A 57,671-nucleotide genomic window follows, 5' to 3' on the forward strand; every position below is an offset into this window, starting at 1 on the left:
TTGCCCACGATGCCGTGGAAATGCTGCCCATGATCGCGTGGAACGCGCGCCCATCATCCGGTGGAATCAGTGCCCACCATCCCGTGGAACACGCAAGTCAGCCATGACGGCCTCCGGACATGACGAGACCTGGCGCAGGACCAGGCCGATTGCGTGGAAGGGGTGAAAATCAGGCGGCGCGGGGCAGGCTAAGCAGTTCCGCAGCGGTCTCCCGCCAGCCGCGATCGACCAGGCGTGTTTCGAGGAGACTGGCGCGGTAGCGTAGGTTGCGCGCCAACCGGGCATCGCAAGCCGCCGAGGCCCTGCCGCGCAACCGGCTTGCCTCGCTCACGATACGGTGGGCTTGCGCGTCAGAGATGACAGGCTGCTGCCAGACAATGGCCCGAGCCCGGATTTCTCCGGCGAGGACCAGACCGTAGGTCGAGTCATGAATTGCGGCAATGCGCGCCTCAAAGCGCAGCGTGTCGTCCTCTCCAACGCGAATATCGTCACGCGAAACGCGCTGTGCCGCGATCGTCATGGCGTCTTCGGGAGTGGTACATTCACCGAGAACGATAGTCCGGTCGAATTGGCTGGTATCGTGATCGTCGACGAAACTGACAGTGCCGAGGCAGGAAACCCGTAGCGGATACCGAAGGGCGCTACGCAGCCCGGGCAGCACCTGCCGGGCGAGGATTTCGCCGATCGGGCGGAAGCCGGATGAGCGGTGGAGGGACATGGGAACTACTCCGCGACGGGCGCCGGGAGCCTCTCTCTCCGGCCACCAACCCGTCACGGCCAACCGGCCCGCACTCTAACTCTTTCGTATCGCGGTATGGCCGCTACCGCCGGCAGTGAGAGATTATCCGCAAAGCGATGGCTCGGCTGCGTTGCCTGCGCGCCGGGCCATCGGGATGAGGCTCTTCTCGTGCCTCAGATCCACGGATCAAGTTCGAGTTTCACCATCTCTTCGTCGCCATCGAACTCATTGGCGGGCATGGCGCCATGGGTGCCGTCCCCGGCCTGGAACACGACGATCACAGTCATCAGCGTGGTGGCGAGGCTGGCGGCAAAGGCGGTGGCATCTGCATAGGACATGGGTTCCGGTTCCTGTTTTGGAGGCGGGGGACCATCCCCCGCGCGACAGGCGCCCGAAGTGTCTGACCGGATCTGCAATCACCCTCGCGCGTTCGGCTTGTCCGGATCCGCGAGGGCGGCACGCAAAGCGTCAAGCCGACCCCTTGCGGGTTGAATGCAAAGACGACGGCTCAGACCAAGGTTTGCGAATGGAAGCGGGGGGGGTGTTCTGCCTCTGACAGGAATCCGCATATCCGTTGCGGATCGGTTCGCCGCGCCAGCCTGGTTACCACGCGGGCAATAAGCGATGATCCTTCAGCCCCGGGGACGGCACCCATTGCGCCAGCCATGACGGGGATTGATCCTGGGGCGACCCTGGCGCGGCTTGCTCCATCCCGATTGCGTCAGGAAGAGACGGGGCAGCCGGAGCCGCCCCGCGTGACGATCATTCCGCGGCGATCACCTGCTGCGCCTCATCCTCTTCGTCGACAATGTCATCCTCGGCGTCGCCTGCGAGGAATTCAGGAAGGTCCACCTCGACATCGCGTTCCGCCGAAGCGTCAGGCTCGGCAGCGGGGTCGATCGTGCGCAGCGGCTCGGGCAGCCATCCGGTATCGGAGAGCAGGCGCTCGGCTTCCTTGGCCATGTCGCCCTTCTTGAGATGGCCGATCAGCTCCGAGGCCCGTTCGCCTGCACCTTCGCGAACCGCCTCGAGGATGCGCGGCTTGGTCACACGGCCGAGATAATTGCTGACGGTCGGCTTCCAGCCCGCCGCCACCATATCGAGGCCGGTAGCGCGCACCAGACGGTTCGCCTGGGAGAGACGCACCTCCAGCCCGTGCTGGCTGACGCCCGTGCCGCTATAGGGATTAGGCTTTTCGTAAAGGGCGTTGATGCCAAAGCTGATGCAATGGGCGAGAAGCTCCATGCGGGACTCGTCATCGAGATCGGTCAGCCAGTTCCAGAGCGCCTCATCGTCAGCCGGGATGTGATCGCCCCAGCGTTCGTGCCGTTCGGTAACAGACTGCGCCGAGACGCTGTCGCGCAAATCGTCAGCCTGTGCCGGCAAGTGAACCTGGCGGATATGGGCCTCGAGGCATCCCCTGGCGGGCTGCGGTAGGAAGATGTCCATCACCAGCCGATGCAGCAGCGCGGTCATCGCAATATCGGGGTTCATCGCAACAGCATCGCGCAGCGCGAGCGTGCGATGCGCGGTCAGCTCGCTGATTAACCGGTCCGGCAGCGGCCGCACAATCTCGGCCTCATCGTCGTCCTCCTGAGGTTCGCTGCCGCCACCGACGTTGACGACCGCAGGCGACACACCAGCTACAGCGCCCTCTGTGGCCGGGCCGGAGGAGCCATCGGGATCTTCCCCATCAATCGCCGCTTCATCCTCGTGCCGAACATAACCCCGTTCGACCCGAAGCCTGCCGTTCCCATCGATGCTGACGAAGACGCCAGCCCGCGCAACCTGTTCGGGATCATAGATCATCGGCCTGCGCTCGAATTCTTCCAGCGCCTGCTCGATCTCACCAAGCCGCTGATCGACCTCATCGGGCAGCTCGTCGGCCTCGGCATATTCGGTTTCGAGCCGGTCATATTCCTCGCGCAGGGATTCGCAGGTGGCCCGCTCATCGTCGGTCAGATCGGCGACCGACCCCTCGAGTTCCCGCAGACCGTGATCGTGGCCATAGGGAAAGGTCACCGCTACCTCGACCCACTTCCAGCCTTCGATCGCAATGGCCTCGGCTTCGGCTTTGAGCTTTTCGCCCGCCAGGCGGTCGAGCAGCTCAGGGTCCTGAAGCCAACCGCCGTCGTCGCGCTGAAAGAGATCGCGCAGCACATAGCCGCCGGCGGCTTCATAGGCCTCGATACCGACAAAAAGCGCTCGCCTGTCAGAGGCGCGCACTGCGGTTTCGGTCAGGAGGCGGCGGATATAGTGCGGCTCTTTCTGCCAGGAATCCTTGATCGCATTCCAGACCTGTTCCTGCCGGGCATGGTCTTCCGACACGGTGAAGGCCATGAGCTGTTCGAGCGTCATGCCGTCCTCGGCGTAAACGTCGAGAAGCACGGGCGAGACCGAAGCAAGGCGCAGGCGCTGCTTGACGACTTTCGCGTCGACAAAGAAGGCGGCTGCTATGGCTTCCTCGCTCATCGCCTTGTTGCGCAACGCCTGGAAGGCCCGAAACTGATCGAGCGGATGAAGCGGCGCGCGCTCGATATTTTCCGCGAGCGAGACTTCGTCGATCAGGATGTCGGCATCGGCCTCGGAGATGACGCACGGTACCGGTGCAGTCTTTGCGAGACGCTTCTGCTTGACCAGCAATTCCAGGGCCCGATAGCGGCGACCGCCTGCGGGCACCTCGAACATACCGGTTTCCTTGCCCTCGGCATCGAGGACCGGCCGGACATGCAGGGACTGGATCAGGCCGCGGCGGGCGATGGATTCGGCCAGTTCCTCGACCGAGATGCCAGCTTTGACGCGCCGGACATTGGCCTGGCTCAGCGCCAGCTTGTTGAACGGAATATCGCGCGAGGACGCGAGGGTGATCTTCTGAACGGCAGCAGCCATATGCCTTACTCCATGACGGGCGCCGGGAGCCTCTCTCTCCGGCCACCAACCCGTCACGAAGCAAAGCGCCGCCCTCTTCCTCTCAAGAGAGCGGCGCAAATCGTAAAGCCGGAGAAGCGGGATTCAGTGTTTCCGGCTCTGTGTATCGGTCTGTTTCCGGGTCGGCGTGGAGGCGGCTCGGGCGCCGGAGTAAAGAATGCGCTCGGCCTCGCGGATGCCACCGGCCCGCCGCGCCATGTCAGCCCAGACCGAGATCGGGAAATCGCCGGTGAAGTGCAGATCGCGCTCGATCCTCATATCAAAGGGCAAGCGGATCGCCTGCATTTCGCCAAGGCTCCAGCTTCCAAGCTCTGGAAACCCCAGATCGGCAAGGCCGAAAAGGGTGTCACCGTCGCTATCCAATTCGGTCGCAAGCCAGACGCCGCTACCCAACGGATTGAAGAATTTTACCACGGGGACGGGGTCGACATCGCTCTGGCGGCCATTGGCGAGGAGCTGCTCGCGCTGGGTGCTGGTCAGGAGGATCATGCCGCAGCCCTCCGATCCGTCGATGCTGTATCTTCGCGGGGCAGATGCGCCAGCAGCCAATCGGCCGCCTTGCTGGCCTGGGAAGCGGCGCGGACGATGGCGCGGTTGTCCTCGCGCAGCACCTCGAGCCAGGAGCCGATGTAGTCGGCATGGCGTACGGTCGGCACAACGCCGAGCGAGGCGCAGCAGAAGGCCGCGTTCATTTCGGCGACCAATTCTTCGAATGCGTATTTCCTGGTGCCGAAGCGGCCCGACATATCCCGCCCAAGCCGGGAGGCATGGCCGGTGGCGTGCCCCAGCTCGTGCAGGGCGGTCCGGTGCCAGTCGATCGGCTCGAAATAGGCCTGTGGCGGCGGCACCTGAACATAATCGTGCGCTGGAACATAGAAGGCCTGGTTCCCACCGATGCGAAAGTCGATTCCGGTCGCCCGGATCAGCGCCTCGACCCTTGGCTCGATCATGTGGGGCGGCGGTGGCGGCGCCTCGATAGCAACATCCTCAGGCAAGCCCTCGCATTGCGCCGTGTTGAACACGGTGAAGCGTTTGAGAAACGGGATGCTGCCAGCTTCCTCCCCCGTCTCCCGCGCGCGGCGCTTCTCATCCTCGGGCGTGAAGCGGTCGGCATAGACGACGGTCGTGCCGCGCTCACCTTTCCGGACATTGCCGCCGAGCGACAAGGCCTGGCGGAAAGTCAACCAATGCTGGGTCGGATAGCCGTATTGAACAACGGTGCCCCAGAGGATCAGAATGTTGATCCCGGAATATTGCCGGGCCGTCGCGGCATTCCTCGGCATCGCGAGCGGCGCCTTCGCCGCCGTGCCCCAGGGCTGGACCCAGGGCAAGCGCCCTTGCTCCAGCTCGTTGATGATTTTCGCGGTGATCTCGTCATAGAGATTGGTGCGGTCGCCGCCGTCGCGTGCGGCGCGGTTCTGTCTGGCCATCGAGATTGTCTCCGCGACGGGCACCGGAAGCCTCTCTCCCGACCTTCAACCCGTCACGGCAAACCCCGTCCGCACTCTCACTCTAGGAGCCGCGGTGGGGCCTAAATGGAGAAGACCCGCCTGAGAAAGCGGCCGCAAACAGCATCAGGCCTGTCCGATCTGCACGCCATGGTCGCCGACCATACGCCGCGGCCAATTTCTGCTGGCCCTTATCGGCACATATCGGCTCCAATCGCATCACCGCACCACGATCAGGAGCTGCAGATGCCATCCGTTAGCGACCGGCCCGTCAAACGTTCGATCCGAAGGAATGAACTGCGAGAAATCGTTCCTCTGGCGGACAGCACCATTTACGAAATGGAGCAGCGCGGAGAATTTCCTCGCCGCTTTGCCCTTTCACCCAGATGCGTCGTCTGGGATCTTGCCGAGGTCGAAGCGTGGCTCGAAAGCCGGCGCACGCGGCCAATCCCGCGCGCCAAACACCCCGACGTCGCCCAGCGGAAGTTCCGGCCGGTCAAAGGGCAGGGTCGGGCTCAAGCATAGGCATGGTCGGGGGGAGAAGGGTGACAGGCCGCTTGCGACCTTCCACCCATGCGTCAACGACGTCCGACCATTCCTGGAGCATATGGCGGCGCTGAACCTCGTACTCTGCCTTGTTGTAGACGCCGCGCGAAGATCGCCCGTCCTCGTGGGCGAGGCATTTCTCGATCCAGTCGCTGTTGAAACCGAGTTCATTCAGCAGCGTTGAGCCGGTCCGTCGCAAATCATGGACTGTAAACGGCTCGAGCGGCAGCCCCTCCTTCTGCGCCAGATCGACCACCGCGTAGGTGATGCGGTTGAACGTCGCCCGCGACATTGGGGCATCCGCATCGTAACGCGAGGGCAGCAGATACCGGGAATTGCCGGCACAGGTCTTGAGCGCGATCATGATGTCGAGCGCCTGTCGGGAAAGATACACATTGTGTGGCTTGGAGCGCTTCATCCGCTCCTTCGGAATGCTCCAAACCGCGTTCTCGAAGTCCACTTCGTCCCATACGGCGTCCTGCAGCTCGCTTTTACGAACCATCGTCAGCAGGAAGAGCTTCATGCCGAGGCGAATGGTCGGCAAAGTCGGGACATGCTCCAGTTGCCTCAGCATGATGCGGATCTCTGTCGGTGAAAGCGCACGGTCTCTGGGCCGAAATGCAGCAATCGAAGCTGGGCCGACTTCATCGGCGGGATTGGGCACCTTCTCGCCGTGCAGGATCGCGAAACTGTAGATCTGCTTGAGGATGTCGCGGACGTGGATGGCCGTTGCAGGCGCACCGCGATCGACGATCTTGGCGCAGAGAGCTCTCAGATCATCTGGGGTGATTTCGTGCAGCAGCCGGTTGCGCCAGACGGGCAGCAACTCTCGATCGAAGATCGAGCGCCGCATCGCTCTGGTACTGTCCGCCATCGGAGCCTTGTCCAGCCACTTCTCGCCGAACTGACCGAAGCTCTTGGCCTCTTTCAGGCGGCGCTTCTCGCGCTGTTTTTCAATTGCGGGTGAGCGGCCCTCTCGGACTGCGCGTTTGGCGTCCAGGCAGAGTTCGCGAGCCCGTGCGAGCGAAATGCCGTCACGTCCGTACCTGCCGAGATAGACGGTCTCGCGGCGCCCATTCAGCCGGTAATCCAGGCTGAATGAGATCAGACCTGTCGGCGTGACACGGGCATACATGCCGTCCCTGTCTGACACCTTGTAGACTTTGTCTTTTGGTTTCAGCGCCTTAAGCGCAGCGTCCGTCAACATGTTCGCGCAGCCTCCGAAAAGTACCGTCATGCGGTTTTGGGAGGTTCGTGACGCCTAAATCACTTTGTTATCAGTGTCTTACGTTGAAAAAAGTACCGTCACGATCCTCAACTCTTGCGACGGTACTTTCTGAGACGGCCGTGATCAATATGAGCGAGCACCGTCAATCGTGACGGTACTTGTGATTGCTACCCACCGATAGGTCTCGATAGGTGGCGGATAAAGAAATATTTTTAATCAGAGTGTTAGGGGAAATTCTGGCGCGTTGTCGGCGGCGTTTGGATGGGCCTGAATCATTCCCACTCAATCGTGCCCGGCGGCTTGGCGGTTATGTCGTAGGTGACGCGGTTGATGCCTTTTACCTCGTTGACGATGCGGGTGGAGACCTGGCCGAGGAATTTCATGTCGAACGGGTAGAAGTCCGCCGTCATGCCGTCCACCGAGGTCACCGCGCGCAGGGCGCAGACGTAGTCGTAGGTGCGGCCGTCGCCCATGACGCCGACGCTGCGCACCGGCAGCAACACCACGAACGCCTGCCAGATGTCATCGTAGAGGCCGGCCTTGCGGATCTCGTCGATATAGATGGCGTCGGCCTGGCGCAGGATGTCGCACTTCTCGCGGGTCACTTCGCCCGGGCAGCGGATGGCGAGGCCAGGCCCAGGGAACGGGTGGCGACCGATGAAGGCGTCGGGCAGGCCCAGCTCGCGGCCAAGGGCGCGCACTTCGTCCTTGAACAGCTCGCGCAGCGGCTCGACCAGCTTCAGGTTCATGCGCGCCGGCAGGCCGCCGACGTTGTGGTGGCTCTTGATGGTGACCGACGGGCCGCCAGTGAAGGAGACGCTCTCGATCACGTCCGGATACAGGGTGCCCTGGGCCAGGAACTCCGGCGCGCCGCCGTGGGACGCGGCGATTTTCTTCGCTTCCGCATCGAACACGTCGATGAACAGGCCGCCGATGATCTTGCGCTTCTGCTCCGGATCGCTGACGCCAGCCAGCTTGCCGAGGAACAGCTCCTCCGCCTGCACGTGCACCAGCGGAATGTTGTAGTGCTCACGGAACAGGTTGACGACCCAGTCCGCCTCACCCATGCGCATCAGGCCGTGGTCGACCAGCACGCAGGTGAGCTGGTCGCCGATGGCCTGGTGAATCAGCACGGCCGCGACCGCCGAGTCGACGCCGCCCGACAGGGCGCACAGCACGCGGCCCTGCCCCACCTGGGCGCGGATGCGGGCGATCGCTTCCTCGCGAAAAGCGCTCATCGTCCAGTCGCCGGTGCAGCCAGCGATGCGGCGGACAAAATTGCGGATCAGCCGCGCGCCATCTGGCGTGTGAATCACTTCGAGATGGAATTGCACGCCATAGTAATGGCGCGTCTCATCGGCGATGGCGGCGTGCGGCGCATTCTCCGACGCAGCGATGACCTGGAAGCCTTCCGGCAGGCGGGTGACGCGATCGCCATGGCTCATCCACACCGGATAGCGGTTGCCCAGGCCCCAGACGCCGTCGAACAGCACTGAATCCGCCACGACCTCGACCTCGGCGCGGCCGAATTCACGATGGTGGCCGCCCTCCACCACACCGCCGAGTTGCCTGGCCATGGTCTGCTCGCCATAGCAGATGCCCAGCACCGGCACGCCCGACTCAAAAATCTCGCGCGGCGCTTCCGGCGCGTTGTCATCCAGCACCGAGCAGGGGCCGCCGGAGAGGATCACTGCCTTCGGCTGCATGCGCGCGAAGGCTTCGGCGGCGCTCTGGAATGGCACAACCTCGGAATAGACCCCCTCCTCGCGCACGCGGCGGGCGATGAGCTGGGTCACCTGGCTGCCAAAATCGACAATCAGGATCTTCTCGTGAATGCCTTCGGCGGGGGCGGCGGGGGCTTGTGCGTTCATGGGGCGGTCAGACCATCGTGCGGGGCCGGGAAACAGGCCTTCCAGAGAGAAAGGCCTTCTAGAACAAAATCCGGATAACAGGAACCGTCAGGCGCGAACCAGGGCGGCGACATAAAAGCCGTCGGTTCCGGCGCGCGCCGGTGTGAGTTGCAGGGCGCCGCCGGCGCGTTCATGCCCAGGGCGGCCAAAACCGGTTTCCGCCAGCGGCGCGGGCGTGAACGCGGGGTGCTCCTGCAGGAACCGCGCCACGGCGTCGTCGTTCTCCTCAGGCAGCAGCGAACAGGTGATGTAGACGAGGCGACCGCCGGGCCGCGTCAGGGCGGCGGCGCGCGCCAGCACCACCTGCTGGTCCTTCACCCGCTCGGCCAGCCCGCCGGGGCGCAGGCGCCACTTGGCGTCCGGGTTGCGCCGCCAGGTGCCGGTTCCCGTGCACGGGGCGTCGACCAGCACCAGATCGGCCTGGCCGGCAACATCCTCCAGCGGCTCCGGCCCGCCAGGCTGCCAGCGTCCGCGCGGCGAACGCACCTCGACGCAGGTCGCGCCGGAACGATCGAGACGGTCATAAATCGCCGACAGGCGGCGGCCGTCCACGTCGGTGGCCAGCAGCCGCCCCTGATTCTGCATCATGGCGGCGAGCGCCAGGGTTTTGCCGCCGGCTCCGGCGCAGAGGTCAACCACCGTCTGGCCAGGGCGGGCGCCGCTGTAAAGCGCCGCCATCTGCGAGCCCTCGTCCTGCACCTCGAACCAGCCGCGAACGAAGCCCTCCTCGCCCTGCAACGACTGGCCGCGGCCATCGGGCGGCGGCGGCAGGCGAATGGCGTCCGGCGCATGCGGGGCCGGGGCGGCGCCCATCCATGCCAGCGCTTCCAGCACCTTCGCCGGTTCGGCCTTTAGCGTGTTGACACGAATATCGACCGGGGCGCGCGCCACCAGCGCGTGCATCTCGGCGAGCACCGCGGCCTCATCACCGAAGGCGCGCAGCAGCGAGGGGCCGATCCACTCGGGGAAATCGCCGCGCACGTGCATGGGGGCCCTGCCGAGGCGCTCCCAGCCATTGGCCAGGGCGTCCAGCTCCCCGGCGGAGAGTGGCGGCGGGGCGTAGCCGGCGCCGGAAAACAGGGCGGCGATCTGCTCGCTGTTCATGCCGCGCTCCAGCGCCAGCATGCCGATCACCGTGGCGCGCGCGCCTGCGTCGCCCATGGCGAAGCCGGCCGAGAGACGACGGCGCAAACAGTCGTAGACCAGCGAGGCGATGGCGGCGCGGTCCTTGGAGCCGGCGAAGCGGTGCGCCAGGCCCCAGTCGCGCAGGGCGTCGGGCGCCGGCCGCCGGCGGGCTTCGATATCAGCCATCACCTCGATGGCCGCGCTTATACGGGCTCCTGGCGTCATCCGGCGGCAAAAAGGATACGCACGGCGAAGATCCCCCACATGATAATCAGGACAAAGACGCTGACGCCAAAGGCGGCGCCGCGCGCCAGCATGCGGCCGCCGCGCACGTGGATGGCGGCCTGAATGATCCGGGCCACCACATAGACCCACTCCAGCACGACGAACAGCAGGTCCGCCTTGCGGGTGATCAGGGCCAGAATCACCAGCGCATAGAACAGCGCCGGCATGGCCAGGGCGTTGCCATAGGCGTTGTTGAGGCGGCGCGCGTCATCCGGCCAGTTGTCCGGATTGAGCGTGACGTCGCGCTCTCGCACCTCGCCATGGCTCAGCGCCCGCCGGCGGCTGCCCGCCAACATGAACAGCAGGACGAAGGTCAGGATTACCAGCACGAAAACCGGAAGCAGGATTGCCTGTACGCTCATGTCATCCCCCCCGCTGGCGGAGCAGGCGCGACGCGCCTCCGTGGAAGCGGACGCCCTGCCCTCATGTGACGATGACCTCAGGTCCGCGTCGGGTAGTTGGGGCTCTCCCGCGTGATGGTCACATCATGCACGTGGCTCTCGCGCAGGCCAGCGCTGGTGATGCGCACGAACTCGGATTTTTCGCGGAAATCGCGGAGATTGGCGGCCCCGACATAGCCCATGGCGGCGCGCAGGCCGCCAACGAGCTGGTGCAGCACGGCCGACACCGGCCCCTTGTAGGCCACCTGCCCCTCAATGCCTTCCGGCACCAGCTTCAGGGTGTCCTTGATGTCCTGCTGGAAATAGCGATCGGCCGAGCCGCGCGCCATGGCGCCGACGGAGCCCATGCCGCGATAGGACTTGTAGGACCGGCCCTGGTAGAGGAACACCTCGCCGGGGCTCTCCTCGGTGCCGGCCAGCAGCGAGCCCATCATGGCGCATTCGGCGCCGGCGGCGAGCGCCTTGGCGAGGTCGCCGGAATATTTGATGCCGCCATCGGCGATGACCGGGATGTCAGCTTTCGCGGCGACTTCAGCGGCGTCGAGAATGGCGGTGAGCTGCGGCACGCCAACGCCGGCGACGATGCGGGTGGTGCAGATGGAGCCCGGGCCGATGCCGATCTTCACGGCGTCGGCGCCAGCGTCGATCAACGCCTGACAACCGGCCGCGGTGGCGACGTTACCGGCGATGACCTGCACGCCGTTGGAGGCCTTCTTGATGCGGCTGACCGACTCAAGCACGCCGCTGGAATGGCCGTGGGCGGTGTCGACGACCAGCAGGTCAACGCCGGCGTCCATCAGCATTTCGGCGCGGAGGAAGCCCTGCTCGCCGGTGGTGGTGGCGGCGGCGACGCGCAGGCGGCCGCGCGCATCCTTGACCGCCTGCGGATAGGCGACCTGCTTCTCCATGTCCTTGACGGTGATGAGGCCGATGCAACGGTAGGCGTCGTCCACCACCAGCAGCTTCTCGATGCGGAACTGGTGCAGCAGGCGCTTGGCCTCGGCCTGGTCCACGCCCTCGCGCACCGTGATCAGCCGCTCCTTGGTCATCAGCTCGGAGACCGGCTGGGCGGTGTTGGTGGCGAAGCGGACGTCGCGGTTGGTGAGAATGCCGACCAGCTTGCCCTTCTGGCCGCCAGGCGCGCGCTCCACTACCGGAATGCCGGAGATGCCGTGGCGCTTCATCAGTTCGAAAGCGTCGGCCAGGGTTTCGTCGGGGTGGATGGTCACCGGATCGACCACCATGCCGGATTCGTATTTCTTGACGCGGCGGACTTCGTTGGCCTGCTCTTCCGGGTCATAGTTGCGGTGAATGACGCCGATGCCGCCGAGCTGGGCCATGGCGATGGCCATGCTGGAGCCGGTGACCGTGTCCATGGCCGAGGAAATGATCGGAATATTGAGCGAAACGGTGCGCGTCAGGCGGGTGGCGACATTGACGTCGCCGGGCAGCACTTCGGACGGGCCGGGCTGCAGCAACACGTCATCGAAGGTAAGACCTTCCCGAAAACGCCCGCCATTGTCGATTTTCACCATGGTCAACTTCCGATCCGGTCCGGCGTCCCGTCTGGCGGCGGGCTCGCTGGCCGCCGTCGTTCAGGCCCAACCTGTTGTGTGGGATCGCTTCCCTGTCGCCTGGCCCGGATGGGCTGGCGGGAATGATCCCAGCGAAATAATGATGCGCCCCCGCCTGCCGGGCAATCGCGTTAATTCCCGGCGACCCGGCGTCAGCAAGTGAGCGAAGTTGACGCCGGCCCTTAGCACAGCAAATCCGTTCGTGCAAAAATTCCTTTACGGTTTGTTGACATGACTGTGGGCGCGCCACGGCTCCAGAGGGCAAAAACGCCTGGAGGACGCGCGCCGCCCCCCGGGCTTTTTCATGCGCCACCGGGGCTTCGGTTGCCCCCGGCCATGCAGGACAGGCGCGCCATGAGAAGGCCACGGCGGATGGCCATGCGCCGGAAGCCTGGCTGCAATCCCCGATCCGCATGGACTTGATATGCGCAGCGCCACAATCACCGTTATGGTGCAGGCGCTTTTTTCACAACGCCGCCGGCGCATCCACATAACCCGGCCCGCGCCTGTCTCTGGAGGCAACAGCCCGTGAAGCGCTCGGTCCTGACGCCCCTCATCGTCGCCTGCGCCCTGTTCATGGAGAACACCGATTCCACGGTGATCGCCACCTCCCTGCCCGCCATCGCCGGCGATATCGGCGTCAGCCCGATCGCGCTGAAACTGGCGCTAACCTCCTACATGGTGTCCCTGGCGGTGTTCATTCCCATCAGCGGCTGGATGGCGGACCGCTTCGGCGCGCGCACGGTTTTCCGGCTGGCGATGGTGGTGTTCATGGCCGGCTCGCTGGCCTGCGGCATGGCCAATTCGCTGGAAGGCTTCGTGATGGCGCGCTTCCTGCAGGGCATGGGCGGCGCCATGATGGTGCCCGTGGGGCGACTGGTGCTGCTGCGCACCGTGCCCAAGACGGAGCTGGTGTCGGCGCTGGCCTATCTCACCATTCCGGCGCTGGTCGGCCCGGTAGTCGGCCCGCCGCTTGGCGGCTTCATCACCACCTGGTTCAACTGGCGCTGGATCTTCCTGATCAATATCCCGATTGGAATCATCGGCGTCATCCTCGCCAGCATCTTCATCGAAAACGTGCGGGAGGAGGATGTCGCGCCCCTCGACGTGCCAGGTTTCCTGCTCGCGGGCAGCGGCCTCGCCACGCTGATGCTGGCGTTTTCAAGCGGCGGCGGCCACCTGATTTCACCGCCGCTGGCCATCGGCCTTGGCGGACTGGGCGTCGCCCTGCTCGGCCTGTATCTGGCCCATTCACGACGAGTGGCGACGCCCGTGCTGAAGCTGTCGCTGCTGCGCATAAACACCTTCCGGGTCAGCGTCTATTCCGGCTCGCTGTTCAGGATTGGCGCGGGGGCGATTCCCTTTCTGCTACCGCTGATGCTGCAAGCGGGCTTTGGCATGACGCCGGCGCATTCGGGCATGATCACCTTCGTGTCGGCGGTTGGCGCGCTGTTCACCAAAACCCTGGCGACCCGCATCCTGCGCCGCTTCGGTTTCCGCTCGGTGCTGGGCTTCAACCTGGTGCTGGCTTCGGCCTTTGTCGCCAGCTACGGCCTGTTTACCGCGACGACGCCGCTGGCGGTGATGCTGGGAACGCTGTTCCTCGGCGGCTGTTTGCGCTCGATGCAGTTCACCGCCTTCAACGCCATCGCCTACGCCGACATCGAACCGAAGGACATGAGCTTCGCCACCAGCCTGTATGCGGTGGCGCAGCAACTCTCGCTCGCTGTTGGCGTGGCCCTGGGCGCGGCGGCGCTGCAGGTTTCGGCGCTGCTGCGCTGCGGCCAGCCCGACGCCATCGCCGCGCAGGATTTCATGCCGGCGTTCCTTTGCGTCGGCGTGGTTTCAGCCCTGGGCGTGCTGCTGATCCCCAGCCTCGCGCCCAACGCCGGCGCGGAAATGTCCGGTCATGTCAGCCGCCGCAAGGTCCGCGATTCCGCCGGCGACGGCACGGCGCGCCGGGCCACCGCCGAAGCGGTGCAGCAGCATCCGCGAGCCGGCGAAGGCTGACGCGGCGGGTTTTTGCATGATGGCCTGGGGAAGAAAGCCACCGCGCGGTCGCGGGAGCTGCCAGACAGCGAGCATGACGACGCAACCGCGACCGGCAATGCTCAGGTCTGTATGGGCCCTTGCAGGAATGCCCTGCGCCGCCCGGCGCTTTACCCGGGCGGTCCGCTTGGGGTTTTGACGTTATTCCGCATCCCAGTGACCCGCGGCGCGGGGATCGTCATCCGGGTCCTGGCCTGCGCCCAACGCCCCCTGGCCGCGATAGCCAGTGGCCAGCACATACAGCTCCGATGAGCCGGCCCGGCTGGCGGCGGGCTTGACGTGGCGCACCACGGCGAAATCGCGTTTGAGATTGGCCAGCAAGGTATTTTCCGTGCCGCCCTGGAACACCTTGGCGAGGAACACGCCGCCAGGCGCCAGCACCTCGCGGGCGAACTCGATGGCCACTTCAGCCAGGCCGACAATGCGCAGGTGATCCGTCTTCTTGTGGCCGGTGGTGTTGGCGGCCATGTCGGACATGACAATGTCGGCCGGGCCGCCCAGCATCTGCATCAGCAGGCCGGGCGCTTCCGGCGCCAGAAAATCCATCTGCACCGCTTCGACGCCAGGCAGGCCGTCAATCGGCAACAGGTCAATGCCGACGACGCGGCCCACGGGCGCGCCTGGTTTCGGCTCCGCCGCGCCGACGCGCTGCGCCGCCACCTGGCTCCAGCCGCCAGGCGCCGCGCCAAGGTCGATCACCCGCTGGCCCGGTTTCAGCAGCTTGTAGCGATCATCGATCTCCAGCAGCTTGAAGGCGGCGCGCGAGCGGTATCCCTCGCGTTTGGCGCGCTCGACATAGGGATCGTTGAGCTGGCGCTCCAGCCATTTCTGCGACGCTGTCGTGCGCTTCTTCGCGGTTTTCAGGCGCACCTTGAGATTGCGCTGGCCGCCCTTGTCCGATGCACCGCTCATAACCTGATCACCTGAATTGTCCGAATACGCGCCGGCAGATCGCAGTGCTCTAGAGCATTTTTGCGAAAAATGGAGCCCGCTTTCCGTAAAGGGGCCGCGTCCTGGCCGGGAGATCGGGCGTTTCCCGCGCACCGGCTCTCCCTGAAACAAAATCCGTTCATGTCAAACCGCGGCTTCATCCCACCTTGCCGCACCGCCGCATCTTGCGCGTTCCTGGCGGCTCCTCGCGAGCCCTTCAAGGCAGCTTGCGTCGCTTCAGCGCCGGCCCGCCGTCGCCGCCCGCAACATGCCGTCCTCGCGCATCATCGACATCAGGATGCCCTCGCGCAGACCGCGATCGGCGATGCGCAGCCTGGGCGCGGGAAAACAGCGCCGCAGGGCGTCGAGGATGGCGCAGCCGGCGAGCACCAGATCGGCCCTGTCATTGCCGATGCAGGCGTTGGCGGCGCGCTCGCGAAAGCTGCTGCGGCGCAGATGGTGGACGACGCGGTTGACGTTGCGGTCGCTCATCCACAAGCCATCGACCCGCCGCCGGTCATAGCGCGGCAGGCGCAGGTGCACCCCGGCGATGGTGGTGACGGTGCCGGAGGTGCCAAGCAGATGAAAACCCTCGCGCGCGGCGGCCCAGCCGACCCGCTCGCGGAACGGATCGAGCAGCGCCAGCACCTCATCGACCATCGCCCGGTAGACGGCTGGCGTCACCGTCCTGCCGCCATGACGCTCGGCCAGGGTCACCACCCCGACGGGCAGCGACACCCAGTCGGCGATGCTCTGGCACGGGTCATTCATGGTGGAAACGCCGCGCCCGACCAGGCAGGCCACTTCCGTGGAGCCGCCGCCGATGTCGAACACCAGCAGCGCCTCCGACGCCGGATCGGCGAGGCTGGCGCAACCGGAAACCGCCAGAAACGCCTCGGTGCGCCTGTCGACCACTTCCAGTTGCAGGCCGGTTTCGGTGAAAACCCGGTTGATGAAATCGGCGCCATTCAGGGCCGACCGGCAAGCTTCGGTCGCCACGAGGCGGGCGCGGGCCACATGACGGTGATCCATCTTGGCGCCGCAGACCCGCAGGGCCTCGATCGAACGCTGGATGGCGCTTTCCGCCAGGGCGCCAGTGCTGCCCAGTCCCTCGCCCAACCGGACGATGCGCGAAAAGGCATCGACCACGCGAAAGCCAGTTTCGCCCGGCTCGGCGATCAGCAAGCGGCAATTGTTGGTGCCAAGATCCAGCGCGGCGTAGGCGACGCCAGGGGGGCGCGCATCCGCCTCCGCGCCGCGTCCACGCCGGCGCAGGGCCTCACCAGACCCGCGCCACGGGCCGCCCCGGCGCTGCGACCCTCCGGGCCGGGCCGGGCGCTCTTGCCGAAGTTGTTCTTGTCGGGGGTGGTCTTGCCGGAGTTGCTCGTGTTTGGCCTGTTTTGCCTGGGCGCCGTCATGGCTGGCGGGCGTGGCCGCCCGCAAGGCGTCTGCACGCGCCGAATCATGCGCGCCAGACGCCGTCATGGCGGCATGACAACGGGCGGCGGCAGGCTCCCGCCACGCAGGACGGCCGGGGCCGCCATCCTGTGCGCCGCCATTTTCCGCAACTGTAACGGAAACGGCGCACGCGCCATTGGCGCCTGCATCGTCCATCGCCGACACTGTTCGATCCTTCACAGATCAGGGCGCGCCGCATGAGGCGCGCAAGTTGGCTTTAGCGTAAACGCTGCCCTGCCCGGCGCCAAGCGCCGTGATCCCGGCCTTGATCTGAATTTCGAGGCATTTACGGTCTATCCATTCCAGGTGAATCAGATAGCCGTACGGTCACGCCGCAGCGGATTCCGAAACCACCCTCCGACGACATATTTCTGGAACATCATGCAACATTTCTCGTCCGACGGCGTCGACATCGCCTTCGTGGATCTGCCAGCGCCTGACGGCGCAAGGGGCGATCCGGTGCTGCTGGTGCACGGCTTCGCCTCGAATCACTCGGTGAACTGGATCTATCCGGGCTGGAGCACCACCCTGAACCGGGCGGGTTACCGGGTGATCGCCCTCGACAACCGGGGCCATGGCCAGAGTCAGAAATTCTATGATCCGGCCTGCTACAACTCCGCCCTGATGGCCCAGGATTGTCTGAACCTGCTCGACCATCTGGGGCTGCCGCGCGCCGACGTCATGGGCTATTCCATGGGCGCGCGCATCACCGCCCACATGGCGCTCGCCCATCCCGACCGGGTGCGCTCGGCGGTGCTCGGCGGCCTCGGCATCCGGCTGGTGGACGGCGTCGGCCTGCCCATGGGCATCGCCGACGCGCTTGAGGCGCCAACGGGCGACAATCTCACCGACAAGCAGCAGAAAATGTTCCGCTCCTTCGCCGAGCAGACGCGCAGCGACCTCAGGGCGCTCGCCGCCTGCATTCGCGGCACGCGCCAGACACTGACGCGGGAAGAGACTTACCAGATCGGCGTGCCGACGCTGATCGCCGTGGGCACGCGCGACGATATCGCCGGCTCGCCGCACGAACTGGCCGCCATGCTGCCCAATGCGACTGCGGTCGATATTCCCGGCCGCGACCATAACCTCGCGGTGGGCGACCGGGTATTCAAGGAGGCGGTCGTGGCGTTTCTGGCCGGGCGACCGTGATCACGCCGCATCAACCCAGGAACGATTGCGCGAGGCCGGCGTTTTATTGCTGACCGAAGCATCGTCATGACGCACGATGTCGCTGGTTCAGAAAACTCCGATACAGGAGACGTCATGAACAGAACGCCACGCATACTCGCCGGCGCATTAGCCATTAGCGCGGGCCTGGCGCTTTCCGGCTGCGTAACCGGCGACCCTGGCCCCTATTACGCCACGGGCGCGCCAGTCGTTTACACCGGCGGCTCTTATTACGGATATGGGGCGCCGGTTTACGGCGGCGGCTGGGGCTACGGCTACCGGCGACCGTGGGTTGGGCCGCGCCCCTGGATCGGGCCAAGGCCTCCGGGTCCCCGCCCCTGGGTGGGACCGCGACCACCGCCTCCCGGGTTCAAGCCGCCGCCCCCGGGCTTCAGGCCGACGCCTGGCATGGGCCCACGTCCGGGGTTTGGTCCAAGGCCTGGCTTTGGTCCAAGACCGGGACATGGCCCACGGCCGGGCTTCAGGCCAGGTCCCAGACCCGGAGGGGCGATGTTCCGGCCCCGGTGATGCTGTCAAAAGGCGCGACCGGCGCGCTTCGCCACAACGCAGGCTACGTCTGCACGGAAAGGCGCGCCGGATCAGATGGGCCCGCCGCCGCCGTGGCTGATGGCTGCTGGGCGCTGGCCGGACGGGCGCTGACACAATCTCCGCCTGTCAGGACAGGTGGTGCGATTTTCGCAGTGGAATGGCGGCCGCCTAATGCAAAAAGCGTCAATCATTCCTGATTGACGCTCGCAAACCAAAAAATTGGCTGGGGAACTTGGACCCTCACTTTCCTGAAACATAAGCGCTGAAATGCTTATATTTATTGATTTTTAGCGATTGCTTTGGGCTACCAAATTGGGCTACCAGTGGGCTACCAATCGGAATCGAACCCACTCCCGCTAGCGCATTGGATGCAAGCCCATGGCCGCTGACAAGACCTACCTGCAAAAGCACGGCAACCAGTGGCGGGTTGTGGTGAAGGTGCCTGAGCGCTTGCGGGAGATCGTCGGCAAGGCCCATCTGATGCACCCCCTTCACACAGACAACCTGACGACCGCCAATCGGGACAAGTTCAAGATTGTCGCACAGATGAAGGCTCAACTGGCTGAAGCTGAGCGGAGGCTGAAGCAGAAGGCCAGCACCCTTGGCGATCCCCTCATGGATGAAGCCATGGAATGGCGCGACGCTCCGGCGGGCGATGACGACAATGCGGAGGCAGCAAGCCTCCTGCTTATCGAACGGGCGGAAGAAATCGAAGATCAGGAAGGCCACGAGCGGGCCAAGGCATTTGCTGATGCTGCCAGAGGTGTAGCCACTCCACTTCTCACGATGGTGGATGTCTGGCTGGCGGAACGCATCATGAAGCCCCGGCAGGTCATCGACTATCGCCGGGCTGTCACCAAGTTCAACGCGTGGCTGGCCAACAACAAGAAGCCCACGACGCTTGAGGGCGTCTCCCGTCGTATCGCAGGTAGCTACATCACCGAAGCCTTTGTAAGGGCCGGCGTGAACACCCGGACGGCCAACAAGGACATCTCGTCTCTGTCCAGCTTCTGGAAGTGGGCAGAACGGAAGGGGATCGTTGAAGCCAACGTGTGGCAGGGCCAGTCGCTCGCCAAGCAGCAGACGCCTAAAGGGCTGGACAAGCGCCCCTTCACCGACGCCGAGATGAAGGCCCTGTTCACCGGCAACGCCAGTCCAATCCTCCGGGACTTCATGTCTATCGCCGCCCTATCGGGGATGCGGATTGACGAGATAGCCAAGCTCCGGGTGCGGGACATCGTGAACGATTGCTTCGACATCGTAGAGGCAAAGACAACCGCAGGCGTCCGCATGGTGCCCATCCATTCGGGACTGAAGGGCATTGTCGGTCAACGCATGACGGGCAAGGCCGGCGACGATTGGCTGTTCCCTGAACTGCCGGAGCCCAAACCCGGATCAGCAGTGGAACGCTCCCAGTATGTCGTGAAGGCCTTCACCACCTACCGCAGGCGGGTGAAGGTGAATGACGTACCGCCGGGAGCACGTCAGTCCCGCGTGGACTTCCACAGCTTCAGGCGCTGGTTCATCACGAAGGCCGAGCAGGCCCACCAGCCGCCCCACTTCATATCGGCCTTGGTTGGGCACAAGCGTGAAGGAATGACGCTTGGGCGGTACTCAGCGGGGCCGGAAGTGGAGCAGTTCAGGGCCGTGGTGGAGGCGGTTCATTTCCTTTGACGGCTAGGTTCCCCGCATCAATTTGCTTAAACTGGGCCATACGCCCCCGGAGTTGTGCTCTCTGTTTCCGCACCTGCTGCGGGTCGGACGCCAAGGACATCTCCCTCCGCGTTTTGAGCAGCCCCTGTCTCTGACGATTTGGAGCGGTCAGGCGACCTTCGTTGACAATCACTCCCGTAACTTCCGCAGCACGGCAGCGTCGGCTAATCGCCTTCGCTGCTGAATAGCCATTTCCCTGTCACCCGTATCGACCAAGGACGGCCTTCATGGCTGTCCGGGTACGATGACACCCGCGAGCAACTAACGGGCCTCTACGGCCGATACCGCGCACATTGCTATGGCCCCAGTCTGGAGCGGAGCGGTTGCACATCGGCACCACCGCGAGAAGGCTGAAGCGGTGAAGGTTCATCGTCCAGCTTGCGTCGGCAACCTGCCCTTTATCGGCCATTGCGGCATCGCCGCTAGGCAATGGGCGAGCCACCACCACAGACAGGCGTTTGCGTTTCACCCGTATCGACCAAGGACGGCAGGGAGCACGCTCCAGCCACGATGACACCCGAAGCACCGAGACGGGCCTCTACGGTCGGTACGTTGCGGCTTGCCGCCCCTATGGCCCACAGCGCACCCGCAGCACCACATTTATCCACAGGGCTGTCCATGAAGAAGTCCCGCCAACGGGAGTATCAGCCCATGGCAGGGGCTCAGGTCCACCTGACATAGTCCCGGAACAGGGATCATCCCATTGAAGAGACTAAGTTTTTATTGACCCCGGTCCGTCACCCCCTACCCTGGCCACGTCAATACAGCCTTTCCGCCAAGCAAGGGACCACCCATGAACCTCTTCATCACGACCCCGCTGTTCTCCGTCTCGATCGTCCGCATGTCCAAAGAGCACCGCCCTGACTGGGGCATGGAATTTCGGGGCAGGTCCGCGTTCGCCTACCTTGGCCGGGTTGAGATAGTGGCCAGTGCGGAGCGTCGCCGGGACTTCGGCATTCAATGGTGAAGCTGGGGACCTGTAGACGGGCTCTTGCCTAACGCAACGGCCCAGCGCCCACAGAGCTACCGCATTGGCTAGCACCGGCGGCGCATTGCTTCTGACACGTATCGACCAAGGACGGCCATCAGCATGTTCCGGGTGTGATGACACCGGGGACCCAGCGGCGGGCCTCTACGGTCGATACCGCGCACATTGCCGGGGAGGCAGCCCCGGAGACGCCGCAGCCACGCCGGAAGGTGACGGGCAGCAGGAAAAGTGTAGCGCCACTGCACCTTGCCTTTATTCTGTTAATTCAACAAGTTAGAGGGACTGGAATAAAACGCCCATTATAAGGGTAGCCCCACCCTATGCCCCGGTTCAGATATATATATATAGATAACACTTAAGTGTTTCTTAGGTGTCTCTTAAGCTGGACTTAGGTGTTCACCTAGGAGTTAATCCTTCATCATTCCCTACCTCATATCCTTTTTAGGAAGACAGAGGGAAGAGTGATGTACAGGTAGCACCCATGCCTGTCTTGGGTGTTTCTTAAGCAGCCCTCAAGTCCCCATCTTTCATGTCCCCTTCCATCCTTTCCTTACTGAGGAAGACACAAGAGGGCATAGCCCTTCCGTGAATGATGATGGATGAAGGGTCTGGGTGCTACTCAATCCGGGGCTCCCACTCAGGTTAGCCTGTACGGGCTACCAATCTACAAACCACATCCTCCCTGTTCCGAGAGTTGGGTCAGGAGGAAGCGGACCACTTCACGCTGCCCGACACGTCGCCAGATTTCTCGTTCCGACCGTTTGATGTCTGGGCAGCGTTCTGGATAGAGCTTGTCCAATGCCTCCCCTGCAACGTGGCCTTAGCCCGCTGTAGGGGGGACTGCTCCCATTGTCTTCCAATCCCGAGCGGACCGCCCCTCGCCCCCCCCATCGGCGGAGCGGACAGGTGTAGTCACTACACCGTAGGCAGGACCTGCTTCAGGTCCCCAAGCAGTTCATCGGCGGGCCTCTAATAACTGGGAATAAAAAGCCCATTATCACCGTAGGAGACCGCCGTTTCGGCGTCTACGGGATGCGCCACAGGCGTTTTATTTGTCAGGAACAGCGCTAAGGACACACAACATCATGAAGATAACGCACAAAGCGTCAGCGCATCCACACTTCGCCATCCCCAACGATTACGATGTTACCGCAGCCATCACTCGAGACGGCTTCTATTGTGTCGGGGAAGAGCGGCTGGCCCGTGGCGAGATCACCACAGAGGCGTTCGCCAAGTTCATAGGCGACTCCATCAGGCGCAAGCTTGACCGCTGGCGGGCTGAACGGGAGGCCAGCGGGATCAGCTCCCACTAGGCAGATGTCCAGTCACTACACCACCACTGCGTTAATTCACATCCATGGACGTGCTTTAACCTGTCCCTTTTATTTTGAAAAACCAGTTACACCCCAATGAAACCCAAGAAACCCTTCAGAACCCCGACCCTCACCCATGACCCTGACGGACAGGCCGTCTACATCGTCCCCCTGTCAGGGACCCAGTACGCCGCCCACATCCTTGCTGAAGACTGGGAAGACCTACAGCGCCGGGGCTATTCCCCCAACTGGTGCTTCACCACAGGCTCAGTTCACTCCCGCCGTCTGCACATGACCGCCAAGGACATGCCGGAGCGCATCTCGCGTGTCCTTCTGGGCGTCACCGACAGCCGGACCTATGTCCGCTTCCGGGACAGGAACCCGCTGAACCTGAGACGGGACAACCTTTACACCCTCAAGCTGAAGACCGCCGAAGAGCGGGACATGGAGATGTCTGCCCGACGCCGCCAGCGGCTGAACGGCTGGGCGTCTCCCAGCGCACGGGGCCGGACCAGTAGCTATCGACAAACCAGCGGCTATGGCCGGACTGGTGAATGGGGCAAAGCCCCTAGTGGAGCCAGATAATGTGCAGCCTAGCAGGCGCAGCGTCTCTCCTGTCCACCGGCCTGAGTGTTGCCGGCTCTGTCATCAGCTACAACGACCAGAAGAAGCAGGCGTACAACCAGTGGCTGTCCAATGTCCAGCAAGAGCTTCACGCTGAGAAGTACCGTGGCCAGCTTCTGGAATACCAGAACACCACCTACAAGCAGGACATTGAGCACGGCTTCAATGTTCTGGACTATCAGAAGAACGAGTTTGACCGTCAGGCCAAGACGATTGATCGGGCAACCGAGAGCATCGACAAGGGTCGCTTTAACCAGTACGGCCAGCTTCTCCTTCGGCAGGTTCAGGAGCACGTAGCGACAACTCTTGGCATGGACGACGTTCGCCGTCAGGGACGCAAGATGGCAGCTTCAGGTGAAGCCGCAGCGGCCTCCCGAGGGGTCGAAGGCGTCACCGTGGATCAGATCATTGGCGACGTGGCGAGACAGGAAGGCGAAGCCGTCACCGTTCTGGAGATGAACAACACCGGCGTCCAGCATCAGCTCAACATGGAAATGCAGGGCGTGAAGGCCACAGCCGACCAGCGCATCTTCGACATTCCGATGGCAACGTATGCCCCATCTGCCGTCACTAGACAGCCAGCGCCAGTCAGCCCCACGGCACCTGCCGTACAGCCGCCCATGCCCAGCGGCAGCGCTCTGGTGGCCAACGTGGGCAGCAGCCTCCTGACTGGCCTGAATAGCTACAGCAAGTGGTCCGGCACCTCCCTGAACGACATGTTCAAGATCAGGTAACGCCGCTTCAGCCGCCCGGCAGCGCCACGAGCCTGCCGCTACCATTATTCATTTAACAACAGATAGATAGCACACTATGAGCAATTCACAATTCACCATCCAGACCTCCCCAGCACAGTCCTCCGGTCCCTACAGCGCCCCGCAGGTTGCCCCGTCCACGAACCCGGGCTTCGGCGACAACATCCAGACTTACGTTCCGGGCGGCGTTGCCTCCTACCACGGGGAACAGCCAAACCCGGCTGATACGGGAGTCCTCCAGACACTCCGCACAACTTCCGGCGCTCCGGCCAATCCATTCACTGCCACTGACAAGCACCTTGTCGAGGTGAACGGTATGCAAACGCCGGTCGCCACCGCGATCCGCATGGGTTATATCGCCCGCCACCCGGCAACGGGGGCGTTGATGGAAACGGGAAAGCTTCAGGCAGAGTCACACCACAGCCCCGTTGCGTCTCCCAATGCCCAGCAGCCGCACCAGCAGGCGGCACAGGGCGAAGACATCACCATGGACACGCCCATGTCTCGCGGCGTGACGAACATGAACGACATCATGTTCAGTCAGGTTCCTTCCGGCCTCATGGTCCGGGCTGTTCTTGAAAACACGGAACGGGGCCATGTGGCTGAGAACACCGTCAATTCCATCGCCAGCAGTCTTCAGATCACCCCGGAGGAAGCCGCAGAACTCCTGCGCACCGTTGGGCAGGGCCGCGAAGACCAGCGTTCACGGGCGCTCTCCAAGCTTGGCATTGATGACGTGCAGGAGTTTGACGATTTCATCAGGAGCAAGCACCCTGACCTGCTCCGCAAGGCCCAGACGGCACACTTCCTGTCTGGCGACCTGACGCCCTACAAGGCGTTGGCCCGGACCTACTACGAGAACCTCGACAAGATCGCACCCGAACGCATCATGTCCGCCAAGTTCGGCAATGGCATCACCGCCAGCCTGTCAGGAGACACCATTGTTCTGAACGTCCCCGGCAAGGGACAGATGTCCTACGCCGGCGCTGTCCGGGCTGGCATCATCAGGGTCGGCGCGTAAATGGGCGATACGTTCGACTTCCACGCGCAGGCCCATGAGTGCCTTGACCTCACAGTCCCCTTCCGCGCCCCCAATGCGCACAGCGCTACCACATCTTCCGCCGCCACCGTGGAAGCCGACAGCCATCCTGATGCAGGACGGGAGGCCGGTGGAAGTTGCTCCCCATGGAACGGCGGGAATGCTGCTGACGCTGAAACAGGCCCGGCTCATGGGGCTGGTTCGGAAGGACCGTCGCTATGGCGGGCACGTCAGGTCTTCAAGATCACCTGAGCTGGAACAAAAGCGCATCGACAGATACGCCAAGGCCCAGCAATCGGCCGATAGATAGCCGCTACACCAGTCCCCCGGCCTTACGGTTCGGGGGATTTTTCTTTTTTATCAAGAGTTAGGAACATCCAATCGACGCCACCCCCAATCTCATCATCACGGTCCGCCCCTCCCGCGTTACATCTCGGGGCCAGACCTATGACGCGTTCCACGACGGCAACTTCATCTGCAACTCCCGAACGCCCTTCTATTCGGCGGCACGGGAACTGGCCGGGCGGGGCCACGATCCGAAGGCCATTCTGGTCATGCGCCATGAGGGCAAGGCCATGGATTGTCTGAAACAGCGCCTCGGGGCAGCCGCAGGGCTGACTGTCAGGGAGACAGCCAAGGCAGGCCCCCGCATTGCCGCCCATGTCCCATTCGTGGCTGGCATGCTTTCCCCCGTTGGCAGCCTCCCAGCAACGCCACCGTCACAAGGAAACGGCTAAAGCACCCGCAGTAGACGTGGGTACATATGGGATACCCAGCACCGCAGTCACCACCTTCGGATTCAAGACGCATGGCGCGTCTGACATCACCCACACCATCCGCGTCGTGGACATCGCCGGCAACCCTTGGTTCGTCGCGGCTGACCTCTGCGAAATCCTCGGGTACTCCCGCACCGACAGCATGCTGCGGTTGCTGGCGTGGGATGAGCGCGGCATCACCCCACGTCCGGTGTGTGGGGTTGACGGCAAGTCCCGCAAACACGGCACGGTTTCAGAGTCCGGCCTCTACAAGCTCATCATGCGCAGCGACAAGCCGCAGGCCAAGGACTTCCAGAACTGGGTCACTCGCGTCGTCCTGCCCGCAATCCGCAAGGACGGCACTTATATCCGCGACGAGGCCTCAGAACTCGTCCTCGACCACCTGCTGGAGCAGCGCTACCATTTCTTCGAAATGCCCAGACGCTTCTTTGGCTTTTGTGATATGGCTCCCTTTGAGGCCGTCCTTGCTGGTGCAATAGAAGATCGGTTTCCTCGCATCCATGGAATAGGGAATCAAACTATGCAGATTGGGAATTTGCCCGAGGTGGTAGTCGTCGTCTTCCCATAGCACTGCTTGGTCCGATGGCCGGAGCTTATCGACGATATTCGACGTAATAGCCGGTTTGAGACGACCATTGTAAATGCCCCAACCCTTTGTCATCCCCTCAGCATTCGATCGAATATTATGCTGCTGAATCACGTAGCCCAGATACTTGGGCCGACCGGCAGGTATCGACAAACGCGATTCACCGATGGCTTGGTTCACTTGGTCCCACTCTGTCCGCCAGGTGACGAGCTTGTTGCCAAGGTTCTCGGTACCTTGGATGGAGAAGAGATCAGGCGCAACAGGCGTGATGAAATAGTCGCTCGACGCCAAAACCGCGCGATTGAGTGCGCCCAGGTTCGGGCCAAGGTCAATCATAACGATATCTGCCGCAACGTGCTCCGCAGCCCAACGGATGTAGCGGTGAATGGCCGACTGGGCTCTAATATCCGGCAGGCTACCGCCTTTCGCAGAGTTCCAAGTGTTTCCCAGACGATCCTCGAAATCACTTAGCCTGAGATCGCCCGGAACAATATGTATATTCCCTCGGGCGTTGAGAACCCTCGACGGCGGACGATCACAGATGTCACCGATCGTCTCGTATACTGGTTCAATATTCCGAAAAATACTGTTGCCGTCAGCCGCCCATGATAATTCTATCGATTCGTCAGATAAGCAATAGGCAGTGAGATTACACTGGCTGTCGCAATCAACGACCAGCACATTACTTCCGTCCTCGGCGAGAAGGTGCGCAACGTGGTACATATATGTGGTTTTACCGACCCCACCCTTATTATTGAAAATGCTTATTGTTTTTGCCATCTACAGCTCCCCCTAACCCCTTTATCATGTAGCCGTGGGGTCTCTGTCTAGCCATTTGGAACTCGTGCGTTCAGCGGAGCCATATGAACACGCGCAACAGCAACGCAATCATCACCCTGCATGAAATCGACGGCCAGCCGCTGGTCCACGACGAGAACCTTGCGCGGGAGCTTGGTTACAGCGAACCGCGCATGATCCGAAAGCTCATCCTCCGCAACGTGGCCGAGCTTCAGGGGTACGGCGTTTTGTGCCGCCGTGTCACAAAATCATCCGACCCGCTGGGCCGGGGACGCCCGCGCAATGAGTTCTACCTTAATGAAGAGCAGGCCCTGCTTCTCTGCATGTTCTCTGAGGCAGAGAAGGCCGTGGCTATCCGCCGGGAGATCATCGCGGTCTATCAGGCGTGGCGGAAGGGGCACCTCAAGCCGGATCAGCCGTCCATTCCTACGGACTACGCATCGGCCCTGCGGCTGGCCGCTGATGAGCACGAGAAGCGCGTCGAGCTGGAAGCTAAGGTCGCTGAAGACGCGCCGAAGGTCGCTGACTGGGAAGCCTTCCGCAATGACAAAGGGACCTACACGACCGGGGCCGTCGCCAAAGAGATCGGCTTCATCTCAGCTCAGGGACTTCACAAAGCTCTTCATGAGGAAGAGCGTGATCTTCCCGCGAAAGGACCGCCCACGGTCCGGGCTGTATCTCGCCTGATTCTGGGAAAGCTGCTTGGGCTACCGGATTGGCCTACCGCTTTGGGCTACCAATGGGCTACCAAGGCAATTTTGCCCCTGCGCTAACTGACTGATTTTTCTAGATAATCATATATTGAAAGCGGTTGGCTGGGGAACCTGGATTCGAACCAAGACTAACGGAGTCAGAGTCCGTCGTTCTACCATTAAACTATTCCCCACCACCGCAAGACCGCCAGTTTCCTGTCGCCCCGCTGTCCGCGTCGCCGCAGCGCCGTGGTGTGGGCTCCAGATACGGCGACGCGCCGGGTACGTCAAGAGCGTTCACGCATCCAGCCGGCGCGCCCGCCCGCAAACCGTGGATATGTGGATATCCACGCCGGGGCCCTTCCCGCCGTGACGGGGCCGGGGGCGCGCTTTCCCGGATCGCGGCCGCAAACGCCGGCGACCGCACTGTCGCCGCCCTCAGGCAAACCGCTTTGCCCCCGCCACGCACACCACCACAGCCGCCGCGCTGGCGATCATGCCCCAGGCAACCGGTTCTCCGAGGAACACGGCCGCGAGCAGGAGGCCGAAGAACGGCTGCAACAACTGCAACTGCCCCACCCCGGAAATTCCGCCCAGCACGAGGCCGCGATACCAGAAGATGAAGCCGACCATCATGCTGAACACCGAAACATAGACTAGGCCCGACCAGGCGGAAAAGCTGGCCTCGCGCCAGGTTTCCGGCAGGGTGATCAGGGCCGTCGCCGTCATGAATGGCAGCGACAGCAAAAGCGCCCACCAGATCACCTGCCAACTGCCCAGCCGCCGCGAAAGCGTCGCGCCCTCGGCATAGCCCAAACCGCACGTCAGGATAGCGGCGACCATCAGGGCGTCGCCCGCCTCGCCAGCCTCGACGGCCTCGCCCAGGTGATCAGGATCGGCAGCTTCTCCAAGACGCTCTCCGCGTCCGTCCGGTGCGGCTATATCGCCGCCAGAGCGGACTGGATCGAACGTCTGGCGGATTTGCAGATCGCCACGCACTTTGGCGGCCCGGGGCCGGTCGCCGCCGAACTGGCGGCGCATGGGCTGGCTGGCGGCGGCTATCGCAAGCACATGGGCGCGGTGCGCCAGCGACTTGCGCGGGCCAGGAAGGACGTCATTGCCCGGCTCGCGCCGCTGGGCCTCACGCCGTGGGTGATCCCGCGCGGCGGGTTTTATCTGTGGCGCCGCCTGCCCGATGGGCTCGATTCAACAGCTGTCGCGCGCGACTGCATGCGGGAAAACGTCATGCTGGCGCCCGGCAATGTCTTCAGCGCATCGCAGTCTGCCGGCGCGTTCCTGCGCCTGAATGTCACGCAGATGGGCGACATCCGCATCTATGAAGCAATGGCGCGCGCCATCGAGACCCGGAGGGGAGCCACGCCCTGACAGATCCCCGTCCGGCGGCCCGGACCGGGCAGCGAGATGCGCCGTCCTTGCGTCCCTGCAAGACCGGATGTGCAAACTCACATAAATCGGCAAAACGGGCGTGGAATTAAGGGTAAATATCTGAATTTTATAATTAAATCGTCAAATACATAGCTGCTTCAGCAATTTTGCGCGCCTTTCGTCAACACAATTTGGCTCCTATTCTAACGGCAATCCGAAAGCGCCGGGCAATTGCGCGACCGGACCACAGATAACGGCACCCCCAGAGGACCAGATGACGAATCTTCGCAAAATCCTGTCGATCTCCACCCTGGCGATCGCCATGTCGGCAGGTCTCGCCCAGGCGGAAAGCCAGGGCGCCGGCAAGAGCGCTGAAGCAGCCGCGCCGCTGAAGGCGCCCGCTGGCGCTTATGTGATGGACCCCACCCATGCGTCCCTGCAGTGGTCGTTCGTGCATAACAAGATTTCCCACTACACCGCGCGTTTCAACAAGTTCTCGGCCGAGATCACCCTCGACCCGTCGAACATGGCGAAATCCTCCGTCACAGCCCGGATCGACCCCGCCTCCGTCGACGCCAATTATCCGGCCGACTACAAGGCGACCCACGCCAAAACCGGCTTCAACAGCTGGAGCGAGGATATCGCCCGCAACAAGAACTACCTGAATGCGGGCCAGTTTCCGGAAATTACCTTCAAGTCCACCAGGGTGGAGCTGACCGGACCGCGCACCGCAAAGGTGACTGGCGACATGACGTTCCTCGGCGTCACCAAACCGCTGACCCTGGACGCCACCTTTGTCGGCGAGCTGGAGAAGCATCCCTTCACCAAGCAGCCGGCCATCGGCTTCAAGGCCGAAGGCGCGTTCAAGCGCAGCGATTTCGGCATGCCGGTGGGCTTCGTCGGCGATGAGGTCACCATCCGCTTCGATGGCGAATTCCTCAAGAAAGCTGACGTCAAGGACGCCAGCAACGCCAAATAAGCCGCAAGCTCCGGATAGCCCTGAAGCAAAACGCGATCGACCCGCATCGCGACTTTGCTTCAGGGCCCGGCCTGATGGCCGCCCGGCGTGGGCCTTCTGAATGCTGTCCTTCTGGCCAGATGACTTCCTGGCCATATGGTTTGCCCGCGCGGCTCAGGCGTGCGCTCGCAAAAACGCCCGGCGAGGGCTGGCCAGCGCCACGGCGCGCCCGATCGCGCCCAACCGTCCAACCGCCCCGCCGCCCAACCGCCCTGCCTCCTGGCCCGCTCACCTTCACCGGCTACCGGCCAGCGGGGCGACCATCGCCCGCGCCGGAAAGACGCGCCTTTTGCGCCTGGATTGAACCCATGTCTGCCCGCCCCACCCGCTACGGCGCCATCGCCATTGCCCTGCACTGGGTCATTGCCCTTTGCATCATCGCCATGATCCCCATGGGGTTCTGGATGACTGACGCCATCCGCGAGCCTGGAACGCAGGCGCTGGCCTACCGTGTGTTCCAATTTCACAAGTCGGTTGGATTTCTGATCCTCGGGCTCACGGTCGTGCGGATTGTGTGGCGCCTCGCCCATCCGGCTCCTGCCTTGCCCGCAGCCATGAAGCCATGGGAAGCCTTCGCCGCCCGCGTGACGCACGCGGCCTTTTATGGCCTCATGCTGGCGTTGCCGCTCACCGGGTGGCTTTATGTGTCGACGGGCTGGGCCGTCAGCGCCGACCGGGCGCTCGCCGTGCCGACAAGCTGGTTCGGGCTGCTCAGCATTCCGCACCTGCCGTGGATCGGTGAAGCTTCAGCCGCCCTGCGCCGCACCGTGGCGTTTCAGGCCATGGGCGCGCACGCCATGCTTGCGTGGACGGCGGTGGCGCTCATCGCGCTGCATGTGGGCGCGGCGCTGAAACACCAGTTCCTTGAGCGCGACGGCGTGCTGGCCCACATGGTCCCGGGCCTGCCCCATGGCGACGCGCCGGCCGCTCCACTCCCGGGCGCGCGGGAGAAATGGCTGGGCCGTTGCGCCGGCTTCGGCCTGGTTCTGATCATCGCCCAGGCCGCCGCCATCGCGGTCACGCCCGCGCCCGCGCCGCAACTCACGGCCGTCGCCACGGCGCGCCCGGCTCCCGCAGCCACGCAAACAGCCCCCGCGCCCCTGCCCGCCGACAGCAGCCAGGCCACCGCGTGGGCGGTTGATTATGGCGCATCCCGCCTCGGCTTCAGCGGAACCCACTCGGGCGACGGCTTTTCCGGGCGTTTCGAAAAGTGGGAAGGCGATATCCGTTTCGATCCGGCCAATCTGCCAGGCTCCCGCGCGACGGTGCTCGTCCAGGTTGGGAGCGCCCGCACCGGCGACGCCACCCAGGAAGACGCGCTTGAGGGCGAGGAGTGGCTGGACTTCAAGGGCCACCCGGTCGCGCGGTTCGAAGCGAACGCCTTCAAGGCGCTTGGCGGCGATCGCTATGAGGCGGCGGGGACCCTCACGCTGAAAAATGCATCGGTTCCGGTTGTATTGCCCTTCACCTTCGCAGAGCGCGATGGCGTCGCCACGGTGAAGGGGAGCCTGAAGCTCGACCGGCGCGCCCTCGACCTTGGCATGCAGTCAGACAGCGGCGGCGACTGGGTTTCCATGGACATTGGCGTCCTTGTGGACCTGAAGGCAAAACGCGCCGCCACCAGATCATGAGGCGCATTACAGCAAACGCCGCTGCGTGACACGAGAAGCGGCTGAACGGCAAAACGCGTCACGGCAGACAGCCCGAAATCCGGCCCGCCAGGAAACGGATTTTCGGCCGCTGGCGGGAAGGCGTTCGTCCACCGCCGCCGTCGCCTGGAACACGGGCGCCGTGCGCCGGACGCAAAAAGAGCTGCATGAAAAACGCCCGTCTACTTGCCGCATACATGAATACCTGTCCGGTCGCCCCTGACGACAGGCGCCGCGCCACAGACATCGCATCTGTATGATCCGGTTGATTTTTCTGACGGGCGCCCGGCGCCGATGCATTTAAAAATGCTTTCGCCGGATTGACGCGGCTGCTTCACATGGCTGTACTGCGCCCACCGGTTAACAGGTGGGGGAGGAAAAACTGATGAAACAGCTCTGCATTGCTGTAGCGGCAATCGCTGTCGCGCTGGGGGCGGCGCAGGCCAGCGAAAAAAAATACGGCCCAGGCGTCACAGACACGGAAATCCGCATCGGCAATGTGGTGCCCTACAGCGGACCAGCCTCCGCCTATGGCGTGCGCGGCTCGGCCATTGTCGATTACTTCAAGAAAATCAACGAAAAGGGCGGCATCAACGGGCGCAAGGTCAATATCATTTCCCTTGACGACGCCTACAGCCCGCCCAAGGCCGTGGAGCAGACGCGCAAGCTGGTGGAGAACGAAAACGTGCTGGCCGTTTATGGCTCCGTTGGCACGCCCTCCAACTCGGCGGTGCACAAATATCTGAATTCGAAAAAAGTTCCGCAGCTGTTTGTAGCGACCGGCGCCAGCAAATGGAATGACCCCAAACACTATCCATGGACGACGGCCATGCTGCCGCTTTACGACATGGAAGCCAAGATCTACGCCAACTACGTCCTCAAGAACAAACCGGACGGCAAGGTCGCGATCATCTACCAGAATGACGATTTCGGCAAAGATTATGTCCGGGGTTTCCGCGAAGGACTTGGCGACAAGGCCAAATCCATGATCGCGCTCGAATTGCCGTATGAAATCACCAGCGCCACGGTTGACGCCGAGGTCGTGCGCATGAAGGCGAGCGGCGCGGACGTCCTGTTCATCGTGGCGACGCCGAAATTCGCCGCCCAGGTCATCAAACGCGTCCATGAGCTGGACTGGAAGCCGCTGCAGATGGTCGTCAGCGTCTCCGCCTCGATCGGCGGCGTGCTGAAGCCGGCTGGCGTCAAGGCTTCGCAGGGCGTCATCACCGCCGTCGCCCTCAAGGAGCCGGATGATCCGCAATGGGCCAACGATCAGGACATGAAGGACTACAAGGCTTTCATGACCTCCATCGGCCAGACCGGCATGATCGACGACTCGAACGCGGTGCAGGGCTACATGGCCGCGGTTCTGCTGGAGCGGGTGCTGCGCCGGGCGGGCGACAACCTGACCCGCGAGAACCTGCGTGACATCGCCGCCTCGATGAATGAAGAGAACGTGCCGATGGTGCTGCCGAAGCTCACCCTGCACACCAGCCCTGACAATTACAGCCTGTACAACGCCCTGTACCTGCAGCGCTTCGAAGGCGATCGCTACAACCTGTTTGAAGGTCCCATTTCCGAGAAATAGAACCGGCGACCTGGCCCGCGCCCGCAACCGGGCGATGCGGCGCGCTGGACAACGCCACTGCCGGAACCCGGTGAGCCATGCTCACCGGGTTTTTTTTTCACGCCCGGCGCCGGGACGATGCGTCACGTCGGGCGATGCGTCACGTGGGCGATGCGTCACGTGGGCGAAGGCGGCTGGCGCCGCCGTTGCGGGCGTGGCGCGCCACGCCACGCCGGGACGCCAGACGCCCTGCGTCTCCACGCAGACGCGACATCAGATTTACTGAAATAATTAGATCACAAGACTTATATTTTTAAATAAAAATCAGAAATACTATTTGATATAAAAAATGACTGTAGCAACATCCCCCTGAAAATTAAATCCAGGGGTGAACGAATGCCTGCCATTGCCTGCGCCGTCCCCGTCCTCGCGCCCGCCAGCGCGGCGCGCCCGCTGCGCCGGCGCCTGTTGCTATTGCTGGCGTCGACCGCGACCGTGTCCCTGCTGTCGACGCCGCTGCGCGCTGGCCCGCCGATCTCCGCCAACGGCGTCGACCTCGGCATCCTGACCAATGTCATTGTCAACGCCGTCCCCGGGGAGCGGGCGGTCATCGCTTACAATCCAGGCGGCGCGGTCACGCTGGATGGCGGCGTCATCAATGTCCAGAGCACGATCGCGCAGCGCGGCCTCGGCCTCCTCGGCCGCAGCCAGGGCGTCATCAACAGCAGCGCCGACGTGACGACCACGGGCGATCGCGGTCATGCGGTGCAGGCGGGCAATTCAGGCCCCAACATCACCCTGTACGACGGCTCCACGGCGGGAACGGTCAACCTTACCGGCGGGCGGATCAGCACGGACGGCGTCTATTCGCTGGGCCTGCACGCGGTGGACCATGGCGTCATCAACGCCAGCAACGTCGTCATCAGCACCACGGGGGCGACCAGTTTTGGCGGCCAGGCGGAAAGCGCCAGCACGATCAATCTGGTCAACGCCAGCGTCACCACCTCCGGCGCCGGCGCCACCGGCCTGGTCGCCAACAACGATATGGTGAAGGATTTCAACATTCCGATGCCGGGCGGGGTCATCAACGCCCAAAACACGGCCATCAACACGACCGGTCTGGCCGCCGGCGGCGCCCTCGCCTCCCATGGCGCCAGCGTCAGCCTCGCGAACGGATCGGTGACCACCAGCGGCGACCAGGCCGTGGGCCTCTCCGCCCTCATCGACGGCCAGATCAGCAGCAGCGCCAACATCACCACGGGGGGCGTGGGGGCGCATGCGGCGCAGGCCGGCGGCGCTGGCGCAGGTGATCCCCTCGCCGCCTATGACGGCGCGACCGCCGGCGTGGTGACGCTGACCGGCGGCCTCTTGCGCACCAGCGGCGACGGCGCGATGGGCCTTCATGCGACGGACGCTGGCGTCATTCACGCAACGGCCGTCGATATCGCCACCACCGGCCTCGACGCCACGGGCGCCCACGCCGACAGCAACAGCGCCATCAACCTGACCAGCGCCGGAATCAGCGTCGCCGGCGACGGCGCCCACGGTCTGCGGGCTGGCAATGACCGGCTGGCGCTTGATTCAACCGCGACAGGCGGCGTCATCAACGCCAACGGCGTGACGATCGTGACCCAGGGAACTGGCGGCCACGGCGTCGTGGCGGAAAACGGCGCCCGCGTCACGCTGTTCGGCGGCTCCGTGTCCGCCCTGGGCGATTACGGCGCCGGGGTGATGGCGACCGGCGACGGGCGCATCATGAGCAATGCCGCCATCGCGGCTCACGGTGGACAAGGCATCGGGGCGCTGGCTGGCGACAATGGCTCCATCACCCTGACCGGCGGATCGGTTTCCGTCACCGCGCACATGGGGCAAGGGCTGCTGGCGGTCATGGGGGGAACGGTCAATAGCGCCGCTGACGTCACCACCCTGGGGCATGGCTCGCACGCGGTGCAGGCCGGGTTCGCCGAGGCCACGGACACCCTGTACGCCGGCGCCACCGCGGGCGCGGTGACCCTGACCGGCGGCGCCATCAGCACCGCCGGCATACTGGCCGCGGGCCTGTACGCCACCGACGGCGGGCAGATCAACGCCGGCCCGGTAGCCGTGACCACCACCGGCGACGGCGGCTATGGCGCGCTGGCGCAAACCGGCAGCCGCATCAATCTGGACAGCGCGTCGTTTCATACCAGCGGCGTCGCCGCGTTGGGGCTCTTCGCCAGCAACGACCGCCGACGCGCGGGCGTCGACGCCGCCGCCCCTGGCGGCGTCATCCGGGGTTCGGCCGGCGTGCAGACCACCGGGACCGACGCTCACGGCGTCGTGGCGGATTTCGGTGGCCAGGTTGAGCTGACCGCCGGTTCAGTCAATACCTCGGGCGCCGGGGCGCGGGGCCTGCTGGCGCATTCGGGCGGAACCATTGAAAGCGCCGCCAACATCAGCGTTGCCGGCGTCGGCGCTCACGCCGTGCAGGCCGGTTTCCCCGAAATCACCGCCCCGGTTCATGACGGCTCCAGCGCCGGCGTGGTCAGACTTGCCGGCGGCGCCGTCAGCGCCACGGGCGCGATGGCGTCGGGCCTGTACGCCGTCGACGGCGGCCGGATTATCGCCAGCGGCGCCGTCGCGGTGACCACGGGCGGCGATGGCGGGCACGGCGCCATGGCGCAAACCGGCGGCCGGATCGAACTCGAGGGAACGTCTTTCGCGACCTCCGGCGTCGCCGCGCATGGCCTCGTCGCCGGCAATGACCGGCGTCGCGACGGCATCGACGACGACGCCCCCGGCGGCGTCATCCAGGGTCGCGCCCACGTCCAGACCACCGGCGCGGACGCCCACGCGGCGGTGGCCGAGCATGGCGGCCGGCTGGAGCTGACCGGCGGCGCCCTCGCAGCTACAGGCAGCGGAGCCGCCGGCCTTGTCGTGCGCGACGGCGGCGTTGTCGTGGCGGACATGGTCAGCATTGCTTCGGCGCAGGGCGCGGCTATCCGCACCCACAACAACGCCGCCATCACCCTGAACGGCGCGGGAACGATCACCGGGGCGAGCGCCGCCATCGCCACGACCTTCGACAAGGCCGACCAGCATGTGGCGCTCCTGGTCGGCCCGGGGGTTCATCTGGCCAGTGACAGCAACGTGTTGCTGGCGGTTGACCGCAGCGGCGCGGGCGGCGACAGCGGCGTGGTGGCGCTCGGCCTCGGCAGCGGCTCGGTGGCGACCGGCGACATTCTCGACACGGACGCGAAAACAACGGGCTTCACCGACGTCGAACTTGCCGAAAAGGCGTCGTGGAGCGGCGTCGCCAAAGGCGTGCGGCATATACGGGCCCTGCATGGCGGCGGTGAACTGCATGTCCGTGACGGCAGCGCCATTGCCGGCGACATCGCCGTCAACGAAACAATCCTGCGTTTTGGCGAGGGCGGCGTGCAGGTGGATGGGGGCGTGACGCTCACCAGCTCGCGCACCAGCGGCGGTTCGCTGGCCAATCCCGTGCATGTCGGCGGCGGCGTGCTCGTGGACGCCGGCTCCGTCTTCGGCGGCAACTGGCGGATTGGCGGCGACCTGGTCAATCACGGCGTCATCGCGCCCGGGAACTCGATCGGCGTCGTCCAGGTGAACGGAAACCTCAATCTCGGTCCTTCTTCAGTCTACCAGGTAGATATCAACGCCCTGGGACAATCGGACCTGATCGAGGTCGCCGGCCAGGCCCATCTGGGAGGCCGGGTGGTGGTGGCGCCGGGGCCGGGCGGCAATGGCTATGTGGTCGGCGCCCGACAGGTCATCGTCACCGCCGCGGGCGGCGTCGGCGGATCGACGTTTGACGGGGGCGCCAGCTGGGCGCCAGGACAAAGCTACGTCTTCCTGACGCCAATCCTGGGTTATGACGCCAACAACGCCTATCTGACCGTGGTTCGCAACAGCACGCCGATGGAAGAGACGGCGAAGACGCCGAACCAGGCGGCGGCGGCGGCCGCGGTCGACCGTTTGCCGGCAGACAACACCCTGTTCTCCATCATCGCCAACCTGCCGACCGCCGACGCCGCCGCGCAGGCATTCGGCGCCATCTCCGGCGACGTTCACGCCTCGATCGCCGGGGCGCTGGTCTCACAAAGCCACCATGTGCGCGATGCGGTCACCGGCCGGATCCGCCAGTCGTTCGCAGATGGCGACGGCATCGACGATAACGGCGACGTCCGGCAGGTCCGGCGGCTGCAAGGCCTGAACGCTACCTTATGGGGGCAGGCGTTTGGCGGATGGGGCCATGCCGGCAGCGGCGGCGCGGGTGTCGCCAGAACCAGCCAGTCCCTGGCCGGCTTCCTGGCCGGCGTCGACGCCCGGGCCTTCGACAACTGGCGGCTGGGCGTCGCCGGGGGCTATAGCCGCGGCGCCTTCGACATCAACAACCGGGCCTCCTCATCCGGCGCCGACAGCTACCACGTGGCGCTGTATGGCGGGGGCCAGTACGCCGGGCTCGGGATGCGATGGGGCGCCGCCTATACCTGGGACGACGCAACGGTGAGCCGCACCATCGCCTTCCCCGGCTTCGCCGACAGCGCGCGCGGCGCCTGGCGCTCCGGCATCGCCCAGGTTTTCGGCGAGATCGGCCAGGAATTCCGTCAGGGCGCGACCACGATCGAGCCTTTCCTGGGGCTGGCCTGGGTAGGTTACAATGGCGAGCGCTTCCGGGAAAACGGCGGCGTCGCCGCGCTTTCCGGCAAGACCGGGCGCATGAGCACGACCTACTCCACGTTCGGCGGCCGCCTCGCCCACACTTTCACGCTGGCCAACGGCGCGGGACTGACAGCGCGCGCCACCGTGGGCTGGATTCATGCCTTCGGCGACGTGGATCCGCGCGGCCGCATGTGGCTGGCGGACGCGACGACGCCGTTTACCGTCGCCGGCGCCCCCATTGCCCGCGACAGCCTGTTGCTGGAGGCCGGCCTCGACATGAGCGTGGCCGCCAACGTCACGCTGGGGGCCACGTGGTCGGCGCAACTGGCCCAACACGGACAGGAGCAGTCGCTGAAAGGCAATTTCGCCATCCGCTTCTGACGCCCGGAGCGGAACCGGACGCCCGAACGGCGGCCCTTCAGCCGGCGGGCCACCGGGGCGCGTCGCTTCCCAGCCGGCGCGCGGGAGAAGCCCACTGCAACCGCACCTCTGCGACCGACAGGGGCTGCCGCAACCGCAGCGCAGGCCCCCAGTCGGTCGCCTCCTCTTCCGGCGCGTAGTCGGCGGCGACGGCGGGCCGCCAGCCAGCATCTCCAGATGGCCCGGCCGCCATAAGCAGCGCGGCGGTGCGGGCCAGCGACAGGCGCGCGACGTGGCCGCCGCCATCAAGCCGGCGGACAAGACCGCGCAATACCGCCGCCGCCATCACCCAGCCTGTCGCATGATCCAGCGCCTGCACGGGCAACGGCGTTGGCGTATCGGCGCCTTTCCACGCCATGCCGGCGGCCGCGATGCCCGCGCTCATCTGCACCAGGCTGTCAAAGCCCCGCCGGCCCTGCCATGGACCGGTCCATCCCCACGCATCAAGCGACGCCTCGACCAGGCCCGGGTTGAGCGCGCGCCGGGTTTCGGCTCCAAGGCCAAGTCCCTCCAGCGCGCCGGGACGATAGCCATGCACCAGCACATCCGCATCCCGGAGAAGCTCCATGAACCTGGCGTGATCGCCCGGCAGGCGCAGATCCATGCGCGCGCAACTTTTGCCAGGCGTTACTTCAGGAACGACCGCCGGCTCGTCCCAGTCCGGCGGATCAATTCGCAGTACGCTTGCGCCGCAAGCGGCGAGAAAGCGCGTGGCCACCGGCCCCGCCAGAACCCGGGTGAGGTCCAGCACCCTCAACCCCTGCAGCGGTCGCCCGGGGGCTGGCCGCCAGTTTTCGCCTGCCTGATGCCCCCGCGCCGGGGCCCGCCAGTCGTCCCACGCGATCAGGGGCTCGGCGGCGACGGCTGCGCCTTGTGGATGGGCGCGCCATTCCCCGGCGCGCCGCATGCGGGCGGCGCAACCACCCGCCTCAACGATCGCCGTCTCCAGCGCGTCGCCATCAAGCCGCGCCACGCGCCGGGCCGCCTCATCCCGGTCCGTGGGCTGGCCAAGCACGCGCAACGCGGCATTCCTGTGCGCCGGCGCGTTGGCGTGCACCCGGATCCAGCCATCCGCGCAGCGATAATCCCCCGACCAGTCGTCCCATGCGGGCGGCAGCCTCCAGCCGCGCGGCGCCAGCGACCAGCCGAACCACAAGGAGGCCAGCCGCCTGTCCACAACGATCCGCGGCGCCTGTCCCACGGTTCGCGCCACCAGCTCCGAGAGGGCGAGGCCGGCGGCCGCAACGGAAGCCGCCGCCAGATCGGAAACGGCGAAGGCCGACGGCAGACTGCCTGCGCCCACGAACGCCAGGCGCCCTGGGGCCGCCGGCGGGCCTCCGAGAGCCGACCAGATCTCTTCTGTCAGCGGCAAGGCGGTTTGCATGGTCATCGTGGCCCTCCCTGGGGTGGCGAAACCCGGGGCGACGCATTACCTTGCCCCAGACGTCCCGATTATACCTCCACGCAGATCAAGGTCAGGAAAGGCCACGCCGGATGGGTGGATTTCACTCGCTCTACACGCACGGATTTTTCAGGACCGGGGCCTGCGTGCCGCGCATGGGCGTCGGGGACCCGCAGTTCAATCTGGCGCGGACGCTGGAGCTGGCGCGCCAGGCGCATGACCAGCATGTGGGATTGGTGATTTTCCCGGAGCTGGGCCTCTCCGGCTACGCCATCGATGACCTGCTGTTGCAACAGCCGCTGCTCGATGCGGTCGGGCAGGCGATTTCAGAGCTGACGGAAGCATCGGAAGACCTGTTCCCGGTGCTGGTAGTGGGCGCGCCGCTGCGCTGGCAGGGCCGGCTGTACAATTGCGCCGTGGTGATCCATCGCGGTGAAATTCTCGGGGTGGTCCCCAAATCCTACCTGCCGAACTACCGGGAATTCTACGAGGCGCGCCATTTCACCTCCGGCCTTGGCATTGCCGACGCGATGATCGCCATCGCCGGGCAGGAGGCGCCGTTCGGGACCGATCTGCTGTTCCGCAGCGCTGGCAGCGCGCCGGTCACCTTCCACGTGGAGATCTGCGAGGACGTGTGGACGGCGGCGCCGCCGTCCAGCTACGCCGCCCTGGCCGGGGCCGAAATTCTGGTCAACCTTTCCGCCAGCAATATCACCATCGGCAAGGCGGAAACGCGGCGGCTGCTGTGCGGCGGCCAGTCGGCCCGCACCATCGCGGCCTATGTCTATTCCGCCGCGGGCCCCGGCGAATCGACCACGGACCTGGCCTGGGACGGCCACGCCGCCGTCTTCGAGTATGGCGAGTTGCTGGCCGAGAGCGCGCGCTTTCCCACCGACAGCGTGCTGCTGACCGCCGATGTGGACCTCGACCGTCTGCGCCAGGAGCGGCTGCGCGTCACCACCTTCGGCGACAGCGCCCGCGCCGCGGCGGACCAGGTCAATGCCTTCCAGACGGTGGAATTCCACCTTGACGCCCCGGACGCCGACGTGGCGCTGGAACGGCGCATCGAACGCTTCCCCTATGTGCCGGCGGACCCGGCGCGGCTGCGGGAGGATTGTTACGAGGCGTTCAGCATTCAGGTGCAGGGCCTGGCCCAGCGCATGCGCGCGGCCGGCGCGGCGAAGCTGGTGATCGGCGTTTCCGGCGGGCTGGATTCAACCCACGCCCTGCTGGTGTGCGCCCGGGTGATGGACAGCCTCGGCAAGCCGCGCAGCGACATTCTGGCTTACACCATGCCCGGCTTCGCCACCTCGGAGGGCACGAAATCCAACGCATGGGCGCTGATGCGGGCGCTGGGGGCGACGGCGAGCGAACTGGATATCCGGCCGGCGGCGCGGCAGATGCTGGCCGATCTTGGCCATCCGGCCGGCGCGGGCGAAGCGGTCTATGACGTGACCTTCGAGAACGTTCAGGCCGGGCTGCGCACCGATTACCTGTTCCGTCTCGCCAACCATCACAATGGCTTGGTGGTGGGCACCGGCGACCTGTCCGAACTTGGCCTTGGCTGGTGCACCTATGGCGTCGGCGATCACATGTCGCACTACAATCCCAACGCCTCGGTGTCGAAAACGCTGATCCAGCACCTGATCCGCTTCGTCGCCCACTCCGGCGACGTGGACGCGGACACGGCGGCGCTGCTGGAGGCGATCCTCGCCCAGGAAATCTCGCCGGAGCTGGTGCCAGCCGACGCGACCGGGGCCATCCAGTCCACCGAGGCGAAGGTGGGCCCCTACGCCTTGCAGGACTTCAACCTGTTCTATGTCACCCGCTACGGCTTCGCGCCATCGAAGATCGCCTTCATGGCGCTTCACGCCTGGGGGGACGCGGCGCGCGGCCGCTGGCCGGCCAATATCCCGGAACGCGATCACCGGGCCTACACCCTGGCCGAGATTCGCAAATGGCTGGAGGTGTTCCTGTTCCGCTTCTTCACCATCAGCCAGTTCAAGCGCTCGGCCGTGCCGAACGGCCCCAAAATCTCCTCCGGCGGCTCCCTGTCGCCGCGCGGTGACTGGCGGGCCCCATCGGACGGCAACGCCAAAGTCTGGCTGGATGAGTTGAAGCGTCATACGCCCGAAGCCTGAGGCGCGCCTGCTCCGGCGGCGTCAGTGGGGGGCTGGAATGAGCAGCAACGCGCCCGCACACAGTCAGCCGCGTGGGTTTGCGGCGCGCGCCGGGCAGGCGCCCAGCCCGCCCGGCGGCGTGGCCATGCGCCAGGGCAGCACAGCCGGGAATGATGATGGACCGGCCCGTGAGCGCGGCGGTGTCCTGGAGGTGTTTCTCGTCTTCCTCCGCCTCGGCCTCACGGCTTTTGGCGGGCCAGCGGCGCATATCGGCTATTTTCACGAAGCGTTCGTGCTGCGCCGGCGCTGGCTGTCGGAAACCGATTTCGCGGCGTTGATCGCACTCTGCCAGTTTCTGCCCGGCCCCGGCTCCAGCCAGGCCGGCTTCGCCATTGGCGTGCAGCGCGCCGGCGGCATCGGCGGCGGCGTCGCGGCGTTTCTTGGCTTTACGGCGCCCAGCGCCATCATCATGACAACGCTGGCCATTGCGCTGACCTCTGACGCCGGAGCGCTGCAAGGCCCGCTTGCCGCCGGCATGCTGCATGGCCTGAAGCTTACGGCCGTCGCCGTGGTGGCGCATGCGGTCTGGGGCATGGCGCAGCTGCTGACCCCGGACCGGGCGCGGGCAACGATCGCGCTGGCGGCGCTGGCCATCGTCACGCCGGGCGGCGTGGCGGCGCAGTTGCTGGCGATCAGCGCCGGCGGCTTGCTGGGATTGGTCGCATGCCGGAACGTTGTGGTCGATGGCGGGCCGGTGACCGGACGCGGGCCAGTGTCCCGCCGCGCCGGAACCGTGGCGCTGGCGGTGTTCGCGGGGCTGTTCCTGCTATTGCCGGCGGCGGCGGGCCTGTGGGGCGGCGGCTTTTCGCTGTTCAGCGCGTTCTACCGCGCTGGATCACTGGTGTTCGGCGGCGGCCATGTGGTGTTGCCGCTGTTGCAGGCGGAAGTCGCGGCGCCGGCGGGTATCGCCCCGGATGTATTCCTGACGGGCTACGCCCTCGCCCAGGCCATGCCGGGGCCGATGTTCGCCTTCGCCGCCTGGCTGGGCGCGTTGACGCCCGCGGCGCCCACCGGCGCGATGGGCGCGACGCTCGCGGTGCTGGCGATTTTTCTGCCAGGGCAATTGCTGGTTTATGGAACCCTGCCGTTCTGGGCCAGGCTGCGCGCCAATCCGCGCGCCGCCGCCGCCATGGCCGGGGCCAACGCGGCGGTCGTTGGTATTCTGGGCGCGGCCCTGTATCAGCCTCTGTGGACCAGCGCCGTGTTCACGCCGCGCGATTTTGTGCTGGCGGTCGCAGGATTTCTGCTGCTGGCCGTCTGGAAAGCGCCGCCGTGGAGCATCGCCGCGTTGGGCGCCGCCTCGGGCGCCCTGCTGGCCATGGCGCCGGTTTGAGCGGAGCGGTCATGCCACGACGCCATATTGCCAGCGACAGCGGCCATATGGCTTGCCCTTGCCGGCAGCCGCTGTAAGGGTCTGCCCATATCTGCAGTTCCCGAACGCCGGAGATTCCAGCCATGAAAACGCGCGCCGCCGTCGCTGTCGCCGCCAACAGGCCTCTCGAAATCATGGAGGTGGATCTGGAGGGCCCGAAGGCCGGCGAGGTTCTGGTGGAGGTGAAAGCCACCGGCATCTGTCATACGGACGCCTACACGCTGTCCGGCCTCGACCCGGAAGGGCTGTTTCCCGCCATTCTCGGCCACGAGGGCGCGGGCGTGGTGGTGGAGGTGGGACCGGGCGTGACCTCGCTGAAAAAAGGCGACCACGTCATCCCGCTTTACACGCCCGAATGCCGCCAGTGCAAAACCTGTCTGTCGCAGCGCTCCAACCTCTGCACGGCGATCCGCGCCACCCAGGGCAAGGGCGTCATGCCCGACGGCACCAGCCGCTTCTCCTGCGACGGCGACCCGGTGCTGCACTATATGGGATGCTCGACCTTCTCGAATTACACCGTGCTGCCGGAAATCGCCCTGGCGAAGGTCCGCGAGGACGCTCCGTTCGACAAGATCTGCTACATCGGCTGTGGCGTCACCACCGGCATTGGCGCGGTGATCCATACGGCCAAGGTGTGGCCGGGGGCCAATGTGGTGGTGTTCGGCCTCGGCGGCATTGGCCTCAATGTCATCCAGGGCGCGCGCATGGTGGGCGCGGACAGGATCATCGGCGTGGACGTCAACCCGTCCAAACGCGCCATGGCCGAGAAGTTCGGCATGACCCATTTCATCAACCCCAATGACGTTGGTCGCGACAGGGTCGTGCAGGCCGTCATCGACGCCACGGACGGCGGCGCGGACTTCTCCTTTGACGCCACCGGCAACACCGAGGTGATGCGTCAGGCGCTGGAGTGCTGCCATCGCGGCTGGGGCGAGTCGATCATTATTGGCGTCGCCGAGGCCGGGAAGGAAATCGCCACCCGCCCGTTCCAGCTGGTCACCGGACGCGTGTGGAAGGGCACCGCCTTTGGCGGCGCGCGCGGCCGGACGGACGTGCCGAAGATCGTCGACTGGTACATGGAGGGGAAGATCAATATCGACGATCTGATCACCCACAAGCTGCCGCTGGAGCGCATCAACGAAGGCTTCGACCTGATGCACGAAGGCAAGTCGATCCGGACGGTGGTCGAGTACTGATCCAGAGCCAGGCCGGCGCCTGAGCGCGCCTGTCGCATAACCTGACCGGAGACTCAGGGCATGGAACGCCTGGCGCATGCCGGGCGTTCTGTGATGGTTCTGTGATGGGCTGGAGCCCAACAGTCGCCATCCCGCTGAAGGAAGCCCCCAATGATGGCTGTCCTGCCCCCGGCTTAGACGGGCGGGAAACGTGGACGGGTCAGCCAACCAGGGCGGTCAGCCTTCGCGAATGACGAAGGCTGCATGGAAGAGCGAGGGCGGGCTCGCGCCCGGGCATGCAAAAACACCAGCAAGTGATTGATATTTTTCTAAAAACCATCAATCAACCGCAACATTCCCGGCGACGGGGCGCAAACACATCACGCGGATCATAGGATAGATGAGAAATTTCGCCTAAAACGTGGTTAACAAACGATAAAACCAACGTTCTTCATATACTGGTTCAGGAAGGGGCGTTTCCTGATGGAACACGACGGCGGGTAATCTCCACCATGACGCCATCTATAATCGCCGGCACGGGCGCGCCGGGCTTTTCGACCTGCACGGTGACGGCGTCGACGAGCGGAAACGTCGCCAGCACATCCGTGGCGATGGCGTCGGCCAACCCCTCGATGGTCCGGAAGCGGCGATCCAGCGTGACCCGCGTCGCGCGCTCCGTCAGCTCCGCATAGCAGACCGAGGCGTGCCAGTCGTCGTTACGCGCCGCCTCCCCCAAATCAAGCGCGCAGTCCAGCGATACGAAAAACCGCTGTCCGAGCCGGGCTTCTTCCGGGTGCAGCCCATGGTGGGCATAAATGGCGATGCGGGAGACCTTGATCCTGTCACTCAAAGGCGCATGCTCCTGGTGCGCCGGACCCTGGCCTCGCCAGCGGCCCGGCGTTAGCAACGCCCGCCGCCAGTCCGCCGCATCCGGCATCGCCAGGCTTTATACCCGTGCGGGCGCGCCAGCAAGCCACTCCGGGGACCCGCGCGGCGATGGACGCCCTGCCCTGCCGGATGACGTACCTTGCCGCGCACGCGCCCGTGGCCTGGTCCTGTGCGGGCTGGCGCCGTGGAACCTGATGCGATCCACGGGGGTTCCGTTCTGATCGCCGGGCGTCGCGCGCCACCAGCGCCAGGCGCGCCGCCCTGAAATCAACCCCATCCCGGGAGCACGCGATGCAAACCGACCCTGACGTCCCGCTTGAAGACAACGAGATCCTTCGCAGGCTGGCGACTCTCCCCGGCGGCTGGACGCTGGAGGGCGACGCCATTGCCCGCGCCTATCCGACCACAGGATGGAAAGCATCGCTGATGCTGGTCAACGCCATCGGCTTCCTGTGCGAGACAGCCTGGCACCACCCGGACATCACCCTTTCATGGGGCCGCGTACGGGTGTCGCTGTCGACCCATTCCGCAGGGGGCGTCACTGCCCGCGACCTTGAGCTGGCGGAGCGGATCGAAGCGCTGGCGACCTGGACGCCGCAGGGAGGCGCGCTGGAAGGTGTTCCGCCAGGGTCATCACACGCCATTCTGGAAGAACCGCCGGAGGCCAGCTGAGCTTCCCGCAAAAACGTGATTTTGATCATCGGGACGAATCGTGATTGCCGGCGACCCGACAGTTGTCGTGCGCACTGCCGTTACGGCATGCCAGAGAACCTTGAAATCCCGGCGTTCGCGGGCGCTATCAACGACATTTTACGCGGCAACAGGACGTAAATCCTACAATGACTTAACGGCCTGTTGGCCGCGGATCGCCGCGCGCAACCCCCGGGCCAGGGCGCTGGTTTTATTGCCGGCTCTTCAAATTCCCGCCTTTCGATGACAAGTGTCATTAACCATTGTTAACGATTGGCGCGGGCGAGAGGCTTCGCCAGGAGGCAGGCGCGTGCAACTGGTGCTGGGCATCGACACCATTGGGGGCGGATGGAACGCCGTCATGACCATCGCCAGGGGGCTGGCGGTGCGCGGGTTCGATGTGACCCTGGCGATGCTCGGCCCGGAACCTGATCCGCGACAGGCGGCCGAGATCGCTGATACGCCGAACCTGCGCGCCATATCCGCCCACACGGTCGCCGCGCGCCTGGCGGATTCCTTTGGCGACCTTCAGGCGGCCGGGCAAGCCGTGGCGCGTCTCGCCAATGTCCTCGCGGTCGATCTGGTTGTGCTGCACCACCCGGCCCTGGCGGCGTTTGGCCCGTTTCAGGCTCCGGTGGTGGTGTCGCCGGACGGGCGGGACATTATCGTCGCCAGCCGCACGCGCCAGGCTTCCGGCCATGAGTGGCGCGCCCGGCTGTTGCGCAGCGGGTACCAGATCGCCACTGGCGTGGTCGCGCCCAGCCATGCGGACGCCGGCGACATCATGGACGCGCACCGTCTGCGACGCCCGCCCCGGGTCATCCGGCGGACGTTCACGCCATTTGCCGCGGACCGTCCCGCCGTCGACCTGACGTCCTACGCTTTCGCCGCGCATCAGGCCGCCGATGGCCGGGAAAACCTCGCGACCCTGAATGCGGCCGCCGCCTTATGCCCCCATCCGGTCATGCTGGCCGGAACCAGCGCGGGGAAGCTGGCGGACGCAGGGCACCTCTGGGCGCTTGGCGCCCTGACGCCTGGCCAGACTCAACGCTGGCTGGAAGGCGCCCAGGCGTTTGTTTCATCCGCCACGGGCGACACCGATGGTGAGATGGCCTGGCGGGCCGCCGAGGCTGGCCGCCCCCTGGTGCTGGCCGATGCACCCGATTATCGCGAGCTGTGGGGCGGCGCGGCGGCGTTCGCGCCCGCCGGCGACGCCGTGGCGCTGGGGCGCACGCTCAACGCTTTGATGGCGGACAGCGGCCAACGCAAGCAACTGGCCGACGCCGCCCGGGCGATCGCCAGGGCATGGACCGTGGACAAGGCGGCCGCGGCCTGGGGAGAGTTGCTGACCGACATTGTCGCCACAACGCCGCGCAGCAGCGTCGCCTGACGCGGCTGCGGCGGCCATCCGGCTGTTGCGGCTCGGCCAGGGAGCCCAGCGCCCTTTTCCGTTGTGACGCCCTTTTGCCCACGCCCTCGCCGCGCCGGGCGCATGTTGCGCCCGGGTCATGTCGAACCGAAGCCATGTCAAGCGAGGGCCAGGCCAAGCCTGGGCCAAGCCTGGGCCAAGCCTGAGCCATGTCACAGCCGCCAGTCCCCCCTCTGACATCATGCGCCCTTGGCCCGACCCGGCCCCCATGCCACATTCCCTCCAGGCGCCGCATCGCGCCGGGCCGGCCAGACGCTGGCGGCCGGTTCCGGGGCGAACGCCCGTTCCTTGCGGGCCTTTGCGTGCGCCCTGTTGCGCTGGCGTTCCGCCGGCGCCCAGATTTCTATGGAGCGATGATGCCGACAGCATTCCTCAACGACCTGTTCGCCACGCTGTCCGAGCGCGGACGCGCGTTGCTGGGGCGTCCGAAAGGGCCCATCAAGGGGGATGATCTGGTTGAACTGGGCGAGAACCTGCTGTCGCGGCAGGGCGAAGCCTCCGGCGTGGCCCTGGCGGCCGCCATCATTGGCAATTATGACGCCGCGCCGCCGCCTGCGCGCCTGACGTTCCTGACGGCGCTGGCCGACCGCTTCGGCCCCGACATGGGCCAGGTCAAAAGCGCCCTGAAAGCCGTTGAAAAAGACGCCTCGCCCGCCAACGTACAGACATTGCACCGCGCCACCGAGGCGCGTCGTCAGGAACTGCTGCGGCGGCTCAATCTGGCGCCCGGCGGCACGGCGGCGCTGGTGCGGATGCGCGAGGAACTGCTCGACCATCTGCCGGCGCGGCCGGATCTCAGGGGCGTCGACGGGGACTTCGCCCACATGTTCTCCACCTGGTTCAACAGGGGCTTCCTCGTGCTGCGCCACATCGACTGGACCACGCCAGCCAATATTCTGGAAAAGATCATCCGCTACGAGGCGGTGCACGCCATCCAGGACTGGGACGACCTGCGCAACCGCCTGGAGCCGTCCGACCGGCGGTGCTACGGCTTCTTCCATCCACAGCTCGCCGACGATCCCCTGATCTTCGTGGAAGTGGCGCTGACCACCGGCATTCCCGACGCCATCGCGCCGCTGCTCGACACCAGCCGCAAGCCGATCGCCGCCGAGGAGGCGACGACGGCGGTGTTCTATTCCATCTCCAACACCCAGCGCGGCCTCGGCGGCGTCAGCTTCGGCAATTTCCTCATCAAACAGGTAGTGGAAGAACTGAAGCGTGAGCTGCCGCAGCTGAAAACCTTCGTCACCCTGTCGCCGGCGCCCGGCTTCGCCAGGTGGCTGAAGAAGGAGCGCGCGAAAGACGATTCGGATTTCCTCGACGCGGCGCTTCGCGACCAGCTGAAGCTGCTGGACGAGCCGGGCTGGCAGGACAACGCGGGGACGCGCGAGGCGTTGCGCAAGCCGATGATGCAGCTGGCCGCCAGCTATTACCTCAGCGCCCGCAACGCCGCCGGCCGGCCTGTCGACCCGGTGGCGCGCTTCCACCTTGGCAACGGCGCCCGGCTGGAGGCCATCGATTATCTGGGCGACGCCTCGCCCAAGGGCATGGCCCAGGCGCACGGCTTCATGGTGAACTATCTCTACGCCCTCGATGACATCGAGAAGAACCACGAAGCCTTCGTCGAGCAGGGAGAGGTCGCCGCCTCCGCCGCGGTGAAGAAGCTGCTGCGCGCCAATGGCGGCCGCGATCGCGCCGCCGCCGTCAAAAACGGCAAGGAGGCGAAAAAAGACGCTGCGGAAAAAGGCGCCGTGGCGTGACGCGGCGGCGGAAATCGCGTCTACTTCAGATGAATATGTCTTCGGGGAGAGCGCCTGCATGAACCGCAATCTGTTCGACCGGCTGTTCGCATCCGGGCTGGACCTGGAGCGGGTCGCCATTCGCCATCCGGACGGCTCCGTCAGCGCCTACGGCGACCTGACGGCGCGTTCGGGCCAGCTGGCCAATGCGCTGGTCAGTCTCGGCGTGCGGCCGGGCGACCGCGTGGCGGTGCAGGTGGAGAAAAGCGCCGAGGCGCTGACGCTGTATCTGGCCTGCCTGCGGGCCGGCGCCATCTATCTGCCGCTCAACACCGGCTACACCCTGGCGGAGCTGTCATATTTCATCGGCGACGCGGAGCCGGCGCTGGTGGTCTGCGATCCGGCGCGGGAGGCTGGCGTCCAGGAGATCGCTCGCGGAGCGCGCACGGCGACGCTGGACAGCCACGGCAAAGGCTCGCTGGGCGCCGCCGCCGACGCACAGCCGACAGACTTCGCCACGGTGGCGCGCGGCGACGACGATCTCGCCGCCATCCTTTATACGTCCGGCACCACCGGGCGTTCGAAGGGCGCCATGCTCAGCCACGACAACCTGGCGTCGAACTCGCTGACGTTGCGGGACTACTGGCGCTTCACCGCCGACGACGCGCTGATCCACGCCTTGCCGATCTATCACACGCACGGCCTGTTCGTGGCGACCAACGTCACCTTCTTCGCCGGCGGCTCGCTGATCCTGATGCCAAAGTTCGACGCCGACGCGGTGATCGACGCCATGCCGCAGGCAACGGCGATGATGGGCGTGCCGACCTTCTACACCCGCCTGCTGCAACACCCGGGCCTGACGCGGGAGCTGACGGCCAACATGCGCCTGTTCGTTTCCGGCTCCGCGCCGCTGCTGGCGGAGACGCACACCGAATGGCGCGCCCGCACCGGTCACGCCATTCTTGAGCGCTATGGCATGACTGAAACCAACATGAACACCTCCAACCCCTATGAGGGCCCGCGCATCGCCGGGACGGTCGGCCTGCCGCTGCCGGGCGTCGCGCTGCGCATCGTTGACCCGGAAAGCGGCGCGCCGCTGGCGAATGGCGACATCGGCATGATCGAGGTGAAGGGCCCGAACGTATTCAAGGGCTACTGGCGCATGCCGGAGAAAACCGCCGCCGAATTCCGGCCAGACGGCTTCTTCATCACTGGCGACCTGGGGCGGATCGACGAACACGGCTACGTGCAGATCGTCGGACGCGGCAAGGATCTGATCATCAGCGGCGGCTTCAACGTCTATCCCAAGGAAGTGGAAAGCGAGATTGACGCGCTGGATGGGGTGATTGAAAGCGCCGTCATCGGCGCGCCGCATCCGGACTTCGGCGAGGGCGTCACCGCCGTGGTGGTGGCGAGCGACAGGGCCCTGGACGAGGCGCGGGTGCTGAAAGCGCTCGACGGCCGGCTGGCCAAATTCAAGCTGCCGAAACGGGTGCTGTTCGCCGACGAACTGCCGCGCAACAGCATGGGCAAGGTGCAGAAGAACCTTCTGCGCGACGCCCACAGGGATCTCTACGCCTGATCTCCGGGGCTGACCAAAAAACCCGGTGGGAGCAGGCCCATCGGGTTTTGGCTGGTGCGGACGCAGGCAGGCTGCGCCAGGGCTCATCATGAAAAACGACGCTCCAGGGGGCGCGCCGCTGTCATGGACCTCAATGCTGGTGGGCGATGATCTTGCCCTTGATGCCGTCATAGACGTTCTGCGGCACGATCTTCTTCTGCACCAGCTCATCCTTGCCCTTGTAGGGACGGCCCTTGATGATGGCGTCGGCGCGAACCGGACCAACCCCCTTGAGGGCTTCGAGCTGCTCCTTCGTGGCGGTGTTGATGTCGAGCAACTGCGCCTTGTCAGCTTTCGCCGGCTTCGCCGCGGCGGGCACCTGCTTCATGGGGGCGGGCGCCTGCTGGGTGGCCGCTGGCGCCTGCTGCGTCGCGGAAGGACCCTTCATCGGGGCCGGTTGCGTCTGGGTCGTCTGCGCCAGCGCAGGGGTCGCGAGCAGCGCCAGGGCTGCAAAACCTGTCATCACCAGTTTACGCATTTCATACTCTCCCATGGGACTGACACATGGCCGTCCAGCGAGCGAAGCCGAAGCTTCCATCTTCCCTGTCATGCGCCTCGCGCGGCACGCCGAAGCGCGTCCTGCAGGAAACCTTCAAGAGGTGGCCCGACCTCACGGCCAGATTATGGTGCGACACAGGCAAAATCCTGTCGCCGATCTTCCGAAAATCAGCAATAAATATCTGATATAATTATTATAAAGAACAGTACTCCGCCTTCAGACCCGCCTCTCAACTGAATGTGAATTCATCTTGCCAGCCGACCAGGACACGCCAGCGCCACAGCCTGCCCCCCAGGAACAGGGGGGCGCCGCGCCGCGCATGGCGCCGCTCGCCAGCCTCCCCCTGTTCTTCAAGCCATCCGGCCGCCGGGTGGTGCTGGCCGGCGCCAGCGAAGGCGCTGGCTGGAAAGCGGAATTGCTCGCCGCCACCGGCGCGCGTCTGGAGATTTATGCACCGGACGACGCAGCGCTCCCTGGCGGCATGCAGCAACTGGCGCGGGAGCATCCGGACCGCGTCATCCTGCACCGGCGCAACTGGCGGGCGGACGACCTGACCGGCGCCATGCTGGCGGTGGGTGATTTTGACGGGGAAGATGAAGCGCGGCGCTTTGCCAGCGCGGCGCGGGCGGCGGGCGCCCCGGTCAACTGCGTCGACCGGCCAGCGCTGTGCGACTTCCAGTTCGGTTCGATCGTCAACCGCTCGCCGCTGGTCGTCGGCATCTCCACAGACGGGGCGGCCCCGGTATTCGGTCAGGCGGTGCGGGCGCGCATCGAAACGCTGCTGCCGGAAACTTTCCGTCGCTGGGCCGACGCCGCCCGGCGCTGGCGGACCGAGGTGCAGGAGCGGCGCTGGCCGTTCCGCACCCGGCGGCGGTTCTGGGAGCGCTTCACCGCCCAGGCCTTCACGGCGCCCGAACAGGAGCCGGACGAGCGCCTGCGCGACGCCCTGCTCGCCGACGCTGAAGCCAGCGGCCAGGCGGCGGCGCAGGGCATGGTCAATCTCGTCGGCGCCGGTCCGGGCGATCCGGAGCTGCTCACCCTGCGCGCGGTGCGCCTGCTGCAATCGGCCGACGTGATCCTCTATGACGATCTCATCGCGCCGGGCACGCTGGATTTCGCCCGCCGCGAGGCGCGGCTGATCCATGTGGGCAAGCGGGGGCACAAGCCTTCCTGCACCCAGGAGGACATCAACGCGCAACTGGTGAGCCTGGCGGGCGAAGGCTTGCAGGTGGTGCGGCTGAAGGGCGGCGATCCGATGATTTTCGGCCGCGCCGGTGAGGAAATCACCGCGCTTGAAGCGGCCGGCGTCCCGTGCGCGGTCACGCCAGGCGTCACCGCCGCCAGCGGCGCGGCCGCCGGCATGGCGACCTCCCTGACCCATCGCAACGCGGCGCGGCGGCTGCAATTCATCACGGCGCACGCCCGTAATGGCGCCCTGCCCGAGGACCTGGATTGGCGCGCCCTCGCGGATCCGGCGGCCACCACCGTGGTCTACATGGGGCTGGCGACGCTGGAGGCGCTGGTGACCCGGTTGCTGGCGGCGGGGCTCGATCCGCAAACCCCCGCCGCCCTCGTGGCGCGCGCCACGCTGCCGGATCAAACCATCGTGCACGCGCCGGTCGCGGAACTGGCGCACAGGGTCCGGGTCACCGACATCGCCGGGCCGGCGCTGGTCATCATCGGCCATGCGGTGGCGCTGGGGCCGAAAACGACCGCGTAAGTCAGAGCGCGCCGCGCTCCTTCAAAAACGCCAACACCTGCGGCCGGCGCGGCGAACCGTTGCGACCGCCGAAGGTGAGGCACTTCAGCGCCGAGGTGGCGGAGGCGAAGCTGATCGCCTCCCGCTCGCCCGCGCCTTCCGCCAGCGCCAGGGCAAAAGCGCCATGCCAGACATCGCCGGCGCCCAGGGTGTCCACGGCCTCGACCGGGAAAGCAGGCGCATGGGCCACATCGCCGTTTTCCAGAAAATACACGCCCTCGGCCCCTACGGTCACGGCGAACCAGGTGTCGCCAGTCGCCGTCCGGTCGCGCAGCTTCTCCAGCCCGCCGCGCGGATCGCTCTCGCCGGTGAGTTCACGTAAGCCCTGTGCGCTGAAGGCGACATGGGTGGCGTCCGCAAGGATGGTTGGATGCTTCGGCGCCTTGTCGCCGTCCAGCACGGCCGGCTTGCCGACACGGCGCGCCGCCGCGAACATGCGCGCGGCCGCCTCCTCCCAGCGCGTGTCGCCCAGCACCGCATCGACGCGGGGCGGCAACTCTTCCGGCAGCCAGGATGGGTCGGACGGCAGGCTGCCGTCCCGGTAGCTGATGAGCAACCGCTCGCCATGCCGGTCCACCAGGATGGTGGAAACGGGTGATTTGACGCCGGGAAAACCGCGCACGAAGGAACAGCGCACATCCTCGGCGTGCAGCGCGTTGAGAATTTCGACGGCGACGGCGTCATCGCCGAGACGTCCGGCGAAGATCGCCTCGCCGCCGAGCCGGGCGATAGCCACCGCCGCATTGGCCGCGATGCCGCCGCTGGTGATGACCAGATCGCGGGCGCGGTGCTTTTCCGCCACGCGGGGCATTTCATCGAGGGCGTAGATATAATCGAGCGTGGCGATGCCAACGCAGAGGACCGTCGCCATGTCACCCTGTCCACCGGAGCGACGCCTGCCCGCGGAGCAAATCCGCAGACAGGGCCCATCGCCCTTCCAACCTGCCTGACAGAAACGGATTCACCGGTTCATGCTGGAGCCAGCATGAATGGGTCCCGCTCCATGAATCCCGGGACCGCCGTGACCGGCGCTCCCCTGTTCCAGCCCCGCCGCGATCCACGAAACCGCCGCCGCGAGGCGCGCAAGCCTCACCAGGTCCCGGTGTTCGGCATCGACGCCCACGGCTCCTGCGGCTCCTTCGCCGGACCGTCCTGCAGCAACTCGATGGAGATGCCGTCCGGCGAGCGGATGAAGGCCATATAGCCGTCGCGGGGCGGGCGGTTGATGGTGACGCCGGCCTGCATCAGACGCGCGCAGGTCTCATAGATATCCGGAACCGAATAGCACAGATGCCCAAAATTGCGGCCACCCGCATAGGTTTCCGGGTCCCAGTTGTAGGTAAGCTCCAGTTCGGGCGCATGGGTCGCCCTGGCGGTTTCCGCGTCCTGGGGAGCGGCGAGGAAAATCAGGGTGAAACGGCCGGCCGGCACATCCGTGCGGCGCGTTTCCACCAGCCCGAGCTTGTTGCAGTAAAAATCCAGCGATTCTTCCACGTTGGTCACGCGGACCATGGTGTGCCGAAAGCGCATCAACCCTTCTCCCAACAGCATGTGTAACGGCGCCAAAACCGCCCGCGGCGCGCGGATGCATGGCTGGAGAAAATGACCATCCGGAGCGGGAAAAGCAATGAGCCGGCGCCCGGCGCGGCGCGCGGGCGGCGAACCCGCCCCTGCTCCAGCGTTGACGATCCCCCACCCATGGGACGGAACGCCGGGCGGCATGCGAACACCGGATTCTGGCAGGTATTTTTCTGGAAAAAGCTGGCCGATAACCCGAAGCGAGCATCGATACGCCCGCACAAACAGCCTCCCGCGAGAGAGGCAAAGAAAAATATTGTCAAAATAGGAAATTACGTCTAATGTCGGAACTGCAGCAGCGATGCTGCGTGCCCTCCTTGGGCGTTTCCTCCCTAGACTTGGCTGCGCTTCGGCGCAGCCTTTTTTCTTGGGACAGACCCTATCCCCCCAATCGTCGCGCGCGCAACAGAAAATTTAAAAGCGACCGATTTTTTAATAACATATTTTCCGGCTTCTGATTTTCCCTTTCCTGCCAATACATTGACAATTTTCCGCCATGCCGGCGGCTGTGAATAACTCCAGAGCGGGCATCCAGCGTCGCGCCGACTGTGGTCGCCTCACACGGGAACCGGGCAGGCGCAGGATTGCCGGCGCGCGCCGGCATTGCGGTTCCGATCACCCCGGGTCCATAGTTGCCGGCGCGCCTTCCGCGCGCCCGCTGTTCCACCGCCTGGCGGCAGACAGTGGGGAAATCCGAAACGGCTGGACCATGATGCGCACCGATACTCCTCCGATTGTCCGTCTTTCCGACTACCGTCCCTCCGATTACCTGATCGACGCCGTTTCACTCGACATTTCACTATATGCCGACGACACCCTGGTGACGGCCGAACTCGCCATGCGCCCCAATCCCGCCGGCGTGGCGGGCGCGCCGCTGCGCCTCGACGGCGATGAGCTGGAACTGCGCGCGTTCACCGTTGACGGCGCGACGCCAGCCGCCGGCGCATGGGAAAGCTCGCCCCAGGGGCTGACCCTGCACGCGCCGCCGCAACAGCCATTCCGGTTGCGGATCGTCACGCGCGTCAACCCGGCGGCCAACACCAAACTGATGGGCCTCTACCGCTCCAGTGGCGTTTATTGCACCCAGTGCGAGGCCGAGGGCTTCCGCCGCATCACCTATTTCCTCGACCGGCCGGACGTGCTGTCGGTTTACACCACGCGCATCGAGGCAGCGAAGGATGAAGCGCCGCTGCTATTGGGCAACGGCAATCTGCAGGAAGCTGGCGACCTGTCTGGAACGGGCCGCCACTACGCCGTCTGGCATGATCCATTCCCCAAGCCCGCCTACCTGTTCGCGCTGGTGGCCGGGCGGCTGGATACGGTCTCGGAGACATTCACGACCATGTCGGGCCGCAAGGTGGAAATCGCGGTGCACGTGGAGCCTGGCAAAGCCGACCGCGCCGGCTATGCCCTCGACGCCCTGGCCCGCTCCATGCGCTGGGACGAGGAAACCTTTGGCCGCGAATACGATCTTGACGTGTTCAATGTGGTGGCGGTGTCCGACTTCAACATGGGAGCCATGGAGAACAAGGGCCTGAACATTTTCAACGACAAATATGTTCTTGCCAGCCCCGACACCGCGACTGACGCGGATTACGCCAATATCGAAGCAATCATCGCCCACGAATACTTTCATAACTGGACCGGCAACCGCATCACCTGCCGCGACTGGTTCCAGCTTTGCCTGAAAGAGGGGCTTACGGTCTTCCGCGACCATGAATTCTCGGCCGACCAGCGCTCGCGGCCGGTGCGGCGCATCGCCGATGTGCGCACCTTGCGCGCCGCCCAGTTCGTGGAGGACGCGGGCCCCCTCGCCCACCCGGTGCGGCCGACGCAGTACAGCGAAATCAACAACTTCTATACGGCCACGGTCTATGAGAAAGGCTCCGAGCTGGTGCGAATGCTCAGCATCCTGCTCGGGCCGGAGGCGTTCCGGGCAGGGCTGGATCTGTATTTCAGCCGCCACGACGGGCACGCCGCGACGATCGAGGATTTTCTCGCCTGCTTCGCCGAAGCAGGCGGCCGCAACCTTGACCACTTCGCCCAATGGTACGCCCAGGCCGGCACGCCAGTGGTGACGGCGCGCGGCGTCTGGGACGAGGCGGCGGGAACCTGGACGCTGCACCTGAAGCAGACGACGCCGCCAACCCCGGGCCAGACGGAAAAGCGGCCCCAGGTCATCCCCATCCAGATGGGGCTGATTGGCGCCAGCGGCCGTGAACTGCCGCTGCAGGCTGACAACGACGCTCCGCTACAGGGCGATGTGCTGGTGTTTGACCGGGAGGAAATGAGCGTCACGTTCAGGCATGTCACCGAACGTCCCACGCCGTCGCTGTTCCGGGGCTTCTCGGCGCCGGTGCGCTGCGACATCGACCTCGATGACGCCGACGAACTGCTGCTGTTCCGCGCCGATTCCGACGCCTTCAACCGCTGGCAGGCGGTGCAGAACCTGATGTTGAAGCATCTGGCGAAGGACGTGGCGGCGATCCGCGCCGGGCGCGGGAGAGCAGGCGCGCCGGCTTTCATCGGCGCGTTCGGCGACTTCCTCGCCAGCGAAGGCAAACGTGATCCGGCTTTCGTCGCCCAGGCCCTGAGCTTGCCGACAGAGGGCGATATTGCCCGCGAAATCGGCTCGGACATCGATCCGGACGCCATCCATGCGGCGCGCCAGACGCTGCGCCAGGCCATGGCGACGACGCTGCTGCCGGCGTTGCGCGCCATCCGTGACGAAGCGGAGATGGAGGTAAAATTCGACCCGGGCGCCCAGGCGGCGGGCCGGCGGGCGCTGCGCAATCTCGCGCTCGATCTCATCGCGGCGGCGGCGCCCGACGAGGGGGCCGAGCGCGCCGCCTCACAGATCCGCAGCGCCACCAACATGACGGACCGGATGGCGGCGCTCGCCACCCTGTCGCTGCTGCCCGGCGCGCGTCGCGAGGACGCGCTAACAGCCTGGGAGCGCGAGTTCGGCGGTGATCCGCTGGTGATGGACAAATGGTTTGGCGTGCAGGCGATGATC

At 65.3% G+C, this 57,671-nt stretch carries 41 protein-coding genes, 1 tRNA gene and 3 pseudogenes (1 of these 45 running past the window's edge); 25 read left to right on the forward strand and 20 right to left on the reverse strand.

What is annotated here, in order from left to right; genetic code table 11:
- Positions 1-169 precede the first annotated feature (169 nt).
- The 5 genes from EV666_RS06060 to EV666_RS06080 all read right to left on the reverse strand — a co-directional run bounded on the left by EV666_RS06060 (position 170) and on the right by EV666_RS06080 (position 5,097).
- A complete protein-coding gene (locus EV666_RS06060; RefSeq protein ID WP_132004680.1) occupies positions 170-718 on the reverse strand; it encodes a hypothetical protein in 549 nt (182 codons plus the stop codon).
- Between the two features lie 194 nt (positions 719-912).
- Positions 913-1,077 (reverse strand): hypothetical protein, encoded by a 165-nt coding sequence (locus EV666_RS06065; RefSeq protein WP_104959421.1) that lies wholly within the window; start codon positions 1,075-1,077, stop codon positions 913-915.
- Positions 1,078-1,501: 424 nt separating this feature from the next.
- Positions 1,502-3,628, reverse strand: a complete 2,127-nt coding sequence (locus EV666_RS06070) for a ParB/RepB/Spo0J family partition protein (protein WP_132004683.1) — start codon at positions 3,626-3,628, stop codon at positions 1,502-1,504.
- A 123-nt stretch (positions 3,629-3,751) separates the two neighbouring features.
- Positions 3,752-4,156, reverse strand: a complete 405-nt coding sequence (locus tag EV666_RS06075; RefSeq protein WP_104959423.1) for a DUF2958 domain-containing protein — start codon at positions 4,154-4,156, stop codon at positions 3,752-3,754.
- The gene (locus EV666_RS06080; protein WP_132004686.1) at positions 4,153-5,097 is read right to left on the reverse strand and encodes an ArdC family protein; all 945 of its coding nucleotides are present in this window, start codon (positions 5,095-5,097) and stop codon (positions 4,153-4,155) included. Before EV666_RS06080 ends, EV666_RS06075 begins: the two co-directional genes overlap by 4 nt.
- Positions 5,098-5,361: 264 nt before the next feature.
- On the opposite strand from EV666_RS06080, the gene EV666_RS06085 reads away from it, so the two are divergent.
- Positions 5,362-5,640 carry a helix-turn-helix transcriptional regulator gene (locus EV666_RS06085; RefSeq protein ID WP_121583338.1) on the forward strand — a complete coding sequence of 93 codons (279 nt, stop codon included), beginning with the start codon at positions 5,362-5,364 and terminating at the stop codon, positions 5,638-5,640.
- On the opposite strand, the gene EV666_RS06090 is transcribed toward EV666_RS06085, so the two are convergent.
- From EV666_RS06090 to guaB, 5 genes are all read right to left on the reverse strand, one after another.
- Positions 5,612-6,868 (reverse strand): tyrosine-type recombinase/integrase, encoded by a 1,257-nt coding sequence (locus tag EV666_RS06090; RefSeq protein WP_132004689.1) that lies wholly within the window; start codon positions 6,866-6,868, stop codon positions 5,612-5,614. The genes EV666_RS06085 and EV666_RS06090 overlap by 29 nt on opposite strands.
- Before the next feature lie 293 nt (positions 6,869-7,161).
- On the reverse strand, positions 7,162-8,760 hold the full coding sequence (guaA, locus tag EV666_RS06095; RefSeq protein WP_132004692.1) for a glutamine-hydrolyzing GMP synthase: 1,599 nt from the start codon (positions 8,758-8,760) through the stop codon (positions 7,162-7,164).
- A gap of 87 nt (positions 8,761-8,847) precedes the next feature.
- The gene (locus tag EV666_RS06100) at positions 8,848-10,149 is read right to left on the reverse strand and encodes an RsmB/NOP family class I SAM-dependent RNA methyltransferase (protein ID WP_132004695.1); all 1,302 of its coding nucleotides are present in this window, start codon (positions 10,147-10,149) and stop codon (positions 8,848-8,850) included.
- Entirely contained in the window at positions 10,146-10,571 is a 426-nt protein-coding gene (locus tag EV666_RS06105) for an MAPEG family protein (protein ID WP_132004698.1), read from the reverse strand. The genes EV666_RS06100 and EV666_RS06105 overlap by 4 nt, the downstream gene beginning before the upstream one ends.
- Positions 10,572-10,648: 77 nt before the next feature.
- Entirely contained in the window at positions 10,649-12,145 is a 1,497-nt protein-coding gene (gene guaB / locus EV666_RS06110) for an IMP dehydrogenase (protein WP_132004701.1), read from the reverse strand.
- Positions 12,146-12,712: 567 nt separating this feature from the next.
- Here guaB and EV666_RS06115 point away from each other — a divergent pair.
- Positions 12,713-14,194: a DHA2 family efflux MFS transporter permease subunit gene (locus EV666_RS06115; RefSeq protein ID WP_132004704.1), complete on the forward strand. Its 1,482-nt coding sequence runs from the start codon at positions 12,713-12,715 to the stop codon at positions 14,192-14,194.
- 180 nt (positions 14,195-14,374) lie between these two features.
- Here the strand turns inward: EV666_RS06115 and EV666_RS06120 are convergent, their stop codons facing one another.
- Together EV666_RS06120 and EV666_RS06125 are read right to left on the reverse strand one after the other, a co-directional pair.
- Positions 14,375-15,145, reverse strand: coding sequence for an RlmE family RNA methyltransferase (locus EV666_RS06120; protein ID WP_132004707.1), 771 nt, complete (start codon positions 15,143-15,145; stop codon positions 14,375-14,377).
- A gap of 255 nt (positions 15,146-15,400) precedes the next feature.
- On the reverse strand, positions 15,401-16,438 hold the full coding sequence (locus EV666_RS06125) for a Ppx/GppA phosphatase family protein (RefSeq protein WP_245514275.1): 1,038 nt from the start codon (positions 16,436-16,438) through the stop codon (positions 15,401-15,403).
- Between the two features lie 564 nt (positions 16,439-17,002).
- On the opposite strand from EV666_RS06125, the gene EV666_RS06130 reads away from it, so the two are divergent.
- The 8 genes and pseudogenes from EV666_RS06130 to EV666_RS18580 form a co-directional block, all read left to right on the forward strand.
- Positions 17,003-17,770 (forward strand): alpha/beta fold hydrolase, encoded by a 768-nt coding sequence (locus EV666_RS06130; protein WP_132004713.1) that lies wholly within the window; start codon positions 17,003-17,005, stop codon positions 17,768-17,770.
- A gap of 945 nt (positions 17,771-18,715) precedes the next feature.
- Positions 18,716-20,011 (forward strand): tyrosine-type recombinase/integrase, encoded by a 1,296-nt coding sequence (locus EV666_RS06140; RefSeq protein ID WP_132004716.1) that lies wholly within the window; start codon positions 18,716-18,718, stop codon positions 20,009-20,011.
- Positions 20,012-20,843: 832 nt separating this feature from the next.
- Complete coding sequence (locus EV666_RS18180; RefSeq protein ID WP_165909911.1) at positions 20,844-21,017, forward strand: hypothetical protein; 174 nt, start codon at positions 20,844-20,846, stop codon at positions 21,015-21,017.
- A gap of 1,106 nt (positions 21,018-22,123) precedes the next feature.
- Positions 22,124-22,351: a hypothetical protein gene (locus tag EV666_RS06145; protein WP_132004719.1), complete on the forward strand. Its 228-nt coding sequence runs from the start codon at positions 22,124-22,126 to the stop codon at positions 22,349-22,351.
- A gap of 96 nt (positions 22,352-22,447) precedes the next feature.
- Positions 22,448-22,936, forward strand: coding sequence for a hypothetical protein (locus tag EV666_RS06150; RefSeq protein ID WP_132004722.1), 489 nt, complete (start codon positions 22,448-22,450; stop codon positions 22,934-22,936).
- A complete protein-coding gene (locus EV666_RS06155; RefSeq protein ID WP_132004725.1) occupies positions 22,936-23,709 on the forward strand; it encodes a virion core protein, T7 gp14 family in 774 nt (257 codons plus the stop codon). The genes EV666_RS06150 and EV666_RS06155 overlap by 1 nt, the downstream gene beginning before the upstream one ends.
- Before the next feature lie 76 nt (positions 23,710-23,785).
- On the forward strand, positions 23,786-24,748 hold the full coding sequence (locus tag EV666_RS06160; protein ID WP_132004728.1) for a hypothetical protein: 963 nt from the start codon (positions 23,786-23,788) through the stop codon (positions 24,746-24,748).
- A gap of 678 nt (positions 24,749-25,426) precedes the next feature.
- Positions 25,427-25,852 (forward strand): annotated as a pseudogene (locus tag EV666_RS18580) (BRO-N domain-containing protein); the annotation flags it as partial.
- A 51-nt stretch (positions 25,853-25,903) separates the two neighbouring features.
- On the opposite strand, the gene EV666_RS18585 reads toward EV666_RS18580, so the two are convergent.
- Positions 25,904-26,908, reverse strand: coding sequence for a ParA family protein (locus EV666_RS18585; protein ID WP_132004734.1), 1,005 nt, complete (start codon positions 26,906-26,908; stop codon positions 25,904-25,906).
- Positions 26,909-26,991: 83 nt separating this feature from the next.
- Between EV666_RS18585 and EV666_RS06175 the strand changes: the two genes are divergently transcribed.
- Positions 26,992-27,699, forward strand: coding sequence for a phage antirepressor KilAC domain-containing protein (locus EV666_RS06175; RefSeq protein ID WP_132004737.1), 708 nt, complete (start codon positions 26,992-26,994; stop codon positions 27,697-27,699).
- 39 nt (positions 27,700-27,738) lie between these two features.
- Here EV666_RS06175 and EV666_RS06180 read toward each other — a convergent pair.
- Both EV666_RS06180 and EV666_RS06185 read right to left on the reverse strand, forming a co-directional pair.
- A tRNA-Gln gene (locus EV666_RS06180) sits at positions 27,739-27,812 on the reverse strand.
- Positions 27,813-28,056: 244 nt separating this feature from the next.
- A pseudogene (locus EV666_RS06185) lies at positions 28,057-28,473 on the reverse strand (EamA family transporter); the annotation flags it as partial.
- Here EV666_RS06185 and EV666_RS18590 point away from each other — a divergent pair.
- From EV666_RS18590 to EV666_RS06210, 5 genes and pseudogenes are all read left to right on the forward strand, one after another.
- Positions 28,474-29,004, forward strand: a pseudogene (locus EV666_RS18590) (aminotransferase class I/II-fold pyridoxal phosphate-dependent enzyme); the annotation flags it as partial. It abuts the pseudogene before it with no gap.
- A 274-nt stretch (positions 29,005-29,278) separates the two neighbouring features.
- Positions 29,279-29,983, forward strand: a complete 705-nt coding sequence (locus EV666_RS06195) for a YceI family protein (protein ID WP_132004747.1) — start codon at positions 29,279-29,281, stop codon at positions 29,981-29,983.
- Positions 29,984-30,330: 347 nt separating this feature from the next.
- Positions 30,331-31,653, forward strand: a complete 1,323-nt coding sequence (locus EV666_RS06200; protein WP_132004750.1) for a cytochrome b/b6 domain-containing protein — start codon at positions 30,331-30,333, stop codon at positions 31,651-31,653.
- A gap of 403 nt (positions 31,654-32,056) precedes the next feature.
- Positions 32,057-33,259 carry an ABC transporter substrate-binding protein gene (locus EV666_RS06205; RefSeq protein ID WP_132004753.1) on the forward strand — a complete coding sequence of 401 codons (1,203 nt, stop codon included), beginning with the start codon at positions 32,057-32,059 and terminating at the stop codon, positions 33,257-33,259.
- Positions 33,260-33,634: 375 nt separating this feature from the next.
- Positions 33,635-38,284, forward strand: a complete 4,650-nt coding sequence (locus tag EV666_RS06210) for an autotransporter domain-containing protein (RefSeq protein WP_132004756.1) — start codon at positions 33,635-33,637, stop codon at positions 38,282-38,284.
- 37 nt (positions 38,285-38,321) lie between these two features.
- On the opposite strand, the gene EV666_RS06215 is transcribed toward EV666_RS06210, so the two are convergent.
- A complete protein-coding gene (locus EV666_RS06215; RefSeq protein WP_132004758.1) occupies positions 38,322-39,713 on the reverse strand; it encodes a CoA transferase in 1,392 nt (463 codons plus the stop codon).
- Positions 39,714-39,817: 104 nt separating this feature from the next.
- On the opposite strand from EV666_RS06215, the gene EV666_RS06220 reads away from it, so the two are divergent.
- The 3 genes from EV666_RS06220 to EV666_RS06230 all read left to right on the forward strand — a co-directional run bounded on the left by EV666_RS06220 (position 39,818) and on the right by EV666_RS06230 (position 44,473).
- Positions 39,818-41,866: an NAD(+) synthase gene (locus EV666_RS06220; protein WP_132004761.1), complete on the forward strand. Its 2,049-nt coding sequence runs from the start codon at positions 39,818-39,820 to the stop codon at positions 41,864-41,866.
- Positions 41,867-41,990: 124 nt separating this feature from the next.
- Entirely contained in the window at positions 41,991-43,238 is a 1,248-nt protein-coding gene (chrA, locus tag EV666_RS06225) for a chromate efflux transporter (protein ID WP_132005339.1), read from the forward strand.
- 122 nt (positions 43,239-43,360) lie between these two features.
- Positions 43,361-44,473: an S-(hydroxymethyl)glutathione dehydrogenase/class III alcohol dehydrogenase gene (locus EV666_RS06230; RefSeq protein ID WP_132004764.1), complete on the forward strand. Its 1,113-nt coding sequence runs from the start codon at positions 43,361-43,363 to the stop codon at positions 44,471-44,473.
- 442 nt (positions 44,474-44,915) lie between these two features.
- On the opposite strand, the gene folB is transcribed toward EV666_RS06230, so the two are convergent.
- A complete protein-coding gene (gene folB / locus EV666_RS06235; protein ID WP_132004767.1) occupies positions 44,916-45,302 on the reverse strand; it encodes a dihydroneopterin aldolase in 387 nt (128 codons plus the stop codon).
- 329 nt (positions 45,303-45,631) lie between these two features.
- Between folB and EV666_RS06240 the strand changes: the two genes are divergently transcribed.
- The 4 genes from EV666_RS06240 (at position 45,632) to EV666_RS06255 (ending at position 50,780) form a co-directional block, all read left to right on the forward strand.
- Positions 45,632-46,012 (forward strand): 4a-hydroxytetrahydrobiopterin dehydratase, encoded by a 381-nt coding sequence (locus EV666_RS06240; protein WP_132004770.1) that lies wholly within the window; start codon positions 45,632-45,634, stop codon positions 46,010-46,012.
- 328 nt (positions 46,013-46,340) lie between these two features.
- Positions 46,341-47,420, forward strand: coding sequence for a glycosyltransferase family 4 protein (locus EV666_RS06245; protein ID WP_132004773.1), 1,080 nt, complete (start codon positions 46,341-46,343; stop codon positions 47,418-47,420).
- Positions 47,421-47,815: 395 nt separating this feature from the next.
- Complete coding sequence (locus EV666_RS06250; RefSeq protein WP_132004776.1) at positions 47,816-49,219, forward strand: malonyl-CoA decarboxylase; 1,404 nt, start codon at positions 47,816-47,818, stop codon at positions 49,217-49,219.
- Between the two features lie 58 nt (positions 49,220-49,277).
- Positions 49,278-50,780, forward strand: a complete 1,503-nt coding sequence (locus EV666_RS06255; RefSeq protein WP_132004779.1) for a malonate--CoA ligase — start codon at positions 49,278-49,280, stop codon at positions 50,778-50,780.
- Positions 50,781-50,910: 130 nt separating this feature from the next.
- Here the strand turns inward: EV666_RS06255 and EV666_RS06260 are convergent, their stop codons facing one another.
- A complete protein-coding gene (locus EV666_RS06260; RefSeq protein ID WP_132004781.1) occupies positions 50,911-51,297 on the reverse strand; it encodes a ComEA family DNA-binding protein in 387 nt (128 codons plus the stop codon).
- A gap of 340 nt (positions 51,298-51,637) precedes the next feature.
- Between EV666_RS06260 and cysG the strand changes: the two genes are divergently transcribed.
- On the forward strand, positions 51,638-53,038 hold the full coding sequence (cysG, locus tag EV666_RS06265; protein WP_132005342.1) for a siroheme synthase CysG: 1,401 nt from the start codon (positions 51,638-51,640) through the stop codon (positions 53,036-53,038).
- A 1-nt stretch (position 53,039) separates the two neighbouring features.
- Here the strand turns inward: cysG and EV666_RS06270 are convergent, their stop codons facing one another.
- Positions 53,040-53,948: a PfkB family carbohydrate kinase gene (locus tag EV666_RS06270; protein WP_132004784.1), complete on the reverse strand. Its 909-nt coding sequence runs from the start codon at positions 53,946-53,948 to the stop codon at positions 53,040-53,042.
- A 218-nt stretch (positions 53,949-54,166) separates the two neighbouring features.
- Entirely contained in the window at positions 54,167-54,607 is a 441-nt protein-coding gene (locus tag EV666_RS06275) for a VOC family protein (RefSeq protein WP_132004787.1), read from the reverse strand.
- A 760-nt stretch (positions 54,608-55,367) separates the two neighbouring features.
- Between EV666_RS06275 and pepN the strand changes: the two genes are divergently transcribed.
- A protein-coding gene (gene pepN, locus EV666_RS06280; protein WP_132005345.1) for an aminopeptidase N crosses the window boundary here: on the forward strand, positions 55,368-57,671 show its 5' portion. Its footprint extends 351 nt past the window's final position; only the first 2,304 of its 2,655 coding nucleotides appear in the window; its start codon is at positions 55,368-55,370; the stop codon falls past the right edge of the window.

It is taken from the genome of Camelimonas lactis, from assembly GCF_004342915.1.
Classification (GTDB): domain Bacteria; phylum Pseudomonadota; class Alphaproteobacteria; order Rhizobiales; family Beijerinckiaceae; genus Camelimonas; species Camelimonas lactis.

What these genes read in the sequence shown, in the direction of transcription:
- EV666_RS06060 (WP_132004680.1), bottom strand. Translation starts at nt 718, where the DNA reads ATGTCCCTCCACCGCTCATCCGGCTTCCGCCCGATCGGCGAAATCCTC.
- EV666_RS06065 (WP_104959421.1), bottom strand. Translation starts at nt 1,077, where the DNA reads ATGTCCTATGCAGATGCCACCGCCTTTGCCGCCAGCCTCGCCACCACG.
- EV666_RS06070 (WP_132004683.1), bottom strand. Translation starts at nt 3,628, where the DNA reads ATGGCTGCTGCCGTTCAGAAGATCACCCTCGCGTCCTCGCGCGATATT.
- EV666_RS06075 (WP_104959423.1), bottom strand. Translation starts at nt 4,156, where the DNA reads ATGATCCTCCTGACCAGCACCCAGCGCGAGCAGCTCCTCGCCAATGGC.
- EV666_RS06080 (WP_132004686.1), bottom strand. Translation starts at nt 5,097, where the DNA reads ATGGCCAGACAGAACCGCGCCGCACGCGACGGCGGCGACCGCACCAAT.
- EV666_RS06085 (WP_121583338.1), top strand. Translation starts at nt 5,362, where the DNA reads ATGCCATCCGTTAGCGACCGGCCCGTCAAACGTTCGATCCGAAGGAAT.
- EV666_RS06090 (WP_132004689.1), bottom strand. Translation starts at nt 6,868, where the DNA reads ATGTTGACGGACGCTGCGCTTAAGGCGCTGAAACCAAAAGACAAAGTC.
- guaA (WP_132004692.1), bottom strand. Translation starts at nt 8,760, where the DNA reads ATGAACGCACAAGCCCCCGCCGCCCCCGCCGAAGGCATTCACGAGAAG.
- EV666_RS06100 (WP_132004695.1), bottom strand. Translation starts at nt 10,149, where the DNA reads ATGACGCCAGGAGCCCGTATAAGCGCGGCCATCGAGGTGATGGCTGAT.
- EV666_RS06105 (WP_132004698.1), bottom strand. Translation starts at nt 10,571, where the DNA reads ATGAGCGTACAGGCAATCCTGCTTCCGGTTTTCGTGCTGGTAATCCTG.
- guaB (WP_132004701.1), bottom strand. Translation starts at nt 12,145, where the DNA reads ATGGTGAAAATCGACAATGGCGGGCGTTTTCGGGAAGGTCTTACCTTC.
- EV666_RS06120 (WP_132004707.1), bottom strand. Translation starts at nt 15,145, where the DNA reads ATGAGCGGTGCATCGGACAAGGGCGGCCAGCGCAATCTCAAGGTGCGC.
- EV666_RS06130 (WP_132004713.1), top strand. Translation starts at nt 17,003, where the DNA reads ATGCAACATTTCTCGTCCGACGGCGTCGACATCGCCTTCGTGGATCTG.
- EV666_RS06140 (WP_132004716.1), top strand. Translation starts at nt 18,716, where the DNA reads ATGGCCGCTGACAAGACCTACCTGCAAAAGCACGGCAACCAGTGGCGG.
- EV666_RS18180 (WP_165909911.1), top strand. Translation starts at nt 20,844, where the DNA reads ATGAACCTCTTCATCACGACCCCGCTGTTCTCCGTCTCGATCGTCCGC.
- EV666_RS06145 (WP_132004719.1), top strand. Translation starts at nt 22,124, where the DNA reads ATGAAGATAACGCACAAAGCGTCAGCGCATCCACACTTCGCCATCCCC.
- EV666_RS06150 (WP_132004722.1), top strand. Translation starts at nt 22,448, where the DNA reads ATGAAACCCAAGAAACCCTTCAGAACCCCGACCCTCACCCATGACCCT.
- EV666_RS06155 (WP_132004725.1), top strand. Translation starts at nt 22,936, where the DNA reads ATGTGCAGCCTAGCAGGCGCAGCGTCTCTCCTGTCCACCGGCCTGAGT.
- EV666_RS06160 (WP_132004728.1), top strand. Translation starts at nt 23,786, where the DNA reads ATGAGCAATTCACAATTCACCATCCAGACCTCCCCAGCACAGTCCTCC.
- EV666_RS18585 (WP_132004734.1), bottom strand. Translation starts at nt 26,908, where the DNA reads ATGGCAAAAACAATAAGCATTTTCAATAATAAGGGTGGGGTCGGTAAA.
- EV666_RS06175 (WP_132004737.1), top strand. Translation starts at nt 26,992, where the DNA reads ATGAACACGCGCAACAGCAACGCAATCATCACCCTGCATGAAATCGAC.
- EV666_RS06195 (WP_132004747.1), top strand. Translation starts at nt 29,279, where the DNA reads ATGACGAATCTTCGCAAAATCCTGTCGATCTCCACCCTGGCGATCGCC.
- EV666_RS06200 (WP_132004750.1), top strand. Translation starts at nt 30,331, where the DNA reads ATGTCTGCCCGCCCCACCCGCTACGGCGCCATCGCCATTGCCCTGCAC.
- EV666_RS06205 (WP_132004753.1), top strand. Translation starts at nt 32,057, where the DNA reads ATGAAACAGCTCTGCATTGCTGTAGCGGCAATCGCTGTCGCGCTGGGG.
- EV666_RS06210 (WP_132004756.1), top strand. Translation starts at nt 33,635, where the DNA reads ATGCCTGCCATTGCCTGCGCCGTCCCCGTCCTCGCGCCCGCCAGCGCG.
- EV666_RS06215 (WP_132004758.1), bottom strand. Translation starts at nt 39,713, where the DNA reads ATGACCATGCAAACCGCCTTGCCGCTGACAGAAGAGATCTGGTCGGCT.
- EV666_RS06220 (WP_132004761.1), top strand. Translation starts at nt 39,818, where the DNA reads ATGGGTGGATTTCACTCGCTCTACACGCACGGATTTTTCAGGACCGGG.
- chrA (WP_132005339.1), top strand. Translation starts at nt 41,991, where the DNA reads ATGCGCCAGGGCAGCACAGCCGGGAATGATGATGGACCGGCCCGTGAG.
- EV666_RS06230 (WP_132004764.1), top strand. Translation starts at nt 43,361, where the DNA reads ATGAAAACGCGCGCCGCCGTCGCTGTCGCCGCCAACAGGCCTCTCGAA.
- EV666_RS06240 (WP_132004770.1), top strand. Translation starts at nt 45,632, where the DNA reads ATGCAAACCGACCCTGACGTCCCGCTTGAAGACAACGAGATCCTTCGC.
- EV666_RS06250 (WP_132004776.1), top strand. Translation starts at nt 47,816, where the DNA reads ATGCCGACAGCATTCCTCAACGACCTGTTCGCCACGCTGTCCGAGCGC.
- EV666_RS06255 (WP_132004779.1), top strand. Translation starts at nt 49,278, where the DNA reads ATGAACCGCAATCTGTTCGACCGGCTGTTCGCATCCGGGCTGGACCTG.
- EV666_RS06260 (WP_132004781.1), bottom strand. Translation starts at nt 51,297, where the DNA reads ATGCGTAAACTGGTGATGACAGGTTTTGCAGCCCTGGCGCTGCTCGCG.
- cysG (WP_132005342.1), top strand. Translation starts at nt 51,638, where the DNA reads ATGGCGCCGCTCGCCAGCCTCCCCCTGTTCTTCAAGCCATCCGGCCGC.
- EV666_RS06270 (WP_132004784.1), bottom strand. Translation starts at nt 53,948, where the DNA reads ATGGCGACGGTCCTCTGCGTTGGCATCGCCACGCTCGATTATATCTAC.
- EV666_RS06275 (WP_132004787.1), bottom strand. Translation starts at nt 54,607, where the DNA reads ATGCGCTTTCGGCACACCATGGTCCGCGTGACCAACGTGGAAGAATCG.